This is a genomic window from Pantoea sp. ARC270 (assembly GCF_003236725.1).
GTDB lineage: Bacteria > Pseudomonadota > Gammaproteobacteria > Enterobacterales > Enterobacteriaceae > Pantoea > Pantoea anthophila.
This window is the reverse complement of record NZ_PUGA01000019.1, coordinates 1-57671: the sequence shown is the minus strand read 5'-3', so window position 1 is coordinate 57671 and position 57671 is coordinate 1. Positions and strand designations below refer to the sequence as shown.

Below are 57671 nucleotides of genomic sequence, written 5' to 3'. Positions count from 1 at the left end.
ATCGTGGGGACAAAATCCATGACCCCCTTGGCCACCATCGCACCCGCCAGTAACAGCAGGCTGTCGCCCGGCAGGAAGGAGGCAGGTAACAGACCATTTTCCAGAAACAGCGTCAGAAACATCACGCCATACACCACCCATACCACATCCGGATTTGCCAGCGCGGCAAAATCCTGATGCCAGAGCGCCTGGACAATCTCGTGTAAAACACCCATTAGCGATTCCATCACGTCACAAGGAACTATTCGTCTGCATTCCGCGCGCGCAGTGACTGCACTGACACGCTGAACGATACGGGATAAATGTTAACAACAAATCCGTCATAGCCCGGCAAACTCACTGGTCAGCCGCGACCCGGTTTATCTTCTGTTTACTTTTTTCTTTGCTCAGCGCGTCAGACGCGCAAAACCGGCCTCCAGATCGGCAATCAGGTCATCCACATGCTCCAGACCGATGTGCAGCCTGACCAGCGTACCGGTGAAATCCACGCCGCCCGCCGGACGAATCGCGGCCAGTTCTTCAGGCTGATTGGCCAGGATCAGCGATTCATAGCCGCCCCAGGAGTAAGCCATGCTGAAATGATGGAAGTGATCGAGATATTCCGCCAGCTGCGGGGCGCTCAATTTTTCCTGCAGAATGAATGAGAAGAGGCCGCTGCTGCCGTTAAAGTCGCGCTGCCAGAACGTATGGCCTTTGCTCTGCGCCAGCGCAGGATGGTTGACGCGGGCCACCTCGGGCCGTGCTGCCAGCCACTCCGCGACCTGCAGGGCGCTCTCTTCATGCTGACGCAGACGGGTGCCCAGAGTGCGCAGGCCGCGGCTCGCCATATAGGCGGTATCGGCATCGACCATCTGGCCCATCAGATAGGAGTTTTCGCGCAGCTGATCGATGCAGCGCGCATTGGCGACCGCCGTGCCGATCATCGCATCGCTGTGTCCAATCAGATATTTGGTCCCAGCCTGAATCGAGATATCGACGCCGTGCGCCAGCGCATCAAACAGGATACCGGCTGCCCAGGTGTTATCGAGCATGATGATCGCCTCTGGCGTGATGGCGCGCACCGCCGCCACAATCGCCGGAATATCCTGCACTTCCATGGTAATTGAGGCGGGGGACTCCAGAAACACGACGCGGGTGTTGGGCTGGACCAGCGCACCGATTTCGCTGCCGATGCTGTGATCGAACCAGCTGGTCGAGACATTCATCTTCGCCAGAATTCTGGTGCAGAAATCCTGCGTCGGTTCATAGACCGCGCCGCTCATCAGGAGATGATCGCCCGCTTCGACGAAGGCCAGAATCGCATTCGCCACCGCTGCCGCACCGCAGGGGTAGAGCACGCAGCCCGCGCCGCCTTCCAGCTCCGTCATCGCATCCTGCAACGCGAAGTGCGTCAGGGTGCCACGACGGCCATAAAAGAGTTCACCTTTTGCCCGTCCTGCGGTCGCGCGTTTTTTCTCCGCGACCGTATCAAAAACCAGCGAGGAAGCGCGCTGAATCACGCTGTTCACCGAACCCTGGGTATAACGCTTGCTGCGTCCTGCACTGACGAGCGTGGTATCAATTTTTCTGGTGGTCATGAGTCGCCCTTGCCGCTTCTGACTAAGCTCTCACGTTACCACGAAACGGCCAGCAGGGTTGAGACTCAATGGCGATTATCAGAACAGAGAGCAGGATAAAAAGCGGGTTGAAAGCCGCGCGGGTTACGGCAAAGCGGGCGGTCAGAGTTTGTAAATAGTAATGAGAACTACTATCAATTCGCCATTATTTTGCTATTATTCGCGCTTGTCCCGCATCCCTGTATATGAAGTTGGAGAAGCAGCGTGGTAGCCAGTGATTTGATGCAAACGGACCTCTCCGTTTGGGGCATGTATCAGCATGCCGATATCGTGGTAAAGGTGGTCATGATTGGCCTGTTGTTGGCCTCCGTAGTGACCTGGGCGATATTCTTTGGCAAATATGCCGAACTCAGCGCCGCGAAGCGCCGCCTGAAGCGCGAGCAGCTGGCGCTGGGCGAAGCGCGCAGTCTGAATGACGCCGCCCGCATTGCCCAGTCGTTTACCGATCACAGTCACAGCGTCGTACTGCTGAACGATGCGCAGAATGAACTGACGCTGTCGGCGGGCGTGGAAGATACCAACGGCATTAAAGATCGTACCAGCTTCCGCCTGGAGCGCCGCGTTGCTGCGTTCAGCCGCCACGCCGGACGCGGAAATGGCTTCCTTGCGACCATCGGCTCTGTCGCGCCCTTTATCGGTCTGTTCGGCACCGTCTGGGGCATCATGAACAGCTTTATCGGTATCGCCAAAACCCAGACCACCAATCTCGCGGTGGTGGCACCGGGTATCGCCGAAGCGCTGCTGGCGACCGCGATTGGCCTGGTCGCGGCGATCCCGGCGGTGGTGATCTACAACGTCTTTGCCCGCATGATCGCCAACTACAAAGCCTCGCTGGGTGATGTCGCTGCGCAGGTGATGCTGCTGCAGAGCCGTGACATCGACCTGGGCACCGTGGCGACTGAGGTTCCGCGTCCTGCAGCGGCTCAGAAACTGCGCTTAGGGTAAGTTCTTATGGCAATGCGATTAAACGACGATCTGCAAACCGATGGTGAAATGCATGAGATCAACGTGACGCCGTTTATCGACGTCATGCTGGTGCTGCTGATCATCTTTATGGTGGCCGCGCCACTGGCCACGGTCGACGTGCGCGTCAATCTGCCTGCCTCTACCAGCGCGCCGCAGCCGCGTCCGGAAAAACCGGTTTACCTGTCGATTAAAGCGGATAAACAGCTTTACGTCGGTAACGACGCGGTGACGCCGGACTCACTGGTGAATGTGCTGACCAGCCAGACCCAGGGCAATAAAGAGACCACCATTTTCTTCCAGGCCGACAAGTCGGTCGATTATGAAACGCTGATGAGCGTGATGGATAAGCTGCGCTCGGCGGGCTACCTGAAAATTGGTCTGATGGGCATGGAAACCGTGAAGAAATAGCGGGTTATCCGGCACGACAAAGAGGCGACTGAGGCAGTCGCCTTTTTTTATGGCCCCTTGCTGACCAGATGATATCTGGCCGATCCGCCGTGACACCGATCACTTATGCTGGCTGGTCCGTATTGTTAATTTGTTGTTACTTATGTACATAGAATTGTAAAGTGCAATGGTGAGCCAGGTCACATTATTCTCGCGGCAGGCAGGCTAAAACGGCTAAAAAACAACAGGAAGCCGTTATGAGTCACGCCCCGTCTTTACAAAAGCCCCCAAAAAGCGCCGCCCGAACCATCTTCAACGTCACCAGTGGTAACTTCCTGGAGATGTACGATTTCATGGTCTTTGGCTACTACGCCACGGCCATTGCTAAAACCTTCTTCCCCGGCGACGACCCGTTCGCTTCCCTGATGCTGACCCTGATGACCTTTGGCGCAGGCTTTCTGATGCGCCCGCTGGGGGCGATTATTCTGGGCGCGTACATCGACCATCATGGTCGCCGCAAAGGCCTGCTGCTGACGCTGGGCCTGATGGCGATTGGCACCCTGACTATCGCGCTGGTGCCGGGTTACGCCACGCTGGGCGCTGCGGCGCCGATTCTGATCCTGCTGGGACGTCTGCTGCAGGGCTTCTCCGCGGGCGTTGAGCTGGGGGGCGTGTCGGTCTACCTGGCCGAAGTGGCGCCGAAAGGGCGCAAAGGCTTTTTCGTCAGCTGGCAGTCGGGCAGTCAGCAGATTGCGGTGATCTTCGCCGCCCTGCTGGGTCTGATGCTGAACCATCTGCTGGCGAAAGAGGCGGTGACAGAGTGGGGCTGGCGTATCCCGTTTGTGGTGGGCTGTTTGATTGTGCCGTTCCTGTTTTATATCCGCCGCACGCTGGAAGAGACTGAAGCGTTCAGCAAACGCAAGCATCATCCGCGCATGACGGAGATCATGCGCTCGGTCGCCAGCAACTGGGCGCTGGTGCTGGCGGGGATGCTGATGGTGGTCACTACCACGGTGATGTTCTACATGATCACCGCCTTTACCCCGACCTTTGGCAAAACCGTGCTGATGATGAGTGATAAGCAGGCGTTCATGGTGACGCTCTGCGTCGGCGTCTCCAATCTCTTCTGGCTGCCGCTGATGGGCGCGCTGTCGGACCGCATCGGGCGTCGTCCGCTGCTGATCGCCTGTACCCTGCTGATGATTGTCACCACCTGGCCGGTGCTGCACTGGCTGGTCGGCTCAGCCAGCTTCGCCCATCTGCTGGAAGCAGAGCTGTGGCTGTCGTTTCTCTATGCCAGCTACAACGGGGCGATGGTGGTCTATCTGGCAGAGATCATGCCTGCTGAGGTGCGCGCGGCTGGTTTCTCCATGGCGTACAGCCTGGCGACGGCGCTGTTTGGCGGCTTTACCCCTGCCATCTCCAGCTACCTGATCCACGCCACCGGCGACAAGGCGATGCCGGGCGTCTGGCTGACCTTTGCGGCCATCTGCGGGCTGATCGGCACCCTGCTGATAGGCCGGATGGTGAAGCAGTATCAGCTGCGCCACAGCGGTACGCCGGTCAGCGCCTCGCTCTAAAAGGCTAAATCGACCACCACGCTGTCGCTGTAGTTTCCGGCGGGCGGCGTGGCCTGCGTCGTCAGGATGCGCGCGGTGTAGTTAAAGCCGCGCGTCAGTCCATCCGCAGAGACTGCGGTCGAGGTCGTGCTGCTCCAGCGCTCCGTCCCTGAGGGTCCCCAGCGATTGCTGGTCGTGCCTTTGTAGATCTCATAGCTCAGACGATTCGTTCCGCTCGCCATATTCCTCACGCTGCTCACCGGGTAGCTGCCATTGCTCAGTCCGACCGTATAGGTGCTGCCTTTGCTGCACAGCACATTGATGGTCTGCGACACCGCAGAGAAGCTGCCGACCAGCGGCGCGCTGCCGAAGCTGATGTTGGGCGAGGTAATGGTGGTGCAGTCATTGGTGAGCGTGGCGGTCACGGTTATCGGGATCACGCCACTGCCGTTCTGTTCGCTTAAGCAGACGTTTCCCACGCTGACACTGGTACAGACGCGATACGTCACGGCCATGTTCAGCGTCACCTGATAGGTGCCGGCGGCCACCACCTGACCGGGAGCGGTGCGCAGGTAAACCGGGATAGCGAAGTTGAGGCTGCCCAGTAACCCCGCCAGATTGACCAGCGTCTGTGACCCATAGACGTAGGCCGCGCCGCCAATCGTCAGTTCACTGGCGCAGGCGCTGTCGGTGCAGAGCCGCACCGGCACATTATCGCTGCCGGTGTCACCGCTGCGTTTCAGGGTGCCGCGCGTGCCGCTGACATTCGTCGCGCCGGTCAGCTGAAACGTAATCTGGTTATTACCCAGCAGCGAGAGCGCGCTGCCCGAGCCACAGTTGACGTTGGCGTTGGTGGTGGTGGCGTTCACGGTGGTATTCGCCACAAATGTCGTGAGGGAGCCGAAGCTGGCGGTGGAGGCGGGAAGGGTACAGGCAGCATAACCCAGCGACGGCAGACAGAGCAGCAGGCCCGCAGGGATCAGCCATTTCAGCAGAATTTTTATCATGGTCGCGCTCCGGAAGAGAAAGTATCAGCGGGCGTGGCGGCGCTGCCCGTGGCCGGTGCAGGCAGCGGACAGGTCAGCGGGCCATAGGTTTTCAGCGCCTGCGGCTGACCGCTGGCGATGTGCAGTTCGGTTTCACAGCGGCGGCCGTCGGGCGTGACCACCGCGATCGGATTGCTGACCGTCAGCGCCTCCATCCAGACAATTCCATCCCAGCCCACATACTCCGTGGGATGATCGGGCCGCACGACCTGGCTTGAGACCGGCAGTGGCTGGCCCTGCGCATCGACCAGAATCACGCTGGCCGATCGCAGCCTCTCTACAGGGAAGTTGAGCAGATAGCCACTCTGACGCCGGACGGCAACGCGCTGCTCAACCTGCGGCGTGGTCATATCGGCGGGCAGATCCAGGGTGTCGATATCATATTTAGCCGGGTAGTAGCTGCTGATGGTGGGCACCAGCAGATAGCCCTGCTGGTTGGTTCGTCCCATCGACTGATTCTCGTAGCGGACGTTGACGTCCGGGTAGCGGGTTTTCACCAGCACAAAGGCGTCGTTGATGGCGTTGGCGGCAAAGACGCTGTTGTCCATCAGTACCAGCGCGCCGGAGAGATCGGCCCACTGCGTGAGGTTGTCGTCGTCGCCATAAAAGCCTCCCGAGGCGTCAACCTGGTTGTTGCGGTAGCGCAGGCTGCCCTGACGGTAATCGCCGCTGTCACCGCTCTGATTCGCCCAGGAGGCATCCCAGGCGAATCCGCCGTCGCTGGGCATGGCGCGTGAGGCGTAGACGCGCTGGCTGTTGCGGCCGCGCCGGTCGCGTTCGGTGCTGATCGCGGCACTGCCCTGTTCACCAAAGGGGATCACCAGCGAGATCGCGCCGGTCCAGCTCTTCTCCTGCTGATCGCGGCTGGCGGAGACGTAGAGGCTGCTGTTGCCCCACAGGTTTTTACTCCAGGAGAGATTCCACAGGCGGGTGCGGTCGCCCTGACCGTCGGTAATATCGATAAAGGCGGCGCCGACGCTGCCAAAACGGTTCAGTGAGACGCTGGCGCTGTACTGCGCACTGCGGCGCGACAGCGCGAAGCGGCTATCTGCCTGACTTCCGGCACGGCTGCCGACCAGCGCCAGGTTGCCAAAGTCGCGGCTGCGCCGGGTCTGCTGCGTGCCGAAATTGAACCAGCGGTTGTTGTACTGATAACCCCAGCTGTATTGCCCGCCGCGCTCGCCATCCAGCTGACTCTGCGCCACCGCGCCGTTTACCACCCCCCAGCTGCCGACGCGCAGCTGGCCGCCCAGCCCGCCCATTGCCAGGTTTTCGCTGCCCTCGGCCTGGCTCTCCAGCGTCAGCCAGTCGGTCATGCCATAACGATACGCGCCGCTGGCGGCGGCCTGTCCGTAATCGAAGTTTTTAATGCCGTAGTTCTCGCGGATCGCCCCGGCGGAAAAGGCGTAATCCGACAGTCCCGCTTTCAGCAGGTTACTGGAGACGTAAAAGGGCATGGTCGTGGTGATGCGTCGGCCTGTTGCATCGGTGGTGGTGATCACCGCATCACCCGCGCCGTTGACGAACGGGACATTGGTCAGCGACCAGGGGCCAGGCTGCACGTTCGCCTGGCTGGAGCGATAGCCATTAATAAACAGATCCACGGTGGAGGGAACGGCGGCCTGGCCGGAAAAGGCGGGCAGCGGGTAGGTGACCAGATCGGGCCGTATGCTGAAGTCGCGACCGATGCGGATGCCGCCGAGCCGCACGCTGCTGCCCCAGGCGAGCGAGTCGCTGACCAGATCCCCGACCCGCCAGCTCACCGCCGCATTTTCATCTTCGTTGCTCCACCAGGTGTCGTAGCGGATGTAGCCATCATCCTGATAAGAGGAACTGCCTTCCAGCTGCTGCTGCCAGACGCCGTTGCTGGAGAGGTGCCCGGCCTCCCCGAACAGCCGCAGCTCATTCCAGGCGGAGAGGCGGGTGCCGCTGTTGTCGGTGCGGCTGGCGTAAAGATCGTAGTTAAGCAGCGCGCCGCTGCTGGTCCGTCCCGGATAGCGCGGCCCGTTTTTCGCCTCGCCAATCACCTGGCCGGGAAGCCACTCTGGCGGCACGGTCAGCAGCAGCCGCTGCCGCGCAGCATCATAATCCACCCTGACCAGGGGCAGGCTGCTGACATCGACCTGCGGCTGCTGGCCCAGCTTTTCCCGCGGCAGACCGGCACGCTGCAGATCGCCGCTGCGCAGCCAGAAGTGACCGTCGCGTTGCTCTGCCGGTACGATATTGCCCTCTGCCTGCTGATTCACCACCAGCTCCAGCATATATTGCTGGCCGCTGTCGCGGGACTGCAGGCTCGGCGGCGGTGGCAGGGAGGAGTAAGTCTCCGCCAGCACGCTATCCGGCGAGCAGGCGTAGCAGAGGCTGGCAACCGCCAGCGCACAGGGATGAAGCGGGTAGCGTCTCATTCAGCACTTACTTCTGAGCCGCGCTGCGCCACGGGCGCTTGTTGACCTCAGCGCTCAGCTCGCCGCTGACCGGGGAGGTGAGCGGCCAGCGATGCATGCTGTCCGCCAGCACATAGCCGTACAATCCTTCCCCCAGCCGGCGACCGCCAATCGTGACATTGCTCAGCCGGGCGTGGCCGCTGCCACTATTAGTCAGCTGAAGCCAGCGCTTGCCGCCGTCGCTGACCTGCTGCCAGCGCAACTCCGGCCGGGCGCTGTCGGTGTTCAGCCCGGAGCCATAGACAAACAACGGCACGGAATAGCGCATCTGAAACGTCAGCCCGGCCTGATTCTCACCGGGATTGCGCGGCGCCGGGATCTCATCCAGCACCACCCGATAGGCCAGCTCTTTACCGGCCGCAGGCGGCGTCTGTTTAATCAGCCTGACCAGCTGCTTCTGGCCCGGCTCCATCCGCACCATCGGCGGGCTGGCCACCACCTGCTGCTGAGTCTGATACTGCTCCTGGCCGCTGACCTGCTGCCAGCTGAAGACGCGGATCTGCATCAGCGTAGTGCTGTTACCGCGATTTTCCAGCCAGAGTTCGCTGGCTTTCTCGTCAGGATTAATGGCGGGATCGATGGGCCAGATCATCACCGAGTTAGCGGCGAAGGCCGGAGAGAGCAGGATGGGGCTCAGCAGCAGCAGAGCGCACAGTGACTTCATGATCATATCCTTGTTTTTTATCGCCTCACCAGCTCAGGGTGACGGTCAGCGTGTCGGTATAAACGCCGGCGCGCGCGGTGCCGGGAAGTTGCAGCTGGCCATAGATCGGCAGCGTAATGTTACCGGCATTGCTGTAGCTCAGCGGCACGGCCTGGTTGACCGGGATCACCGTGGTGCGGCTGGCATTGCTAAAGAGCGTATAGGGAACGGTATTGCTGAAATTGGGCAACTTCAGGTTGCGGGTGGTGGTGTAGTTGTTGCCCTGATTGATGCTCATGCTCAGCGTAGTGCCGGGTGTGCAGGCGAGATTGATGGTCGTGCTCTGCAGAAAGCTGGCGTTGACGGTCGCTGTCGCCACGCCAGACTGCGTGCCGAAATTGAGCGTGCCGAAAACGCCGGTATTAGTACCGGATATCACGCAGCCTGCCACGATCGATGCGGAGACCTGAAAGGTGCTGGTGGGCAGCCCCCAGGCGCTGACGCTCCCTGTCAGCAGAGGCAAAGCACGTGCGATCATCAGGCAGGATCGCCAGAGAACCACCCTCATTGACCTGCGGCAGCAGTTAATAATTCACGGCGACGTTAATGGTATCGGTGTAGGTTCCGGCCGGAATCAGCGGGTTAAAGCCGCCGCCGACCACCCGGCCATAGATGGCGTAGTTGGTGCCCAGCGTCGGATCGTTGGTGCCGCTGGCGGCAATCGGCGTATTGTTGGCAATCGCGGTAGTGAAGGAGGCATCGCTGTAGAGGGTATAGGCGATGCCCTGCGCATTGTCCGATCCCAGCAGCAAATAGCGCGGTGACGCAGAGGCGGTGCCATAGATGGTCGCTGGCGCCGCGTTGCTGCTGGTCACCACCACGTTATAGTCCTGACCGGTGGTGCAGCGCACGTAGATGCCGTTACCGGCGGCGCCCACCAGGGTGGCGTTCAGCGTATCAAAGGTGGCGGCGCTGCTACCAAAGTTCAGCGTACCGAAGTTAACGCCTGCCGTGGCGGACTGACCGTTGACCAGGCAACCGGTGGTCAGCGTGAGGGTGGCATTGATGGTCCCGGAGGTGGTTGCCGCCTGGGTTAAGGTCGGAAGTGACAGCGTTAATCCCGCAGCAGCACACAGAAAAAGCTTGAGTTTCATAATATTTCCTTACGGATTATCAGGAGTCAGTGCTTTTTCACCTGGTATTAATTAACGATTTGGCCCAAAAATAAGAAATAAATAAAGCAGTGCCCGCAACGGGGCTGTCTTAAGAAAAATCTTAGACTTAAGGGTGCTGATTTATATCAGTTTTACTTACTATAGAACAGTTAACGCGTCTGGCGAAGTGCTCCTGATTATTTTTCACTAATCTAATGGTCACTTCAGCCGATAACCCAGTAATAGCAAGGTGTGTAAGCGTAACGGGAAAGCAGAAATCCCTGTTTTTTTCCTCGCGTACAGGCTTTCCGCTTCGGTAATATGTTGCTGTATCAATCAGACATAATAACGATTTACCGGCTCGCTTAGCGGATGCGGGAACAGGATGCTGCGCATCGTTCTCCTGCGCTGGCGGGCGGGTTTTGCCGGAAATAATCCCTGGCGAAATACCGGCATTAAATAACTTTCACCCCCGCGGGGGTTTTCAGATGACTTATCAGACTTTACACAGCACCCGTTCAGCACGGGTGGTGAGGAGTGGCACATGCTGCATATCACCTGGGATAACGTCCTGATCGGCATTTCGCTGATCGTGGCGTTTGTTGCCTCTTTTACAGCCCTGGATACCGCCGGACGGGTGGCGGTCTCCCAGGGCTGGCCTGCCCGATTCTGGCTGCTGGTCGGCGGCACCGCCATGGGAATTGGCATCTGGGCCATGCACTTTATCGGCATGCTGGCGATGATGATGCCGATGACGATGCGCTATGACGTGCCGCTGACGGCAGGCTCGCTGCTGGTGGCGATTCTGGCCGCCATGCTGGCTTTCGGACAGACGGTGGGAGGCGTACATCTCACCCGTTTCCGGCTGCTGCGCGGCAGTCTGATCCTGGGCGCGGGGGTAGTGGTCATGCACTATCTCGGCATGTCTGCGCTGCTGATTGAACCGGGGCCTGACTGGAATCCTCTGCTGGTCGCCCTCTCTGTGCTGATCGCCTTTGTGGCCTCTGCGCTGGCGTTATGGCTGGCGTTTCATCTGCGCCAGGGGGAGCAGCATCTGCTGCTGATGCGCAGCCTGGCCTCCCTGGTGATGGGGATCGCCATCGCCGGTATGCACTACGTGGGCATGGCCGCCGCACGGTTCAGCCCGAGCAGCACCATGCAGCCGCATGGCCTCAGCAATCCGGGGCTGGCGGTATGGGTAACGCTGATCACCCTGCTTATTCTGAGCGTCACGCTGCTGAGTTCCATGCTGGATGCTCAGCTGCGCGCGGCACGGCTGGCGGCGCGGCTCAATCGTGCCAACCAGGAGCTGCGCCAGCTGGCGATGCACGACAACCTGACCGCGCTGCCGAACCGGGTCATGCTGGAGCAGCAGCTCGATCTGGCGATTAAGCAGGCGATGCTGCAGGAGAGCCGCTTTGCCGTGTTCTATATGGATCTGGATGGCTTCAAAGCGGTGAATGACACCTGGGGACATCACGTCGGTGACCGCCTGCTGGTTGCAGTCGCGGAGCGGCTGCGCAGCCAGCTCACGACCACGATGCTGCTGGTGCGTCTGGGCGGCGATGAGTTTGTGCTGATGGCAGAGGCGCTGGATATCACGCCGGCCCGTCAGCTGGCGCAAAAGCTGGTTAAGGTGATCAGCACCCCCTTTGAACTTGACCGCTATGTGCTGCACGTGTCACTCAGCGCCGGCATTGCAATCTTTCCGCTGCACGGGCGAAACCGGCATGAGCTGCTGTTTAATGCGGATGCGGCGATGTATCACACCAAACACAACGGGCGCAATGGCTGGTGCCTGTTTGAACCGGCGATGAGCGATGCGACCCAGCATCAGCTGGAGCTGGCGAACGATCTGTGGGAGGCGATAGAGCGCCAGCAGATGCGCCTGTTCTATCAGCCCAAATTCAGTTCCGGCGGCACCCTGTTACTGGGATTCGAGGCGCTGCTGCGCTGGCAGCATCCGCTGCGCGGGTTACTGACGCCGGAGCTGTTTCTGCCGCGCGCCGAAAAGACTGGACAGATTGTCGCGCTTGGCAACTGGGTGATCGAGGAGACCTGCCGCCAGCTGAGAAGCTGGCACAATCAGGGCCACAGTGACTGGACGGTGTCGGTGAACCTCTCCGCCCTGCAGTTTCATCAGCGCGATCTGCTGACCACGCTGACCCGGACGCTGGCGCACTTCCAGCTGCCAGCCAGCGCGCTGATGCTGGAGATCACCGAAACGATAGCCATGCGCGACCCGCTGTTCAGCCAGCAGCGCATCCGCGAACTGCAGCAGGCGGGTATCAGCGTCGCCATTGATAATTTTGGCATCGGCTATGCCAACCTGCTGCATCTCAAAGATCTGGATGCCTGCGAACTCAAAATTGACCGCAGCTTTATCAACTGCCTGCGGCCCGGCAGTGAAGATGCAACGGTGGTCAGCGCCATGCTGACGCTGGCGCAGAGTCTCAACCTGCGCATGGTGGCGGAAGGGGTGGAAACCGAAGAGCAGCAGCATTTACTCACCAGCTTAGGCTTTGATGCCCTGCAGGGGTATCTGCTGGGCAAGCCTACCCCGGCGGACCGGGTTGACGCGTTCCGTTTCGCCTCACGGCGGCAGCCGGTGGCGTCACTCTCGGGCTGAACGTCACGATAGTTTTCAGCAATCAGAGTAAGTGAAAGCATGCAGCCTGCGCGGCTCATTAACCGCCGGGCGGTGCCGATAACAAAAAGAACACTTTCAGAACTCTCTGTCTAACCACAAGCACGGCTTTTCGCGGGAATGCACTATGTTAGCGACCTCATACGACTCTTTTATTGTTATCGTCTCGATTCTGGTCGCGATGCTGGCTTCGTTTACCGCGCTGGATATGGCAGGGCGGGTGGTGCATTCGACCGGCAAAGTCGCGCTGGTCTGGCTGTTCGGCGGCGGTTTTTCCATGGGGATCGGCATCTGGGCGATGCACTTTATCGGCATGCTGTCGATGAACATGGATATGGTGATGAGCTATAACGCCTCACTGACCGCGCTCTCTGCCGCCATCGCGGTGTGTGCGTCGATATTTGCGCTGTGGCTGGTCTGCCATAGCGATCTGCCCTGGCCGCGGCTGGCGGGCGGCGCGCTGATCCTCGGCAGCGGCGTGGTGGCGATGCACTACACCGGCATGGCGGCCCTGATGTTCTCGCCCGGTATCGTCTGGCAGTGGGGCTGGGTGGGGCTGTCGGTAGTCATCGCCCTGGCGGCCTCTGGCGCGGCGCTGTGGCTCGCCTTTAACCTGCGCGAAGGGCAGACCAGCCGGGTCACGCTGCTGCGGATTGGCGCCGCAGTGGTGATGGGGTTTGCCATTGCAGGTATGCACTACACCGGCATGATGGCCGCCGAGTTTCCCGCGCACAGTCATTCGGTGGGGCAGGGCGTCAACAGCAACTGGCTGGCGATTCTGGTCACCGTGGTCACCCTCTCTATCCTGGGGATTACCCTGCTGGTCTCTATGCTGGATGCGCGGATGCAGGCGCGCACCTCGATTCTCGCCAGCTCTCTGGCGGAGGCGAATCGCGAGCTGGCCCAGCTGGCGCTGCACGATAACCTGACGCGGCTGCCAAACCGCATCCTGCTGGAAGATCGGCTGGAGCAGGCGATCAACAAAGCGAACCGTGAACAGACGCAGTTCGCCCTGATGTTTATGGATCTGGATGGCTTCAAGGCGGTTAACGACGCCTTTGGTCACCATATTGGTGACAGTCTGCTGGTTGGCGTAACCGAGAGAATGAGTCAGCAGATGACCGGCTACTACACGCTGGCGCGGCTTGGCGGCGATGAGTTCGTGCTGCTGGTGGAGATTGACGATCCCAATGATGCCGCGGCCGTCGCCGATAAGCTGGTCAAAGCGGTGGATCGTCCGTTTGATATCTCCCGCTATGAACTGGTGGTTTCCCTGAGTCTCGGAATTGCCGTCTATCCCGGCGACGGAGTGGATGAGCGGGAGCTGATGTTCAATGCGGATGCGGCGATGTACCACACCAAAAATAATGGCCGCAACGGCTATACCTTCTTTCAGCCCTCCATGAATATTCAGGCACAGAGTCAGCTACAGCTGAATAACGATCTCTGGCAGGCGCTGGATAATGATGAGCTGCGCCTCTTCTACCAGCCAAAATTCTGCGCCCCGCGTGGTCCGATCCTCGGTTTTGAGGCGCTGCTGCGCTGGCAGCATCCGCAGCACGGCCTGCTGTCGCCCGACAAATTCCTGCCGATGGCGGAAAAGACCGGGATGATTGTTAATATCGGCAACTGGGTAATTCAGGAAGCCTGCCGCCAGCTGCGCCAGTGGCATCTGCAGGGGCACCCGCACTGGTCGGTGGCGGTTAACCTCTCGGCGTTGCAGTTTGAGCAGTCGAATCTGGTGGAGACGGTGGTTGAGGCGCTGGCAAAACATCAGATTCCGGCCGAGCTGCTGACCCTGGAGGTGACAGAAACCACCGCGATGCGCGACCCCGATGAGAGCGTGCGTATCCTGACCGAGCTGACCCGGCTGGGCGTGAAAGCCTCGATTGATGATTTCGGCACCGGCTACTCGAGCCTGCTCTATCTGAAGCGATTACCGGCCAGCGAACTGAAGATCGACCGGGCCTTTGTGAACGAGCTGCAGCATCAGAAAGAGGATGCCACCATCGTGTCGGCCATCGTGGCGCTGGCGCAGTCGCTGCAACTCAAAGTGGTGGCTGAAGGGGTAGAAACTGCCGAACAGCAGGCGTTTCTGACCAGCCTGGGCTGCAATACGCTGCAGGGCTATCTGCTGGGTAAGCCGGTTCCGCCGGAGCGGGTGCCGGAGCTGACCGACTTTGTCGCGGCAGAAACTGAAGAAACGGTGGCCAGCACGGGCCTGATTGCGGATGGCGATCGGCCGCTGACGCCCGAGGTGGCAGCGGTCTGACGCGCGCGTCGGGGCTGAAAAAGCGTCCCGTGCGCGTTGCGTCAGTGCAACGGGGCTGTTTAAGCGGTTCATGCCGCCTGTCATTGGCCGCCGCGCGTGGTAAAGTCACGCGGTCAGACAAGGAGAGATGAGCCGTGGCGAAATACCAGCGATTGATGGATGAGATTCAGCAGCAGATAGAGGCCGGCATCTGGCTGCCGGGCACACGCTTACCCTCGTTGCGCCAGCAGGTGGCGCAGCAGGGCGTCAGCCTGATGACGGTGCTGCACGCCTATGAGCTGCTGGAGAGCCAGGGCTGGATCGTCTCCCGTCCCCAGTCGGGATACTACGTCGCGCCCCGCGCGCTGGCACCCGCGCCCATGAGCGTGGCGATCAGCGAGCAGGTGGATATCAACGACTTTGTGTTTGATGTGCTGCAGGCAACGCGCGATCCGGCGATAGTGCCGTTTGGCTCCGCCTTTCCCGACCCCGCGCTGTTTCCGCAGCGTCAGCTGATGCGCTCGCTGGCGAATGTCTCCCATCACCTCACGCCAACCGATGCGCTGCATAACCTGCCGCCCGGTAACGCCACGCTGCGACAGCTGCTGGCGCAGCGCTATGCGCGTCAGGGCATCACGCTGTCACCGGATGAAATTGTCATCACCAGCGGGGCGCTGGAGGCGCTGAACCTCAGCCTGCAATCCCTCACCGAGCCGGGCGATTACGTGGTGATTGAGCATCCCGGTTTTTATGGCGCGCTGCAGGCGATTGAGCGGCTCAAGCTGAAAGCGCTGGCGATCCCGGTGGATGCAAAACAGGGCATCGATCTCGTCCAGCTGGAGGAGGCGCTGCAGCGCTGGCCGGTAAAAGCCTGCTGGCTGATGACCACCCTGCAGAACCCGCTCAGCGTCACCCTGACCCCGGAACGCAAGCAGCAACTGGTGGCGCTGCTGGCGTGCTATCAGGTGCCGATGATTGAAGATGATGTCTATGCCGAACTCTGGACAGGCGATGTCGCGCCGCTGCCGGCCAAAGCCTGGGATCGTCAGGGCAACGTGCTGCACTGTGGGTCATTTTCAAAATCGCTGGTGGCGGGATTTCGCGTTGGCTGGGTGGCGGCGGGACAGCATGCGCAGCGTATTCAGCGGCTGCAACTGATGAGCACGCTCTCGACCAGCGCGCCCATGCAGCTGGCGCTGGCGGATTTTCTGGCGACACGGCGTTATGACACCCACCTGAAGCGCCTGCGGCAGATCCTGGCGAAGCGGCAACAGATGGTGCGCCAGGCGCTCCTGAAGGTGCTGCCACCCCAGGCCACGCTCAGCGAGGCGCTCGGCGGTTATTTTCTCTGGGTGACGCTGCCGGAACGGATCAATACCACCCGGCTTTATCAGCGCGCGCTGGCGCAGGGGATCAGTATTGCACCGGGACAGTTATTTTCGGCAGGCGAGCAGTTCAGTCACTGCTTCAGGCTGAATACCGCCTGGCCGTGGGACAGCCGGGCCGAGGCGGCAATCGAAACGCTGGGTCGGTTAATGGCGGAAAGCGGGGCAGATTAAACCCGCGCCGCTTCCTGATGGCCCCAGGTCAGGTAGTAGACATCATAAAAATCAACTTCGCCTTTTTGCGACAGCAGACGCTGGATGCCGCTCTTCACCCGTTCCGGCGTCTCGGGCAGCGACAGAATCCGTGACACGGCCTGCTCGCGCACCGGCTGAACGTAATACCACTCGCCGTTGTAGCAGACGCGCAGATCGAGGGCGTCGATATCCTCAAAGCGATATTTCGGGTTGATGTCCATCAGCATCAGCAGGCTCATCACCAGGACAAAGATGGTCGCAAACCAGAAGGCGGGCCAGCCAAGCATCTCGGTAGTGAAAATCAGCGCAACGCACAGGCCATAGCACAGGTACATCACCGCCCAGAGGCCGGGATGGTTTTTCAGAAACGAGAGGCTGAAGCGCGGCAAATTGTCGCGACGTTCTTCGCGGTTAAGCGTGGCAATCTCGTCAATCAGGATTTGTTTAATAGCGTCCATTGGTTACCTCTCTGTGATCTGCTAGCGATTAGAACAGATAACAGTCAAGGATATCAGAAACAGATCTGTGCGATTTTTATATAACAGTTGAACCGTGACCGGCGTCCTGCTCCGGGCGGCCTGACATTTTGCAACATTTTACCGCAGTCAGAACCGCTTCCCGTGGTGGTGCAGGGCGGGTAACACCCTGTAGTTAACGCCGCATTTGGCTTTAGTCAGCAATATCAGTCAATTATCTCAATTCTGTCGCCTGGCGCACATTGCATTGTGGCGCAGGTTTGCCACACTGATAAAAAAAGCGGAGAACCTGCATGCGTACCCCATCCTCCAGTCTGTTATTGATGATGTCTTTTGCCGCCGGCACCTTTTCGGCCGGGGCGTCTGACAATCCTCAGCACCTGATGCTCGCCATTCCGTCGGGCGGCGTGCCGAATAACCCGTTACCTCTGATTATCTGGCCACGCGTGGTGCCGGAAGAGGAGGAGATCGCCGCATGGTTTGAGAAAACCTTCGAAGAAAACGGCTGGCCACCCGCCTGGCGCTATCCGATTTTCCCTTACACCCACTACCACCCCAACACCCATGAGCTGCTGGGTGTGGCTGAAGGCTGGGCGGAAGTGCTGTTTGGCGGTGACAGCGGCCGGATGGTGACGCTGCGCGCCGGCGATGCGGTGCTGATCCCGGCAGGCGTCGGCCACCGGCAGGTCAGCGCCAGTGAAGACTTTATGGTGGTCGGTGCCTATCCACGCGGCATGTCGCCCGAGACACTGCGCGATGAGCCAGCGAAACTGAAAATGGCGCAGGAGCAGGTGAAAAAAGTGCCTCTGCCGACCCAGGATCCCTTTAACGGAAAAGAGGGGGCACTGACAGAAATCTGGCAGCCGATTGCCGCCATGCAGCCGCAGCCATAAGGGAAGTTGCTTCAGACACGCTGCTGAATAACGACGCGCGAGCCCGTCTCGCGCTTTTACCCCTCTTCCCGCAACCCCGCTCTGCGCCTTAGCCACGCGCGCTCGCCCCGATCGCGACACCATTGAACATTTGCTCACCGCTGCCGATAACTCCCCTGTTAAGATTAGTTATTCTTCTTAATACACTTGTCTTCACAGCCCATTTCCGCTGTAGTCTCCGCAGATGTATTAAGAACATTCCTAAGCCATGACTAGGCTACCGAGCAGCAGGCAAATAACAATGGATAATAACTCTGATGTCATCTATCGCATGCTGGTACAAAGCGTGATCGACTACGCGATCGCCATGCTCAAACCGGACGGAACCGTCGCCAGCTGGAATGAAGGCGGGCTGAACGTTCTGGGTTACAGGCCAGAAGAAATTATTGGCCAGCATGCCGCCGTGTTTTACAACGAAGAGGATCGTCGTCGCGGTCTGCCGCAGCGGGAACTCGATATTGCCGCCACCGTGGGACGTTATGATTACGAAGGCTGGCGCTGCCGTAAAGATGGCAGCACCTTCTGGGCGCATGTGGTGATCTATCCTATCCGCAATGATGTGGCGCAGCTGGTGGGCTTCGCTGTGGTCTGCCGCGACTGTACCCGGCAGCAGGAGCAGCAGCGCAAAGAGCGGGAACAGGAGGCGCGCTTCCGTCTGCTGGTAGAGGGCGTCACCGATTACGCCATCTATATGCTGGATATCGACGGCAACGTCGTGAACTGGAACGCCGGCGCCCAGCGCGCCAAAGGCTATGTAGCCGAAGAGATTGTCGGCCAGCATTTTTCCCGCTTTTACAGCGCGCAGGATCGTCTGAATCACGTTCCCAGCCAGAACCTGCAGATCGCCTATCGCACCGGCCGGTTTGAAGATGAGGGCTGGCGCTACCGCAAAGATGGCAGCGCCTTTTGGGCGCATGTGGTGATCGATACGATCCGTGACGATCAGGGTAAGCTGCTGGGTTACGCCAAGATCACTCGCGACTGTACCGAACAGCAGCGCGTACGCAATGAGCAGCGCGAGCAGGAGCGACGCTTCCGGCTGCTGGTGGAGGGCGTCACGGATTACGCCATCTATATGCTGGATATCGACGGCGTGGTGGTGAACTGGAACGCCGGTGCCGAGCGCGCCAAAGGTTACCGGGCGGAAGAGGTCGTGGGTCAGCACTTCTCGCTGTTTTACAGCGCTCAGGAACGGCTGAACAGAACGCCGGAAGCCAACCTCGGCATTGCGCTGAAGACCGGTCGCTTCGAAGATGAGGGGTGGCGCTACCGCAAAGATGGCAGCGCCTTCTGGGCGCATGTGGTGATCGACGCGATCCACGACGATGACGGCAAGCTGATCGGCTTCGCCAAGATCACCCGCGACCGGACGGAACGCCGTGAGCAGGAGCAGCAGGTGCTGCGCGCCCGTGATCTGGCGGAAGCCCAGAGTACCCAGAAAACGGCGCTCTCCCGTTTTCTCGATAACATCATCGCCAACATCCCCTCCTGCGTGATTGTCGAAGATGCCATTACCCGTGAGATTCTGCTGGTCAATGACCGTACCCAGCAGCTGTTTGGCCTGTCGAAATCGCTGATCGTCAACAAACGGCCGCACGAGTGCATGTCGCCTGAGTTAAGCGACTATTTCAACAATCTGGCGGATGTGGCGCTGCGCAGCGAGGGGATGCATGAGCGTGAACAGCTGCTGATGACCGCCAGCGGTGAGCGCATTCTGCACACCCGCGCCACCGCGATTAATGGTCAGGATGCACGGCGAAACTATCTGATGCTGCTGGTGGAAGATGTGACCGACCAGCGCGCCGCAGATGCCCGTATTCACCACATGGCGCACCATGACAACCTCACCAGCCTGCCGAACCGTCTCCTGTTCCGCCAGCGCCTGAGTGAAGCGCTGCGCAACGCGGGTCAGACGCCGCGTCAGACCGCCGCGCTCTGCCTGGATCTGGATAATTTCAAGAATGTGAACGATGCGCTGGGCCACCAGATTGGCGATGAGCTGCTGCGCAGTGTGGCGAAGCGGCTGCGCAACGTGCTGCGCGATCAGGATACCCTGGCGCGTATCGGCGGCGATGAGTTCGCCATCGTGCTGCCGTCGGTTGCCAGCGGTGACGAGGCGAGCGTGGTCGCGCAGCGGCTGATCGAGGCCATTCGTCCGCCGGTCAACATCGAAGGTCATAACCTCTCGGTCGGGCTCAGCGTCGGTATTGCGCTCAGCACCACCATCACCAACACGCCGGAACAGCTGCTGCGCTGTGCCGACATGGCGCTGTATGAGGCCAAACGCAACGGCCGTAACCGCTTTGAGCACTTCACGCTGGAGATGGACGACGTGGCACGCAGCCGCCGCCTGATTGAAAATGACCTGCGCGATGCGATCAGCGGCGGGCATCTGCGGCTCTACTACCAGCCCATCACCAATGGCGACCACCACACCATTATTGGCTATGAAGCGCTGATGCGCTGGCATCATCCGATTCGTGGCCTGATCATGCCCAACGACTTCATTCCGATTGCGGAAGAGACCGGCCTGATTCATATGCTGGGCGCGTTTGCGCTCTATGAAGCCTGTCGCGAAGCGGCGAGCTGGGAAGGCAACCAGTCGGTGTCGGTTAACCTCTCACCGCTGCAGTTTAAAAACAGCTCGCTGGTGCCGGTGGTGGAGGGCGCACTGCAGGAGTCCGGGCTGGATCCGGCGCGGCTGGAGGTGGAGATCACCGAATCGGTGCTGCTGGATGATTCGCTGGGGAATATCCGTACCCTGCAGAATCTCAAGGCGCTGGGCGTGCAGATTGCGCTGGATGATTTTGGTACCGGCTATTCGTCGCTGAGCTATCTGCGATCTTTCCCGTTCGACAAAATCAAAATCGACAAATCCTTTATTAACGACATGGGGGACAGCCGTGAGGCGCTGGCGATTATCCGGGCCATTACCGGCATGAGTCGCAGTCTGGATATCCAGATCACCGCCGAGGGGGTGGAGAGCGATGAGCAGTTTATGAAGCTGCGCGATGAGGGCTGTACGCTGTTCCAGGGCTTCCTGTTCGGGCGTCCTCAGCCGTCGGAACTGCGGCTGAAAACGCTGGGTCAGTCGTAAAGGCCATGCTGCTGAACCGGCGCATGGCTGAGGTTGTCGCGGATGCGGCGCACCGATTCGCGCACCACCAGCCGGCCATTCAGCAGCAGGGTGCCGGCCGGGGTGGCAGGATTGAGTCGCATCTCCTGCAGCACTTTCACGGCGGCGGCCCCCAGCTCATCACGCGGCACCTGCACTGAGGTCAGGGGAATATCGTGGATGGCGGCCAGGTTAAAGCCATCCATGCTCATGACCGAAATATCCTGCGGCACCCGCAGGCCCGCCTGCTCCAGCGCGCTGACCGCACCTGCGGCAATGTAATCACCGCTGGCCAGAATGGCGGTCGGGCGCAGCACGTCCGGGCAGTGGCGCAGATATTCACCGAGCCGTTCCGCCGCTTCATTGCTGCTGAAGCTGTTCAGCGTCAGCAGATGCTGACGGCTGTCGAAGCGCAGATTCATCGCATGCCAGGCGTCACGCACCCCCTGCAGCCGCTGCTCCATGGTGTAGCGGCGCAGGCAGTGCAGCGACAGGATCTGCCGGTGCCCCTGCTCAAACAGGTAGCGGGCTGAAAACTCCCCAATCAGCTGATGATCCGGCGAAACCGAAGGCAGCCGCATACGGCGATCGCGGGCGTTAATCAGCACGCAGGGTTTGTTCATCTCCGCCGCCAGTTGATGAATGTGCTCATCATCAATGCCGATCAGGATTGCCGCTTCGGTCTGCTGCATCTTGTCGATAAACAGCGCCGCGTCACTCTCCACCTCTTCCAGCGGAGAGTAGCGCAGCCGCACCTCGTGCGGCTCCACTGCCTGACTGATCCCCTGAATCACTTTGTAGTAGAAGATGTCACTGCGCACGTCGAAGGCACGCGGCGGCGCGAAGACCATCAGATTATTCAGCAGCAGGCGACCGCTGTGCAGGTTATCCAGCACACCCTGCTGCTGCGCCACGGCCAGCACCTTGTCGCGGGTGGCGGGGCGGGTGTTGGCTTTGCCCGCCAGTACCCGTGACACCGTGCTGATCGAAACGCCGCTCAGCGCCGCAATTTCGCTTACTTTCAGCCTTTGTTTCATTCTGTGATCGCCTTCAAATCTGCCAGTGAAAAATTTTTCATAACCTGCTGAATCGCGTCAGATGGGCGTTTCAGTGTCATTTCCTGCCGGTAATCAGCCTACCATGAAAAGAGTTGCAAAAAAGAGGCTGTACCCACGTTTCGCACTTTTCTAAGTTCGCTAAAAGGACACGCGGTACGCCAGCAGGCGGTGTGATTTATCAATGGAAATCAGGAGTGGCACTATGAGCCTCGAATCGACAACCAAACCCGTCAGTGCTTCACGCACGGTGCGCGTGATTAAAAATTTACGCTGGTGGATGCTGGGGATGTTCCTGCTGGGTGTGACCGTTAACTACATCACCCGCAACTCACTCGGCATTCTGGCACCGGAACTCAAAACCAGCCTCAACATGAGTACCGAACAGTACTCCTGGGTGGTGGCGGCGTTCCAGCTGGCCTACACCCTGTTTCAGCCGGTCTGCGGCTGGCTGATCGATGTGATTGGCCTGAAAATGGGCTTCCTGATCTGTGCGCTGGTCTGGTCGGTCACCTGTCTGCTGCACGCGGGGGCCGGAAGCTGGCTGCATCTGGCGTTGCTGCGCTTTGTCATGGGGGCGTCTGAAGCGGCCGCCACGCCAGCTAACGCCAAAGCGATTGGTGACTGGTTCCCGAAAAAAGAGCGGCCGGTGGCAGCAGGCTGGGCGGGCGTCGGCTTCTCCATCGGGGCGATGCTGGCACCGCCCATTATCTACGTTTCCCACATCAACTTTGGCTGGCAGGGCGCCTTCCTGCTGACAGGCAGCCTGGGGCTGCTGTGGGTGCTCTTCTGGTGGTGGGGCTATCACGCTCCGCAGAGCCATCCGCGCCTTTCTGCTGAGGAGCGCGATTTTATCAATCAGGACAACGAAGCCATCGGCGAGAAGCTGCCGTTCTTCAAAGCGCTGAAAGTGATTGGTAAAGAGAAGAAGTTTTACGGTATTGCGATTCCGGCCTTTCTGGCTGAACCCGCCTGGGCGGTGCTGAGCTTCTGGGTGCCGCTCTACCTCGCCAATGAGCGCGGCATGGATCTGAAGCAGATCGTGATGTTTGCCTGGCTGCCCTTCCTGGCGGCTGACCTTGGCAGCGTCGCCAGCGGTTATCTCACCCGCATTTATGTGCGCTGGTTCGGTTTTACCCGCGTCAACTCGATTGTCGCCAGTTCGGTGACGGGCGCGCTGTTAATGGTTTCGCTGGCGCTGATGACGCTGGTGAAAGATCCCCTGCTGGCTATCGCGCTCATCTCCATCGGTGGCTTCGGGCATCAGGTCATCTCCTGCATGCTCAGTGCGCTGGTGGTGGAGCGTTTCGATCGCCGTCAGATGGCGACGGTCAACGGTATGCGCGGCTCCTGCGCCTGGATTGCCAGCTTTATCTTCTCGCTGATTATCGGCGTCACCGCCGACACCATCGGCTTTAATCCGCTGTTTGTGGCGATGGGCTTTTTTGACCTGATTGGTGCCGTTTTCCTGGTGATGCTGATCGCCGATCGACGCCAGCGCCCGGCTAACCCATAAGGATATCGTGATGAAAACCCTGAAGAACTGGACGCTGCATCAGCAGGCCGACCACTTTGTTGAACTCAAGGTCGAAGAGCGGCATCACCTGCGGCTTTACGTGCTGGAGGAGAAGCTGATGCGCGTTCTGCTGAAGCGCGATGGCGAGCTGGCGCTGGACCGCACCTGGAGCATTGCGCCGGTTACGGATGTGCCCTGGCAGGGACGGGATCGTGAGGCGCTGGACGGCTTTACGCTGCCGCCCTTTCAGGTTGAGCACGATGCTCAGCAGCTGCGCCTCAGCACGTCACGGCTGCGGGTTACGGTGCATCAGCCGCTCTGCCTGAGCTGGGAGCAGTTTGATGGTGAGAACTGGCAGCCGCTGACCGCCGACCGTCACACCGGCGCCTATCTGCTCAACGCGCACGGGGATGGGGTGGAGCACTATCAGCGTCGTCAGCCCCAGGATCGGGTTTACGGTCTGGGCGAGAAGAGCGGCGACCTGAACCGCGTCAACCGGCGCTTTGAGATGCGCAATTTGGACGCGATGGGCTACAACGCCGCCAGCACCGACCCGCTCTATAAACATATTCCGTTTACCCTGACGCAGCGCGATGGCGTCAGCTTCGGTTTGTTTTATGACAACCTCAGCAGCAGCTGGCTGGATCTCGGTAACGAACTGGATAACTACCATCTGCCTTACCGCCGCTACCGCGCTGAGGCGGGCGACCTTGATTACTATATGATGCTGGGCCCGACGCTGCTCGACGTCACCAAAGCCTTTGTCCGCCTGACCGGACGGACACTGTTTCAGCCGAAGTGGAGCCTGGGCTACAGCGGCTCGACCATGCACTACACCGACGCGCCGGATGCGCAGCAGCAACTGCAATCCTTTATCCGTCTGTGTCACGAGCATGAGATTCCCTGCGACTCGTTCCAGCTCTCTTCCGGCTATACCTCGATCAATAACAAGCGCTACGTGTTCCACTGGAACTATGACAAAGTCCCGAATCCCGACGGCCTGAGCGCGGCGTTTCACGATGCCGGGATGAAGCTGGCGGCTAACATCAAGCCCTGTCTGTTGCAGGATCATCCGCGCTATCAGGAGGTGGCGGACCGGGGGCTGTTTATTCGGGACTCTGAGCAGGATCGCCCTGAGCGCTCGGTGTTCTGGGATGATGAGGGTTCGCACCTCGATTTTACCCATCCGGAGGCGGTGCGCTGGTGGCAGGAGAACGTTACCCGACAGCTGCTGGAAAAGGGTATCGACGCCACCTGGAACGACAACAACGAATATGAGGTGTGGGATGGCGAGGCACGCTGTCACGGCTTTGGTCAGCCGATCGCCATCAAGCATATCCGGCCGGTAATGCCGCTGCTGATGATGCGCGCCTCCATGGAAGCGCAGCAGCAGTTCGCCCCGAACAAGCGTCCCTATCTCATCTCGCGTTCCGGCTGCGCCGGGATGCAGCGTTACGTGCAGACCTGGAGCGGGGATAACCGCACCAGCTGGCAAACCCTGCGCTATAACATCCGCATGGGGCTGGGCATGAGCCTGTCGGGGCTGTTTAACGTCGGACACGATGTCGGGGGATTCTCGGGCGATAAGCCCGATGCCGAGCTGTTTGTGCGCTGGGTTCAGAATGGCGTGATGCATCCGCGCTTTACCATTCACTCATGGAATGATGACCACACGGTGAACGAACCCTGGATGTACCCGGAGGTGACGCCGATGATCCGCGAGGCGATCCGGCTGCGCTATCGTCTGATGCCTTATCTCTACACGCTGGCCTGGCTGGCCAGTTCGGAAGATGAGCCGATGCTGCGTCCGACCTTCCTCGACCACGAGCAGGATCCGCGAACCTATGAGGAGTGTGATGATTTCATGCTGGGTCGCGATCTGCTGGTCGCCAGCGTGGTGGAGCAGGGCGCGCGCAGCCGTCAGGTTTATCTGCCCCGTCATGCCGGTGGCTGGTATGACTGGCACAGCGGCAGGGCGTTTGCGGGCGGCGAGACGATCACACTGGATGCGCCGCTCGATCGGCTGCCTTTGCTGGTGCGGGCCGGTGCGGTCATTCCGCTGGGTGAGTGTGAAAGCACGACCGATGCGCGGCGCGACACGGTGCGGCAGTGGCAGATATGGCCTGCACCTGAAGGGGTAACGACGCAGGGACAAACCTTTGACGATGATGGTGAGAGTCACGGCTGGCAGCAGGGGAACGCCCTGTGGCTCAGCTGGACGTTATGCAGCAGCGCCACGCGCATCGATCTGACTGTGGAAAAACGCGGTGATTATCAGCCTGCCTGGCGGGAGATCGCGCTGTTACTGCCTGCGGGTGAAGATCGTGAGCTGTGGGTGAATGGCGAGAAAGCGGCGAGTTACCGGCTGCAGTAGCTGTGTTGAGGTGGCAGTGAAGAAAAGTCCGGCCCCGAAGCGGGGCCGTTAAGGGCAACAGCAAAACCGGACCTGCTTCGCTGTGAGATCGTGCCTGAGCAGGAAATACGGTCAGATCGGAAAGACGCAAAAGCCATCATCCATGACACGCTCGACCCGCGCCATCCATGACGCGGGACGCTTTCCTCTTCTGACCGTATTCCCTGCTAACTGAGCTTTATCATGGCTTTCTGAAAGCGTACCAGGGACGTGTCAGCAGTCTGAACCGACCTGAAAGAGATTACTCCGCGTGGTTCTCGGTGCTCATGCGGCCCAGATCTTTGTCGACCAGGAAGAGACCGTTGCCGCTGTTGCTGACCAGCGCCAGTTTATCCAGCACGGTTTTGAACAGCTTCTCTTCTTCGTGCTGCTCGGCAACATACCACTGCAGGAAGTTGAAGGTGGAGTAATCCTGTGAGGTCATGGCGGCATGCGCCAGCTCATTGATTTTACGGGTGATAAGCTGCTCGTGCTCCAGAGCCTGCTCCAGAATCTCATTGAGTGAGTTAAAGGAAACCGGCGGTGCCGCAATGGTTCCCAGTACCGGCATTGCGCCGGTGTCGCTCAGGTAATCAAACAGACGCTGCATGTGCTGCATCTCTTCACGTGAGTGCATTTTCAGGAAGGACGCGGCGCCCTCAAAGCCTTTGTCACAGCACCAGGCACTCATTTGCAGATAAAGATTGGCAGAGAAAAATTCCAGGTTCAGCTGGTCGTTTAAACGTCCAGTCATTTCAGCAGTCAGCATGGCCGAGTCCTTTTTACGAAGATGTTAATTAAACAGGCAGATGCGGCGAATTATGCATCAAATATGTTAGTAATGTGAAGCCTTTTTCGCAAAATAGGGCAATTTATCTGTTTGATTTAAATAGAATTATTCAGCAATTTGAATGCGACCAATTCTCATTTTGTATTACAGGTTATCGGCCTGACAACAGAGGGGACGGCACCACGCTAGTGCACCTGTACAGCATCCTGCTGGTGCAATCGCCCTGATGGCGGCATACGAGCGCGGCTACCGGATACGGCCAGCAGGCACGCATCCGCAGCGGACACAAAAATAAATTTCCGTCCAGTCGCGCATATCGCGGGGATGAGAGAGCCGGAGAGGCGAAACAGGGCAGGATTAAAGGCTGACTGCGTCAGCACTGGCATAAATCCTGCTTAGAACTCAGTTCCATATATTGAAACTTGCCCCGACAGGGAACAGGGGCAGGTCAGGTGATCAGGAGAAAATCATGTCAGATGAAACCCGCGTTACACCGATGAAAATGACGGCGACCCGAGGCAGTTATGTCGCGTTAATTTTTGCCATTCTGTTTTTTTCCGGGCTCTTTTATAACGTCGACGGCCTGAAATGGCTTGGCGCGTTTGATTTCACCACGCTGGGCGGCAGTTTTGGCACCATGAAAGATCCCGCCAGTAACACCTTTCTCGGCGCAGGCGGGCTGAGTGCCAAAGCCGGCTTCCTGTTCGCCCTGTCGCTGACGCCTACCGTCATGCTGGCGCTGGGCGTGCTGGAGATTTTTACCCACTACGGTGCGATTCGGGCGGCGCACCGGCTGCTGACGCCCTTACTCAGACCTCTGATGGGGCTGCCGGGGCATTGCGGGCTGGCACTTATCACCGACCTGCAAAGCACCGACGCGGGTGCAGCGTTAACGAAAGAGATGGCCGATCAGAAGCAGATCGGTAAGAAAGAGGTGGTGGTCATGAGCGCCTGGCAATATTCCGGGGCCGGGTTAATCAATAACTACTTCGCCATCGGTTCCGCACTCTTTGCCTCAATGACGCTGCCGATCATCATTCCGCTGTTAGTCATGTTCGCGCTGAAATTTGTCGGTGCGGCCATCACGCGCGCTGTGCTAAACAGTGTTTATAAGAAGGATTTTATCGATGGAAAATAAAAGCGTTACTGCCAGCAGCAACCCGTTTGACGTATTTGTTACCGGCGCACGGAAAGGTTTTCATATCGCCATCCACAACCTGATGCCGAATGTGGTGATGGCCTATGTGCTGGCGGAGGTGCTGAATCTGCTGGGTATCATGCAGTTCCTTGGCCATGTTTTTGCACCGGTCATGGGGCTGTTCGGCTTGCCGGGTGAGGCGATCACGGTGCTGCTGACGGCCTGGCTCTCGTCGTCGGCGGGAACCGGTGTGGCGGTCAGCCTGCTGACCAAAGGGCTGCTGACCGGGGCAGATATCACCATCCTGGCGCCGGCGATTTTTCTGATGGGATCGCAACTGCAATATATGGGACGGCTGCTGGGTGTGGCCGATGTACCCAAAAAATACTGGCCGCTGCTGATGCTGGTCAGCATCATCAACGCGCTGATCGCCATGTCTGTTATGCGTCTGTTTATTCAGGAGTAACGTTTTGACTAAGGTACTGGAGCATTATCACACGCTGCATGAAATCCCGGAGCTCGGTTTTCAGGAGTTCAAAACCTCGGCCTATATCGCTGACCAGCTGGAGAAAGCGGGCCTGAAGGTGACGCGCAACATTAACAACACCACCGGTATCGTGGCGGAGATTGACAGCGGTGTCCCGGGGCCGGTGCTGGCCCTGCGGGCGGATATGGATGCACTGGGACACGTGATCGACGGTGTCCCCTGCGCGCGGCACACCTGCGGTCACGATGGTCACTCGTCGGTGGTGCTGACGGCGGCCGCGGCTCTGCTGCAGGAGGGCACAGTGAAACGTGGCCGGCTGAAAATCCTGTTTCAGCCCGCCGAGGAGCTGGGCGCCGGTGCGCTGTCGATGATCGAGGGAGGCGCGCTGGATGATGTAGAGATGATTCTGGGCTTCCATCTGCGTCCGCTGGAGGAGTGCGTCGTGGGGCAGGCGGTGCCAGCGGTGCTTTACTCCGCCTGCAGCACGCTGGAAGCGACAATTAAAGGCCAGCCTGCCCATGCGGCGCGTCCGCATCTGGGCGTGAATGCGCTCGATGCCGCCGTTCAGGCGGTGCAGGCAGTCAACGCCCTGCATCTCTCTCCCGGCCTGACCTGGAGCGTTAAAGCAACCCGTTTCCTGTGTGATGCCGGGGTAACAAACTCGGTGCCGGATGAAGCCCGTGTGGTGTGGGATCTGCGCTCTCAGGAGAATGGACCGATGACCCAGCTCAAAGAGCAGGTCATGCGCGCCATTACCCACAGCGTGGCGGCGCTGGGGGCCAGCGCCGAGGTCCGGGTGCTGAAAGAGATGCCTGCGGCCGAGATCGATGATGAAGCTACGGCGGTGATCCGCGCCGCTATCGTTGAGGTACTGGGCGAAGCGGGTGCACTGCCAGCCCGCACGACGCCAGGCAGCGAGGACTTTTTCTACTATCCGGTGAAGCGTCCGGGAGTGAAAGCGGGATTCTGGGGGCTGGGTACTAACCTGACGCCAGGGCTGCACCATCCCGATATGCGATTTGACCTCAACTCGCTGGAGATCGGCGTGCAGATCTTCAAAGCCTGCGTCAGAAAGGTGCTGGGATAACAAAAACAGGGCGGGCGCGGGTCAGCCCCGCCCTGAGCCACTCTTCACCGTGCTATCTCCGCTAAATCCTGCCCCTTCCCCTGTAGGCCGCGCGCGCAAAATATTGTATGCTATGCCGCCTTAAAGCTGACCAGGTAACCGGAATTCACGCCAATGTAACTTCGCGCTGACCCGCCAACGATAAAAGATCGTTCTGGCACCGTTTACCCGCCGGTAAGGTTCTGCCGGCCACCGTGATTTATCAGCAGCGCCTGTGACCCGCGCTGCTCCATTGAGAAGAATTCATGTCTAATCCCTTTTTAGAAGAGGTGGCACGCCGCCGCACCTTCGCGATCATTTCGCATCCGGATGCCGGTAAAACCACGATTACCGAAAAAGTGCTGCTGTTCGGACAGGCTATCCAGACTGCCGGTACGGTTAAAGGCCGCGGCTCTAACCAGCACGCTAAGTCGGACTGGATGGAGATGGAGAAACAGCGTGGTATCTCCATTACGACCTCGGTGATGCAGTTCCCTTACCGTGACAGCCTGGTGAACCTGCTGGATACCCCAGGTCACGAAGATTTCTCGGAAGACACCTACCGCACCCTGACCGCCGTGGACTGCTGTCTGATGGTGATCGATGCCGCGAAAGGCGTCGAGGATCGTACCCGTAAGCTGATGGAAGTCACCCGTCTGCGCGATACGCCGATCCTGACCTTTATGAACAAACTTGACCGTGACATCCGCGATCCGATGGAGCTGCTGGATGAGGTGGAAAGCGAGCTGAAAATCGCCTGCGCACCGATCACCTGGCCGATTGGCTGCGGCAAGCTGTTCAAAGGGGTTTATCATCTCTACAAAGATGAGACCTATCTCTACCAGTCCGGTAAAGGGCACACCATTCAGGACGTGCGCATCGTGAAGGGGCTGAATAACCCGGAACTCGACAGCGCCGTCGGTGAAGATCTGGCGACGCAGCTGCGTGAAGAGCTGGAGCTGGTGCAGGGTGCCTCGCACGAGTTTGAGCAGGAAGCGTTCCTGAGCGGCGAACTCTCGCCGGTCTTCTTCGGTACCGCGCTGGGTAACTTTGGCGTGGATCATATGCTGGATGGCCTGGTCTCCTGGGCGCCGCGTCCGATGCCACGTCAGACCGACACCCGCACTGTCGAAGCACAGGAAGAGAAGTTCACCGGCTTTGTCTTTAAGATCCAGGCAAACATGGACCCGAAACACCGTGACCGCGTCGCCTTTATGCGTGTGGTGTCCGGGAAGTATGAAAAGGGGATGAAGCTGCGTCAGGTGCGCACCGGCAAAGATGTGATGATCTCCGATGCGCTGACCTTCATGGCGGGCGACCGTTCCCATGTGGAAGAAGCCTATCCTGGCGACATCATCGGCCTGCATAACCACGGCACCATTCAGATCGGCGACACCTTTACTCAGGGTGAAAATATGAAGTTCACCGGGATTCCGAACTTCGCGCCAGAACTGTTCCGCCGTATCCGTCTGCGCGATCCGCTGAAGCAGAAACAGCTGCTGAAAGGGCTGGTTCAGCTGTCGGAAGAGGGCGCGGTGCAGGTGTTCCGCCCGGTGCACAATAACGATCTGATCGTGGGTGCGGTCGGGGTGCTGCAGTTCGACGTGGTCGTCGCACGCCTGAAGAGCGAATATAACGTCGAAGCGATCTACGAAGCGATCAACGTCTCTACGGCGCGCTGGGTTGAGTGCGACGACGTGAAAAAGTTTGATGACTTCCAGCGTAAAAACGAAGTTAACCTGGCGCTCGATGGCGGCGATAATCTGACCTATATCGCGCCTACCATGGTCAACCTCAATATTACCCAGGAACGTTATCCGGACGTTCGTTTCCGCAAAACGCGCGAGCACTGATCGCGCTGTTTCCGGGCCATTCCAGCAGGGAATGGCCCTGTTTTCCCCGCTACAGACTCCTCCTAAAAACCCTGTTTTTCTGCTGTTTTAACGTGCGATCAACCAGTTAGCCAGGCAAATCACAAAATGCCGACTATGATTATTCTATCGGACGGCGAAAGAGACTTCTCTTGTCCTTACGTCCTGTAACGCAGCGGCACCTGTGCTGCTGTTTCGCCCACAGTTTTGGGTGAGTTAACTGATAGAAGGAAGATATCGATGAACAAGACTAAGATTGCTAAAACCCTGATGGCCGCCATGATTGGCTCAGCACTGATCAGCGGCAGCGCCCTGGCTGACGAATCACTTTCTCAGAAAGCGTCTCAGACTGCCGACAGCGCGGGTTCGAAAATCGATAGTTCTATGAAAAAAGTCGATGGTTATATGGATGACAGCGGCATCACCGCCAAAGCCAAAGCGGCACTGGTGGATGACGACGCCATTAAAAGCACGGATATCTCGGTAAAAACGCATCAGGGCGTCGTGACCTTAAGCGGTTTCGTCACCTCACAGGATCAGGCTGAAAAGGCTGTGGCTGTGGTGCAGAAAATCGAAGGTGTTAAATCCGTCAGCGACAAACTACACGTCAGAGACAGCAAAACCACTTCTGTGAAAGGTTATGCGGGCGATGCCGCAACGACCAGCGAAATTAAAGCTAAGCTATTAGCGGATGACATTGTTCCGTCGCGCAACGTTAAAGTTGAAACCACCGACGGCGTTGTTCAGCTTTCAGGGCATGTGGCGAGTAAAGCACAGTCAGACCGTGCTGAAAGCATCGCTAAAGCCATTGAAGGCGTGAAAAGCGTTAAGAATGACCTGACGGTTAAATCTTAATGGCTGCAGTGCGGTCACGGTTGTGGCCGCACGAATAAAAGAGACCCATCCGGGGATGAAATAAGCAGTTCGAATTTAAATAGGGTAAGGAGAGGCTTATGTTTCGTTGGGGCATTATTTTTCTGGTGATCGCACTGATTGCTGCAGCGTTAGGTTTTGGCGGTTTAGCGGGTACAGCAGCATGGGCAGCTAAAGTTGTCTTCGTTGTTGGTATTATCCTGTTCCTCATCAGCCTGTTTACCGGCCGTAAAAAGCTTTAGCCGATGAGTCCTGCAGTGTAATGCAACGCAAAGCATAGAGCGGAGACCAGTCATCGTCAGCGACAGACGTGAAGAGAGGGACACCTTCATATCGCGACGGTGGTAAGCCTGCCTGGCAGGTTTACCGGTTAAAGGAATAGAGGACTGGTTCTCCGGAATGCTGCCGCTGCAAGCGGATTGCTCCCCCAGCCTGCCCGGAGCCCTTCTGAGGTTCGCACAGTGGGTATACGCATTCCTGTCACGCTTGGTGCCATTGAACCTCTGGCACTGATCCCCTTTAAATCGCAGAAGATTGCCCTGGTGTGTGAAGGCGGCGGTCAGCGCGGTATTTTCACCGCCGGTGTCCTGGATGAATTTCAGCGCGCCCGATTTAACCCGTTTCATCTGATGCTTGGCACCTCTGCCGGTGCACAAAATCTCTCTGCCTATGTCTGTGGTCAGCCCGGCTATGCCCGGCGCGTCATTACCCGATATACCACCAGCAAACTCTTTTTCGATCCGCTGCGCTTTGTGCGCGGGGGAAATCTTATCGATCTCGACTGGCTGATTGAGATTACCCGCAGTGAATTTCCGCTGGCGATGAGCAGTGCAGAGCAGATGTTCTCCAGCGGCCGCGAATTTTATATGTGCGCCTGCCGCAGTGACGATTACACCCCTGGCTACTTCACGCCCACTGCCGACAACTGGCTGGATCTGATCAAAGCCTCCAGCGCTATCCCCGGCTTTTACCGGCTGGGGGTCAATCTGGAGGGGATCAGCTATCTCGACGGCGGCATCAGCGATGCCATTCCGGTGCGGGAGGCGGCCCGTCGCGGGGCTGACACCATCGTGGTGATCCGCACCGTGCCGTCGCAGATGTTCTACACGCCGAAATGGTTCAGGCGGATGGAGCGCTGGCTCAGTACCGGCGCGTTGCAGCCAATGGTGAATGTGGTCAACCGGCACGAGCAGAGCTATCGGGAAATTCAGCAGTTCATTGAGAATCCCCCCGATGATTTGCGTATCATCGAAATCTTTCCGCCGCATGCGCTGGCCAGCAGTGCGCTTGGCAGTCGCATCAGCGCACTGAATCAGGATTATCATCTGGGACGGCGCTGCGGCCGCTATTTCCTCGCGACGCTGGGGCAGTGGCTGAGCGATGCGGAACCGCTGACCTCGCCGCGCATCGTCACGCCGGCTGCCCCGGTGGCGAACGCGCCCGATACCCGCCAGATTATCACGCCGCCGCTGGCGGATAACGATGAGCATTACGACAAAGGATCGCTGGCATGAAGTTTATCGACACGCACTGCCACTTCGACTTTCCGCCGTTTGAGGGGGACATTCCCGCCAGCCTGGCGCGCGCCGCTGAGGCGGGCGTGGAGAAAATCATCGTTCCGGCGATTGATGCCAGCCGCTTTGAGCGGGTCTCTGCGCTGGCCGCGGCGCATCCGGCCTTATATGCCGCGCTGGGGCTGCATCCGATTGTGATTGAAGCGCATCAGGCCTCCCATCTCGACCAGCTTGAAACGCTGCTGCAACAGCGACCGCGTAAGCTGGTGGCGATCGGCGAGATCGGGCTGGATCTCTATCGCGACGATCCGCAGTTTGATAAGCAGCAGCGCTTTCTTGAGGCGCAGCTTAAGCTGGCGAAAACCTATCAGCTGCCGGTGATCCTGCATTCACGGCGCACGCATGACAAACTCGCGCAGATCCTGCGTCGTCACGATCTGCCGCGCCGTGGCGTGGTGCATGGTTTTGCTGGCAGCCTGCAGCAGGCGCAGGCTTTTATCCGGCTGGGCTATGCGATTGGCGTTGGCGGCACCATCACCTATGAGCGCGCCAGCAAAACCCGTCAGACCGTGGCGCAGCTGCCACTCTCTTCGCTGCTGCTGGAAACCGATGCCCCTGATATGCCGCTGCAGGGCTTTCAGGGTCAGCCCAATCGTCCTGAACGGGCTCGTCGGGTGTGGGAGGTGCTCTGTAGCCTGCGTGACGAGTCACCTGAAGAAATTGCCGATGCCCTGTGGCACAACAGCCAGCAGCTGTTCCGGCTCGATCCCGCCTTTCCGGCGCTGCGCCCATAAATGTGATAATAGTAACATCACATCGCCTGACGTATAATGGCCATTAATCCGCGTTATCTGCGATTTTTGTCACAGCCTGCGTGGTAATTTTGCACCAATTTCTTATTTCTATGTGACTGCTGGCACATATCAGGCCGCTTCAGAGTGTTATTATTATAACATTCCGCCGGCGAGCCGGTGGGTTGCACCCCGATTCTTTGGAGAGCCTCATGACCGATATCAAACACCTCGCCCTGCGCGCCCTGAAACTGATGGATTTGACCACCCTGAATGAGGACGACACCGATGCAAAAGTGATCGCCCTGTGCCATCAGGCCAAATCCCCGGCAGGCAACACCGCCGCAATCTGTATCTATCCGCGTTTTATTCCGATTGCGCGTAAAACGCTGCGCGAGCAGGGCACGCCGGAGATTCGTATCGCCACGGTGACGAACTTCCCGCACGGCAATGATGACATCGACATTGCGCTGGCCGAGACCCGTGCCGCAATCGCCTACGGTGCCGATGAAGTGGATGTGGTGTTCCCCTATCGCGCGCTGATCGCCGGGAACAGTCAGGTCGGCTTCGATCTGGTCAAAGCCTGTAAAACGGCCTGTGCCGAAGCGAATGTGCTGCTGAAAGTGATCATCGAAACCGGTGAGCTGAAGCAGGAAGCGCTGATTCGTCAGGCGTCAGAAATCGCCATCGACGCCGGTGCCGACTTTATCAAAACCTCTACCGGCAAAGTGCCGGTCAACGCGACGCCCGAAGTGGCGCAGATCATGATGAATGTGATCCGGGATAAAGGCGTCAGTGAGCAGGTTGGCTTCAAACCTGCGGGCGGCGTGCGCACCGCGGAAGATGCCGCACTCTATCTGCAAATGGCGGAAGAGACGCTGGGCGCCGACTGGGCCGATGCGCGCCATTTCCGCTTTGGTGCCTCCAGCCTGCTGGCGAGCCTGCTGAATACCCAGGGTCACAACAGCGACACCAGTAAAGCCGGTTACTGATCCTTCTGGCGGTCGCGGACCGCCTTTTCCCCACCGCATCTTTTCTGAACCAGGGGGCTTTCGTGTTCCTGCCACAAGAAATTATTCGTAAAAAACGTGACGGCCATGCGCTGACTGAAGAGGAGATTCGCTTCTTCATCAACGGCGTGCGCGATAACAGCGTTTCGGAAGGCCAGATTGCTGCGCTGGCGATGACCATCTATTTTCATGATATGACCCTGCCTGAGCGGGTGGCGCTGACGATGGCGATGCGCGACTCCGGTACGGTGCTCAACTGGCAATCACTCAATCTCAACGGCCCGGTAGTGGACAAGCACTCTACCGGCGGCGTTGGCGATGTGACGTCACTGATGTTAGGACCGATGGTGGCGGCGTGCGGCGGCTATGTGCCGATGATCTCCGGGCGTGGATTGGGCCACACCGGGGGCACGCTGGATAAGCTGGAGGCGATTCCGGGCTTCGACATCTTCCCCAGCGATGACCGTTTTCGCGAGATCATTAAGCAGGTGGGTGTGGCGATTATCGGCCAGACCAGCTCGCTGGCCCCGGCGGACAAGCGTTTCTACGCCACGCGTGACATCACCGCCACCGTTGATTCCATTCCGCTGATCACCGCCTCGATTCTGGCGAAGAAGCTGGCCGAGGGACTGGATGCACTGGTGATGGATGTGAAAGTCGGTTCTGGCGCGTTTATGCCAACCTATGACGCCTCTGAGCAGCTGGCGCAGTCGATCGTGGGCGTCGCCAATGGCGCAGGCTGTCAGACCACAGCCCTGCTGACCGACATGAATCAGGTGCTTGCCTCCTCCGCAGGTAATGCGCTGGAAGTGCGTGAAGCGGTGCGTTTCCTCACCGGCGAGCAGCGCAATCCGCGCCTGCTGGAGGTGACGCTGGCGCTCTGCAGTGAAATGTTGATCTCCGGTAAACTGGCTGCCAGCGACGCCGAAGCGCGCCAGAAGCTGATGGCGGTGCTGGACAACGGCAGCGCGGCCGACTGCTTCGGGCGTATGGTCGCGGCTCAGCAGGGTCCGGCCGATTTTGTCGAACGCTACGACACGTATCTGCCACAGGCGATGCTGAGCAGACCGGTATATGCCGACCAGCCAGGCATCGTCAGCCGTATGGATACCCGTGCACTGGGGCTGGCCGTGGTCGCGCTGGGCGGCGGACGTCAGCGTGCCAGCGACAGCATTGATTACAGCGTCGGCCTGAGCGACATGATCACCCTGGGCGAACGGGCCGATGCACAGCGTCCTCTGGCGATGATTCACGCCAGCAGCGAAGAGCAGTGGCAGCAGGCCGCCGCCGCGGTGAAAGCCGCGCTGGTGCTGGGTGACAGCGCCCCGGCTGAGACGCCGGTTGTCTATCGCCGTGTGAGCGATATCCGCTAACTGGCCCGTAACCCGTGCCAGCCGCGATGCATTCAGGTATACTGATCTGATCGCTTTTTTTGACTTGTCACGCGCCAATGCGCAGGAGACTTGCATGAAACGTGCTTTTATTATGGTTCTCGATTCCTTTGGAATTGGCTCCAGTAAAGATGCCGATAAGTTCGGTGACGCAGGTTCAGATACCCTGGGTCACATCGCTGAAGCCTGTTTTAAAGGTGAAGCAGACAAGGGACGTAAAGGCCCTCTGCATCTGCCTAATCTTACCGCGCTGGGTCTGGGTAAAGCCGCGGAGCTGTCGACCGGTCGCTTCCCGGCCGGTCTGGACCCTGAGGCGACGATCACCGGCGCCTACGCCTACGCCAGTGAGCTGTCGTCGGGCAAAGATACGCCGTCAGGCCACTGGGAAATCGCTGGTGTGCCGGTGCTGTTTGACTGGGGCTACTTCAGCGACAAAGAAAACAGCTTCCCGCAGGATTTGCTGGACAAGCTGGTGGAGCGCGCTGACCTGCCGGGCTACCTCGGAAACTGCCACTCATCAGGCACCGTGATCCTCGATCAGCTGGGCGAAGAGCATATGAAAACCGGCAAGCCGATTTTCTATACCTCGGCAGACTCGGTGTTCCAGATCGCCTGTCACGAAGAGACCTTTGGCCTCGACCGCCTTTATGCGCTGTGTGAAATCGCCCGTGAAGAGCTGACGGAAGGGGGCTATAACATCGGCCGCGTGATTGCCCGTCCGTTTGTGGGCGACAAAGCGGGGCAGTTTGAGCGCACCGGTAACCGTCACGACCTGGCGGTTGAGCCACCTTCAGCCACCATGCTGAAAAAGCTGGTGGATGAGAAAGGCGGCCATGTGATTTCAGTGGGTAAAATCGCCGATATCTATGCGGAGCAGGGCATTACCAAAAAGGTCAAAGCGACCGGTCTGGATGCGCTGTTTGACGCGACGATCCAGGAGATGAAAACGGCGCCGGATCAGGCGATTGTTTTCACCAACTTCGTGGATTTTGACTCCACCTGGGGGCATCGCCGCGATGTCGCCGGTTATGCTGGCGGCCTGGAGCTGTTTGACCGTCGCCTGCCTGAGCTGATGGAGCTGGTCGGCGAAGATGACATTCTGATCCTCACCGCGGACCACGGCTGTGACCCGACCTGGCAAGGCACCGAGCATACGCGTGAGCACATTCCGATTCTGATCTACGGACCGAAGGTGGAGCCGGGCTCACTGGGCTACCGTGAGACGTTCGCCGATATTGGTCAGACAATTGCACACTACTTTGGCCTGTCCGACATGGACTATGGCAAGAACATGCTGTAAATCAGCACTTTAATAAGGATTTAAACCATGGCTACTCCTCACATCAATGCTGAAATGGGCGATTTTGCCGATGTTGTTCTGATGCCCGGCGATCCGCTGCGTGCAAAGCACATCGCAGAAACCTTCCTGGAAAACCCGGTTGAAGTGAACAATGTGCGTGGCATGCTGGGCTATACCGGCACTTACAAAGGCCGCAAAGTCTCTGTCATGGGTCACGGAATGGGTATCCCTTCCTGCTCCATCTACACCAAAGAGCTGATCACTGACTTCGGCGTGAAGAAGATCATCCGTGTTGGCTCCTGTGGTGCCGTGCGTCCTGACGTCAAACTGCGTGACATCGTAATTGGTATGGGTGCCTGCACCGATTCCAAAGTGAACCGTATGCGTTTCAAAGATCACGACTTCGCGGCGATTGCTGACTTCGACATGGTGCGCAACGCGGTGGATGCGGCGAAAAACCTGGGTGTTGAAGCACGCGTCGGTAATATCTTCTCTGCCGACCTTTTCTACACCCCGGATCCGCAGATGTTCGACGTGATGGAAAAATATGGCATCCTCGGCGTCGAGATGGAAGCGGCAGGCATCTACGGTGTGGCCGCTGAGTTTGGCGCTAAAGCCCTGACCATCTGCACGGTATCAGACCACATCCGCACGCATGAGCAGACCACAGCGGCTGAACGTCAGACGACGTTCAACGACATGATTAAGATCGCACTGGAATCTGTCCTGCTGGGTGATTAATCCTTCTGGCGGGCACTGTCGTCCGCCATCTGTTCAGATCCTCTTTAACCGGAGGATCTGCCTCTCTCCCCCGCGCTGTCCCGTAACATTCACATCAAATGACACACTTTTGCTGAGGCTTGTGCATCTTCGTGCTGGCACCGCCGCGAACGCGCTTTATTATGGTGCGCAACAACAGATAATAATTAATCGCCTGATAATGCCCCCTGATGAATTTTCGTAACTTCGAAGCTGAAGAGAAGCTCTTTGCCCGCCGTGCTGCAGTTGCCTTTGCTCTGGTCTGTCTCTGTTTCACTATTCTTGGCGTGAACCTTTTCCGTCTGCAGGTGCGCGATCACGGCTATTACCAGACACGCTCCAATCAGAACGACATCAAGATGATCCCCATCGCGCCGACGCGCGGATTGATCTATGACCGCAACGGCATTCCGCTGGTGCGTAACGTCAGCTGGTACGCCATCACGCTGACGCCGTATAAAATCAGCGACATGGAAGCGACGCTGCGCGAGCTGACGCCGCTCGTGGATCTGACGCCCGATGAGATCGACACCTTCCGCCATGCGCTGAAGCAGACCAGCCGCTACAAGCCGGTGGTGCTGAAAGAGGAGCTGACCGAAGAGGAGGTCGCCCGCTTTGCGGTGAATCAGTTTCGCTTCACCGGTGCCAGCCTTGAGACCTACCAGGATCGGGAATATCCCTATGGGGCCGATCTGGCACATGTGGTCGGTTATGTTTCGAAAATCAACGACAGCGACTACAAGCGCCTGAATGAAGAGGGGATCGCCGAAAACTATGCGGCGGACCATAACATCGGCAAGCAGGGCATTGAGGGCTATTACGAAGCGCTGCTGCACGGCAAGCCAGGCTATCAGGAAGTGGAAGTGGATAACCACGGCCGCATTGTCCGGGTGCTGAAAGAGGTGCCGCCGGTGGCAGGCAAGAACCTGACGCTGACGCTGGATCTCCATCTGCAGCAGTATGTGGAAAGCCGCCTGGCGGGGCAGCGTGCGGCGCTGCTGATTGAAGATCCGCACGACGGTTCGGTGCTGGCGATGGTCTCCAGCCCCAGCTATGACCCTAATCCGTTTGTCAAAGGCATCAGCTATCAGGCCTACAAAAAGCTGCTGCAGGATAAAAACCTGCCGCTGATTAACCGCGTCACGCAGGGACTCTATCCGCCCGCCTCGACGGTGAAACCTTACATGGCGATGTCGGCACTGCTGACCCATGTGATTACGCCGCAGACGCAGTTCTTTGGCGCGCCAACCTGGACGCTGCCGGGCACCGACCGGCGCTATCGCGACTGGAAAAAGACGGGCCACGGTATGCTGGATGTGACCCGCGCCATTGAAGAGTCTGCCGACACCTTTTTCTATCAGGTGGCGTTTATGATGGGCATCGATCGCATTCACACCATGCTCAGCCAGTTCGGCTATGGCAAATCGACCGGTATCGATCTGAATGAGGAGTATAACGGCCTGCTGCCGAGCCGCGAGTGGAAACAGAAGGTGCATAAAAAGCCGTGGTATCAGGGCGATACGGTCTCCGTCGGCATTGGCCAGGGCTACTGGATCGCGACGCCGATTCAGATGGTGAAAGCGATGGTGGCGCTGATCAACAACGGCAGGGTGATTGCGCCGCATCTGCTGGAGAAAACCCAGCGCGGCACCCTGGTAGAGAACTACCATCCACCGCTGCGCGAAACGCAGATTGGCGATCCCCATTCTCCCTACTGGGCGCTGGTGCGCCGTGCGATGTTTGGCATGGCGAACTCACCTAACGGCACCGGCTATAAATATTTCCACACGGCGCCTTATGGCATCGCCGCGAAAAGCGGCACCTCGCAGGTTTTCAGCCTGCGCCAGAACCAGACCTATAACGCGAAGATGATCCCGGTCCGGCTGCGTGACCATATCTTCTACACCGCCTTTGCCCCCTTTAACGACCCGAAGGTCGCGGTGGCCCTGATTCTGGAGAATGGCGGCGGGGAAGGGGTGACGGCTGCGCCGGTGATGCGGGATATTCTGGACCATATCTTTATCCCGCCCGCGCCAGAGGCGACGGCGTCCGCCACCCAGACCGCGCAGACCGCGCAGTAAAAGGGGGCCACAGCCCCCGCAGCCACTCAGGCCTTAAGCGTTCTGGCGACCTGGCCGATGGCACGCACCACATCGGTTGCGCCTTCGCGGATTTCGGCGATGACGCCGCCCGCTTCCTGGGCCAGCTGCACGCCCTGATCCGCGCGCTTCAGGTTCGATTCGATCCCCTTCAGCGCGCGGCTCGCCAGCACGTGGTTTTGCTGTATCCGGTTTTCGATGTCGGTAGTCGCGCGGTTGATGTTCGCCGCCAGCGTGCGCACTTCGTTTGCTACGACCGCAAAGCTGCGGCCATGGCTGCCCGCTCTTGCGGCCTCAATGGCGGCATTCAGTGCCAGCAGGTTGGTCTGATCGGCAATGCGCCGGATCCCTTCGACAATCGCGCCGATACGATCTGATGACTCGCTCAGGCCGGTAATGTCGCCGGAGATGCCCTGCAGTTCCCCCGCCAGCGCATTCATGGTCTGAACGCTGCTGGCAATCACATCGGCACCCAGCCGTGTACTCTCATCCGTCTGCAGCGCGGTGTGATAAGCCTGCTGCGCCGCGTCATGCTCCTGCTGATTCTTCTCCACCTGAGCGGTGACATCCGTCGCGAATTTGACGATTTTGTAGAGCCGGCCCTGTTCGTCAAACACCGGGTTGTAGGTTGCGCGCAGCCAGATGGTCTCACCGGCTTTGTTGACGCGGGGAAACTGACCGGAGACAAATTCACCCCGGTTGAGCTGCTGCCAGAATTCGCTGTATTCCCGACTGTCGCGCAGCGCCTGCGAGCAGAAGTGGCTGTGATGGATACCTTCGATCTCCTCGCGGCGGTAGCCCATAGTTTTCAGAAAGTTATCATTGGCTTTGAGCACCTCGCCCTTAAGGTTAAAGGCGATCACTGCCATAGAGCGCTCAATGGCGGTCGTGATAGCGCGCTGCTCCTGGGCGTCGTTGATATGGCCGGTAATGTCGGTGGCCAGCTTAACAATTTTGATCACCCGGCCATGTCGGTTCTGCACCGGGACATAGTTGGCTTCGAGCCACACAGGGCGGCTGTTTTTGGCTACGCGCAGAAACTTGTCGCTGAAGCTCTCTCCCCGGTTCAGTCGCAGCCAGAAATCCTGATAATCTTTCGACTGTAACTGCTCTGCGGTGCAGAACAGGCTGTGGTGCTGGCCTTCTATCTCTGCCAGCGTGTAGCCCATACGCGCCAGAAACAGCGTGTTGGCGCTGAGAATGGTGCCGTCAGGCGAAAATTCGATCATGGCGATAGATCCGTTAAGCGAGCTCAGCGTGGCTGCTGAGTGTGCGCGTTTCTGCCAGCTGTGACGTGCAGCGATTCCTGATGTAATGGTGGAAAACATAGCGATCCTTATTATTAGTGTGGGATTTGCCTTATTTATCGGCATCCGCGCGGCACAATGGAGTCTTTACCGGTCCGCTGACGACTATTTATCCTGACGACCGTCACGTTTTTGGTCTCAGGAGAGCGACAGCGGGCGGGTTGATGGAAAAGCGGGCAGTCGATCTGATTTTGGCGAAAAGCGTTTGACGCTGCCGGGCCGCTTTGGTTTAATGCGCCCCGTTGCCCGAATAGCTCAGTCGGTAGAGCAGGGGATTGAAAATCCCCGTGTCCCTGGTTCGATTCCGGGTTCGGGCACCATATTTAAAGAACCCGCCTCTGGCGGGTTTTTGCTTTTCAGAGCGAACCCGTTATCGAACGTTCGATACACGCGCCACCTCCCACCTCATAACCCTCCACTGTTTTGCCCGCGTTCCCTCACTCACCCGGCCACCCGCCAGAAAGATTTCACGGCGAAATCAATTCACCGTCTTGCCTCTGTGCTGTGATGCCAGTCTGCCACCGCCTGATATTCTGCCCAGCCTGTAATTGGCCGCGACTAATCGTGTTTTATACGCCTCTCTTTACAGAATCACTCTGACAGGCACAATACCCCTTTCTCAATCCTGTCTTACGGTCATGTCAGAAGAAGCGCTGCGTCAGCAGATACAGAACCTGAAAAAGCATAATGCGCGGCTGAAGCGTATAGCGCATGACGCCCGGACAAAACTCAATGCGGCGCTGGATGGCACCGGGCTGTTTCTGTGGCAACTGGACATTCCCAGCGGCAAGCTGGTGATCTTCAACCGGCGCTGGGGGGCCATGCTGGGCTTCCAGCCGAAAGAGACTGACGCCACGTTTGAATCCTGGAAAGAGAGCCTGCATCCCGATGATGCAGACGAGGTTTTACGCGCGTTTTACGACCATATTTCCGGGAAAGCACCCTACTACGAGGCTCTGCATCGCATGATCGCCAAAAACGGCAGCATCGCCTGGGTGCTGGATCGTGGCCGGGTCAGCGAGTGGAATGAAGCGGGGCAGCCGGTCAAAGTAATCGGCACGCATATCGACATGACCAAAGAGAAGCAATATGAAGAGCAGCTCGCGCTGCTGGCGCTGCACGATCCCCTGACATTACTCAACAATCGTCATGCACTGCAAAGCGCCTTCTGCGAACTCAAAGCGCAGGGACCGCTCTGTGTCGTCTTTATTGACCTGGATAACTTCAAGCACGTCAATGACACGCTGGGTCACCGCAGCGGTGACGAAGTACTCATTGAGCTGAGTCAGCGGCTGACGCAAAGTGTTCCGGAAGCGGTCATCACCGGCCGGCTCGGTGGAGATGAGTTTGTCCTGTTGCTGCCTTTTGCCATCATTCATCCGCAGGTCAGAGCGCTGGCCCATGCCTGCCTGGATGCCGTTCTGACGCCGTTTGAGATGGCAAACGGGCACGCCATAATCGGGGCTTCTGTGGGCGTATCCCAGGTGCAGGCCAGCGATGATTTCGACACCGCGCTGGCGCGCGCGGATGAAGCGATGTACCGCATCAAGAAAAACGGCAAACGCGGTGTGGCTTTTGATCCTGACATTACCCGACTACTGTGACCTGATATGCCCGACTGTGCACGCTCTCCATCAGGCGTAACGGCACACCTCAACTGACTTCCTCTTTCCACACCTGATGGCTCTCCTGCCTGGGTCGCAGAGCGGCAGGAGCGATGCCAGCCTCCGCAGAAAACACTTTTTCGTACTATTCCGAAAACCTCACCTTTACTGTCAGCACGCTTACATTATACCGCTTCGCTTAGTCATTAATTTCAGGGCCGGATATGGCCCATGATTCTAATTAAAAATTTTATTAAATTGCGATAATTGATCATTTATTGATCAAATTCACCATTTTAAAGCGGCTGCAAATGATGCCCTGCGCTTCGCTTAATTCTGGCATCCAAAAAAGATGGCAGGAATTTATTTCGCGCTTCGCTTAGGGAAATTGATCGTTTGTTGATCAGCTTCACCACCTGATATTGAAGAAGTTATTCCTCAGCCGCTTCGCTTACCATTTTTTCAATTGGACATTTTTCGAAAAAGATCGATTAATAGGGCGCGGCGAATTTGGTTATAAAGTTTTGACACGCCGGTTCGCTTTTTTTGAATAGGAAAAGGCGATAGTTGAAATGCGTTATCAATCCGGATGAGGGCAGAGCTACCAATAAACCAGAGCGATGACGGATTTTTATTTAGCTCGCTTGATTGGTCCGATTTTCTGTCTACATTTAGATTGCTGAATCGGCCTGATGAAGCATTAACTGTGCAAATTCTGGTTTTTAATTTAAAGAGGAACACAGAATGACTCAATATCGTGGTGGGGCCGGAAACTTTGCGGCTGACAAAGAGCGTGCGGCTGAAGCCGGGCGCAAAGGCGGCCAGAAAAGCGGCGGGAACTTTAAGAATGATCCCGAGCGGGCTATTGAGGCAGGGCGCAAAGGAGGTAAGGTCAGTCGCCGCAGCTAAACTCTTAAACGCTGTCATCACAGCAGGTTAACAGGTCAGGCGGGCCGTACAGATTCTCTTTAATTTTTCCTGAAGATAATTACCCCCTGAATTATGTCGCTGCTTAATGACTGGCAGCAACAGATATCCTTAATTAAACCGGATGGGTTTACCTGTCCGGTTTTTTATTTCCGTTTCGTTAAAGCTATACGCTTTAATAAAATTATGTACAGATAAAGTTTTGCCTGGTGCATTTTTTATGCACATCATTCAGAAAATGTATACAGCGATTTATAACCTTGTACAAATTCCGGCGTGGTGAGCGAAGCCGTAACGTGGAAAATGCTTTTTAGCTAACATGCTGCTGCAAAAAGGAAAATGCATTTTACATGCCACTTTTGTCTCAAATTCATACTGCCGGAGCGTGCGATATTAAGAATCTCCACTAGACTTTCCAGGTGTCAACGATATGACTGGCGTTGCGTTATTACCGACGCAGCTTTTCAATCAATGAGGCTATCTTATGACAGTGAAAACGTTAAACGATCTGTTCATCCATGACTTATCCGATGTATACAGCGCTGAGAAACAGATAACCCGTGCATTGCCTAAAATGGCGCGTGCTGCCAGTGACGAAACGCTTGTTGCTGCGTTTAATCAACACCTGGAAGAGACCCGGGTGCAGATTGAACGCCTCGACGAACTGGTAGAGGTAACACCTGAAGTTAAAATTAAACGTATGAAATGCCATGCGCTTGAAGGTCTGGTTGAGGAAGCGCAGGAGATCATCGACTCGGTCGAGAAGGGAGAAGTCCGCGATCAGGGGCTGATCGGGGCGGCGCAGAAAGTTGAGCACTATGAGATTGCGACTTACGGCACCCTGCATGCGCTGGCGTTAAAGCTGGGCTACACCAAAGCCGCCGGGCTGCTGGAAGCGACACTGAATGAAGAGAAACAAACGGATGAAAAGCTGACCTCAGTCGCTGAGTCGATTACCGTCTCTTAAGGAGTGACACATGACTGCAATTGAGCATTATCATGACTGGCTGCGCGATGCGCATGCCATGGAAAAACAAGCGGAAAGCATGCTGAGCAAAATGTCGGGCCGTCTTGAACATTATCCGGCGCTGGAACAGCGCCTGGCCCAGCATCTGGACGAGACAAAACATCAGCTGACATTGCTGGAACAGCTGCTCGACAGCCACGGTATCGATCATTCCGTGATGAAAGATGCGATGGGCAAAATGGCGGCTACCGGCCAGGCCGTGGGCGGCATGTTTAACTCTGATGAAGTGGTGAAAGGCGCCATCAGCGGCTATGTGTTTGAGAATGCCGAGATCGCCAGCTACACCAGCCTGATTGCGGCGGCAGAACAGGTAGGGGATACCCAGGGTGTAGGGATCCTCAGCGAAATCCGTGACCAGGAAGTGGCAATGGCGGAGTGGCTGTTGCAGCATCTGCCTGAAGTGACGCAGCAGTTCCTGCAGCGGGCGTCACAGCCAGGCACGGAAGCGAAGAAATAGCGCAGAACAGTCTGCATAAAAAAGCCGGGATACCCCGGCTTTTTTGCGTCAATGCTGTTCTGTGTGTCAGTCTGCCATCAGATGACCATACATCGTCATCAACTTGCGGGTTACGCCGTTGGTCCAGCCAAAGCCATCCTGTAACGGATATTCACCGCCGCCACCCGGACGGGCGCGATCGCCGCTGATGTCATATTTCTCGACCAGCTTATGGTGCAGCTGATAAAAGTTGTTGACCGTGTTGAGCCAGTTAACCGCCACTTCACTCGCCAGCGTCTCTTCGCCATAGTTATTCAGGCCAACCACGGCCATCCACTGCATCGGCGCCCAGCCGTTTGGACGGTCCCACTGCTCGCCGCTTTCAACCATAGAGGTCAGCAGACCGCCGTTGCTCAGCAGCAGATGGCGCAGCGAGATCGCCTGCAGATGGGCCTGATGCGGTGTAGCCAGCCCGACAAACAGCGGCACGACTGACGCCACCGTAAAGGCCCCGAAACGCTCACGCCGCCAGTCATAGTCGCGGAAAACGCCTGCGGTGCTGTCCCACAGGTAGCGGGTGATGGCGCGTTTACGCGCTTCCGCTTTTTTCTGCCACGCCAGCGCCGTCAGCTCTTCGCCTTTGGCATGCGAAAGCGTGGCGATCATCAGTTCCAGCTTGTAGAGAAACGCGTTGAGATCGATCGGGATGAACTGCGTCGTCCGGATGCTCGACAGCCGTTTCGGGTTACGCAGCCAGCGCGAGGAGTAATCCCAGCCCGATTCCGCCCCGGCGCGCAGGTCGCGATAGACCTCGCTGGCCGGACGTTTAGATTCACGTGCGGTTTCCACATCTTCGCTCCAGGATTCATCACGCGGCGTATCGCGATCATCCCAGTAGCGGTTGAGCAGTGAGCCGTTTGGCATGCGCACCACATGACGATAGGCCTGGTTCGGCATCAGTGAACCGGCGCCGTCCATCCAGAACTGATACTCCTTCATCAGCTGTTCCTGATAGCGTTTGGCACCGCGCACGCCATCTTCTTCAAACAGCTCGACCATCAGGGCAAATACTGGCGGCTGAGAGCGGCTCAGGTAATATGTGCGGTTGCCGTTAGGCACATGACCGTAGTTATCGATCAGCCACGCAAAGTTGTCCGCCATATGACGCAGCAGGTCGTCGCGGCCCGATTCTGCCAGGCCGAGCATCGTAAAGTAGGAGTCCCAGTAGTAGGTTTCACCAAAGCGTCCGCCGGGGACTACGTAGGGTTTAGGCAGCGGCAGCAGCGATGAGTGCGGCATATGCTGCTGCGGCATTTTGGTCAGAACCGGCCACAGGTCATCGATATGCTCGTTGAGCGTTTTATCCGGGTTGGAGACATAGAAGCTTTCATTTACGCCAGGCAGATAAAAGTGATCGGCGACAAAACGCGACAGGTCGAAGTCACTGCTGCGTTTCTGGCGACGATAGCGCATCAGCACATCCAGCGGATCGTACTTTGGCGAACAGTCGGGAAAGGTTTTGCTGTCCTCGAAAATTCGTGACATCTGGACATGCTCAAACAATTCCAGATAACGATCGGCAGGCGTGAGCGCATCCGGCGCCGGCAGGCCTTCGATCAGCTCCGGTTCCGGTTCAGAATCCTGCATGCGATCCAGTTTCAGTTCATGGGGATCGTATTGATACTCAACTTCCGCCCCGGCACGAACCTCTTCAAGTGCATTTTGTTGCTGGCGATAAGTATTAATAGCGGCCTCCTGAGCGGTCATGGTTGCACAAAGGACAAATTATAGACCTCTCAATCTGCGGAACAACAATGCAGATTGCCTATGAACGTAATAAAAATTGTCTATTAATTGAGGTTTTTGAATAAATTCCAGACAATTCAACCAAATATGCTGCTGTTCACAAAAAACGCATTTCAGATGAATCTCTTAGGTAACTAAAGAAAAAAATTTAAGCTGAAGAAAACAGGCGTCTGTTTACATTTTGTAAAGAAACCAGAGGCCCTGGCAGGGTGCAAAAAGTGGCATACCCAACGGAACAAGGACGGAAACGGGCAGGGAGCGGACCAGGCTGTCCGCTCCCTGCCATCAACATTACTGTTTCGCCAGCGTGGTGGCAATCACCGCCTGCCAGGTGGTCGTCGGGCGACCGATTAACTGACTCAGCTGGCGGGAATCATCAAACAGGCCGCCTTTCTCTGCGCCGGCGTCGGAATCCGCCAGCATCTCCGCCAGGCCGTCTGGCAGACCGGCGTTTTTCAGCGCTGCAGCGAAGTCACTCTGTGAGAGATTAACGTAATCGACCTTCTCGCCGCTCTGGGCAGCAATCTCCGCAGCGAACTGCGCCAGGGTGTAGCTCTCATCACCGGCCAGTTCGTAAACCTTACCGGCCTGGTCGTCACGGATCATGACTTCTGCCGCTGCTTCCGCATAATCCTGACGGGCTGCCGAGGCGATACGGCCTTCGCCTGCCGCACCGATAAAAGCGTGATGCGCCAGCGACGGAGGAATGCTGGCTGCATAATTCTCGCTGTACCAGCCGTTGCGCAGCAGCGCAAAGGGGATGCCAGAGGCCTGCAGCAGCGCCTCGGTCGCGCGGTGCTCAACCGCTAACCCCAGCGGTGAGCTGTCGGCATGTAACAGACTGGTGTAAGCGATAAAACCCACACCCGCCGCCTGCGCCGCCTCAATAACGGCTTTGTGCTGCGCTTCACGCTGGCCCACTTCACTGCCGGAGATCAGCAGCAGCTTATCCACGCCCGAAAACGCAGCCCTGAGGGTCTCTGGCTTACTGTAGTCAGCCTCACGGACAGTGACACCCTGCGCCGCAAGATCCGCCGCTCTGGCGGGCGTACGCACCGCAGCGATGATCTCTCCCGCCGGGACTTTTTTCAGTAAAGCATCGATCACGAACCGGCCCAACTGGCCGGTAGCTCCTGTTACGGCAATCATGTTATCTCTCCTGTGACGGTTGGTGAAAATCAGACTACGGGATAGACTAATTTTTAGTAAGTACTTACAGAATTGTTAGTTTGAACGGAGCGGAGTAAATGTCTGAAAAACTGAGTGAAAGATTTAGCCGGGGTGAGCTGCTTAACGTCAACTGCCCGTCCCGTGACGTGCTGAAGCGCGTGACCAGCCGCTGGAGTGTGCTGATCCTGTTAGCGCTGCAGGGCCAGACGCTGCGCTTCAGTGCGCTGCGCCGGACGGTGGGTGGCGTCAGTGAGCGGATGCTGGCGCAGAACCTGCGCTATCTGGAAGAGGATGGCTTTGTGCAGCGTATCGCCTATGACGTGGTGCCGCCGCATGTGGAATATTGCCTGACTCCGCTGGGTCGCGAAGTCGGTGAGCAGGTTGTCGGGCTGGCTGACTGGCTGGAGCTGAACGTGAGCCGGATTCTGGCGCAGCGCGAAAAATCCGCCGCAGAGTAGTTCTCCTCTGTTTTCCGGCCTCCGTCTTCACGCGACGACTCACTCTTCAGGCGCTCGCGCAGTTCTCCGGCTGCATCCGCTGTGACGGATTCTCTTCGATGCCAAAACGGCAGAGCGCAACGGCGGCACAAATAACCCCAGCGGCCGAATGCCGCTTATTAAACCGTTTTTTCTCGCGCGGGTCTGGAATAATCGTCGGCCTGCGTGTGACGTTTAATTCAGCTCTGCTTTTTGACTCATTTTATTAACATTTACAGCTGCGCTTAAATCGCTTTCCTCCCGGTTTTTCTATGCGGTTTTAATGGCGGTATTAGCAGGGTTATGCGAAAAAGCAAACAAAGCGGCAGAGATAAAAGCTTGCGGTTTTAACCTGTTAAAAAACCAAGCGATTTAATTTTCCCTCTCTCATTTTTGACCTTTCCCTGAGTGGGGTTTATAACAAAATAGTGTCTGAAAACAGGCTGTTGAAGACCTTTTTCATGCAGGCCTGACTCAGACCAGTCTCTCTTTTTACGGGTGGTGTTACTGTAACATTAGCGACACATAAGTGCGCTTAAATTAACCTTTAAGCCTTATTTTTAAATAAGTAATTCCTGCTAAAAACAATGATCAGAATCAACAAATACTGTTATAGTTTTCATTCATCCCACTGTTTCTGTTTCCGCGTCGCAAATAGTTTTAAATTTGCGGCGGGAATTTCAATAAGCGCAGAGAAACCCGCGCATCAGGCTTAAGTTGTTAATTATAAGTAAATACATGGTGTTCTATGTGGCAAAGAGGTAAGCAATGTTCGGATTAGATGCCTTTCATCTGGCCAGGATTCAGTTCGCATTTACTGTGTCCTTCCATATTATCTTTCCCGCCATAACCATCGGTCTCGCCAGTTTCCTGGCCGTACTCGAAGGTATGTGGCTCAAAACCCGCGAGCAGTCTTATCGCGATCTCTACCATTTCTGGTCCAAAATCTTTGCCGTTAACTTCGGTATGGGTGTGGTCTCAGGGCTGGTTATGGCGTATCAGTTCGGGACTAACTGGAGTGGCTTCTCGGCTTTTGCCGGGAGTATCACCGGCCCGCTGCTGACCTATGAGGTGCTGACGGCGTTCTTCCTGGAAGCGGGTTTCCTGGGCGTGATGCTGTTTGGCTGGAATCGCGTGGGGCCGGGTCTGCACTTCTTTGCCACCTGTATGGTTGCCCTCGGAACATTGATTTCGACCTTCTGGATCCTCGCCTCTAACAGCTGGATGCATACGCCGCAGGGCTACATCATTCAGAATGGCATCGTGGTTCCGCAGGACTGGTTCAAAATCGTCTTTAACCCCTCATTCCCTTACCGGCTGTTCCATATGTCGGTGGCGGCCTTCCTGGCGAGCGCGTTTTTCGTGGGATCGTCGGCGGCCTGGCATCTGCTGAAGGGCAACAACAATCCGGCTATCCGCCGTATGTTCTCGATGGCGCTGTGGATGGCACTGATTGTCGCGCCGATTCAGGCGATGATCGGTGATGCGCACGGCCTGAACACGCTGGAACATCAGCCTGCCAAAATTGCAGCGATTGAAGGGCACTGGGAAAACCCGCCGGGTGAAGCCACACCGCTGATCCTGTTCGGTATTCCCGATATGGAGCAGGAGCGGACGAAGTATGCGCTGGAGGTGCCGTACCTTGGCAGCCTGATCCTGACGCACAGCCTGGACAAGCAGGTTCCGGCGCTGAAGTCGTTCCCGAAAGAGGACCGTCCTAACTCAACCGTCATTTTCTGGTCCTTCCGCGTGATGGTGGCGTTGGGCCTGCTGATGATTACGCTGGGCGTGGTCAGCCTCTGGCTGCGTTTCAAAGGACGTCTCTATGAGTCGCGTCCTTTCCTGTGGTTTGCGCTGCTGATGGGGCCATCGGGTCTGATTGCGATTCTGGCTGGCTGGTTCACCACCGAAATTGGTCGTCAGCCGTGGGTGGTTTATGGCGTGCAGCGCACCATCGATGCGGTGTCGGCGCATGGTGACATTCACATGAGCATCAGTCTGCTGGCCTTTATTCTGGTCTACAGCTCGGTGTTCGGGGTGGGCTACCACTACATGATGCGTCTGATTAAGCAGGGACCGGTTACTGGCGAAGGTCATATCACCGAAGAGGGTGGACCTGGTCAGAAGAAAACGCCGGCGCGTCCGCTTTCGGCTGCCACCTTTAAGGATGGAGACCACTAAGATGATCGATTTTTCTATTATCTGGTTTGTGATTATCGTCTTCGCAACCCTGATGTATATCGTGATGGATGGCTTTGACCTGGGTATCGGTCTGCTCTTCCCGTTCAATAAAGATGCCGGTGAGCGCGACATGATGGTGAACACCGTCGCGCCGGTCTGGGATGGTAATGAAACCTGGCTGGTGCTGGGCGGGGCAGGCCTCTACGGCGCGTTCCCGCTGGCCTACGCGGTGATTGCCGATGCGCTGACCATCCCGCTGACCGCCATGCTGATTGGTCTGATTTTCCGCGGCGTCGCCTTTGAATTCCGCTTCAAGGCGGTCGAAGGTCATCGCGCTTTCTGGGACAAGTCATTTATTGCCGGTTCGATCATCGCTACCTTCAGTCAGGGTGTGGCCGTGGGCGCGTTGCTGGATGGCATTCCGGTTGAGGGACGCCGTTTCGCCGGTTCCGCCATGGACTGGCTGGCACCGTTCCCGCTGTTCTGCGGCGTCGGTCTGGTAGTGGCCTACGCGCTGCTGGGCTGCACCTGGCTCATCATGAAGACCGAAAATGAGCTGCACCGCAAAATGTCCGCGCTGGCGACACCGCTGGTCATCGCCCTGTTAGTGGTTATCGGGATTGTCAGCCTGTGGACGCCGTTTGCCCATGGCGACATCGCGCATCGCTGGTTCAGTAAGCCAAACCTCTTCCTGTTCCTGCCGGTTCCGGTGCTGGTGCTGCTCTGCTCGTGGGGCATTGTGCGCGCCATCAAACGTGAAGCGCACTACTCTCCGTTCCTGCTGACGCTGGCGCTGATCTTCCTGGGCTTCTCCGGGCTGGGCATCAGCATCTGGCCAAATATTATTCCACCGTCAGTGACCATCTGGGCCGCCGCGGCACCCCCACAGAGTCAGGCCTTTATGCTGGTGGGCAGCCTGCTGATCATCCCGATGATCCTGGGCTACACCTTCTGGAGCTACTACGTGTTCCGTGGAAAAATCAAAGCAGACGCAGGATATCATTGATATGAAAAGTCTCAGCAGCATGAAAAACCACAACGAAACGAAAGCTGACAATGGCGCGAAAGCGCCCTGGTGGAAGCGCGTCATGTGGCTGGTGTTTATCTATGCCGCCAGCGTACTGGCGCTGGGCGTTGTTGCCTCTCTGTTCCGGATGATGATGACGGCGGCGGGGATGCGCAGCCATTAATTGTCCTGGTAACGGCGGTGGGTGCTGCTAACGCGCAGGCTCAGTGCGGCGCAGATTTTTTTAATCATCAGGAGGCTGGCGTGAGCCAGCCTTTTTTAGTTAGTAACCTAAGCAATTAATGCGAAATCGCCCTGCACGGGCGTGTTCGCCTTACCCTTTCCTTACACCGATTCGCGATTTTTGTTATTCTTTTGTAACGAAATTCTCAGTCTTAACCCGCGTCGTAAATCGCCATCATGCTCAGCCAGGCCATCAAAAAACAGCACATTCACGACTTAGTCGAATGGATAGAAGCCAATCTTACCGACGACCTCAATATCGATCAGATCACCCTGAAATCGGGCTACTCCAAATGGCACATGCAGCGCATGTTCAAGGAGATGACCGGACAGACGCTGGCGGCCTATACCCGCAAACGGCGTCTGACAATGGCCGCCATGGCGCTCCGGCTGACGCGCATGACGCTCATTGATATCGCCGTTCGCTTTGGCTTTGATAACCAGCAAAACTTCACCCGCGTATTCAAAGGGCACTTCTCGCTGACGCCCGGCGCATTTCGCCGTTTTCCTCATCTGCCGGTTAAAAACTTTCACGGCCGTATACTGGCGCGTTCGCTGGATGAGCGCGCGACGCTGGTGGAGCGCGAGGAAGCACTGCCTCTCTGCGGCGAGACGCTGGAGTGGGAGTGTCAGTTCGGTAATTACATCGCCGACCGCGAACACCGGGTAGCCGACCAGGCGCGGCAGCTGGTGGCGCTGGCGGGCAGTCATGTGAAGCAGGGGTGGTTAGGCTTTCAGTACGGACCCGGCCACAGCTCGGCTGACCAGCAGAATATCAGCCTGTTTCAGGCGCTGGAGCCGCAGCATGCGGCGCTGCTGGGCGAGCATACCGTCAGCTGGCGCGAAGAGCGGGGCCTCTATGCGCGCATCCGCTGGAGCGGCAGGCCAGAGCAGCTGACGCGTTTTATTGAAGATATCTACTATCAGCATCTGCCCGGACTGGGCGTATCACGCCGTCAGGGCAAAGATCTGCTGAGTCTCGATTTTACGCAATGTCAGCCCGACTGGCTGAGCGGCGTTTTTTCCATTCCGGTTACCCGGGCGTAGTCAGTGGAGCAGGGCATAGTGCCAGCGGCGTGCCGGATGCATCTTTCGTGCGGTGAACCGTGACAAACCGCACGATTTTATAAAATAACTCTCCGTTCTGGCGTAAAATTCTCCTCCGAAACCCTGCTGTACCTTAATCATCGTGCATCTGTAGCAGGGCTGGAATAATCATCTGCATTTCAGGCCGTTCACGGCCAGAACACAAACGAAGACACCTATGCGACGCTTAATAATCTCACTGATTCTGGCATTGCCCGTTATGGCAATGGCACAACAGGCTGAACCCTTCTCACCGCCAGCTGGACTGCATCCGCACTCTCAGAGCGCCGGTCATGAAATTGTGGGTGATGGTGAGCTGCCGGAACAGAACAGCAGTAATCACTGCTTCTCCGGATTCGGCGATACCCTGTAACTGTGAATGCGCGGCCAGCCCCGGCGGCGCAGACGTTGCCCGGCTCATCAGGAGCCGGACAGCCTGACCCCTCTCTGTTCACATCCGCTCTTCTCTGATTTGCCGCTGCCGCGTCTGAGGCTTCGTTTCCGGGCCGTCTCTGCGGCGCGTCCGGCGAGGCCTGCTCTGCGGCTGACCTTTGTTCTTAACGCCTTTCCGCTCTCTGTTTAATCCAGGGCCTGCACTCATCGCGTCGCTATAAAATATATCTTAAACCGTCGGATCGCATTTTTCGTCATTGTGCTCAAGATATATCATCGCTTATCTTCTGGCTTCAGATGAGAATGATTGTTATTAACCAATCATCGCCAACCCTTTGAATAACGGGTATCTGTCCCGTTCCAGGAGAGACATTTTGCCAGCATCAACGAATCCGCGCGTGCCGCAGCGCGTCCGAAACGAACTGCGTTTCCGCCATATTCAGGTCGAAAGTAAAACTCAGATTGCCGGGCACTTCTGGCGCATCCGCTTCAGTGGCAGCGATCTGGCGGGCTTTACCTCGCCTGGCTTCGATGACCATATCAAGGTTTTCTTCCCGACGGCAGAAGGGGCCGAACTGGCGCTGCCGCAGATCACCGATGGAGCGATTGTCTGGCCCGAGGGCGAGCGTCCACCGGCCCGCGACTACACGCCGCTGGAATTTGATGGCGAGTCGTCACTGACGCTCGACTTCTATATTCATCAGCAGGGTGTCGCCAGTGACTGGGCAACCCAGGCGAAGCCGGGCGATCGGTTAGTGATCGGCGGGCCACGCGGTTCGCTGGTGGTGCCGACCGATTACGCCTTCCAGCTCTATGTCTGCGACGAAACCGGGCTGCCCGCCTTTTCACGTCGTCAGCGCGACGCCCGGGCGCAGGCCCTGCATCTCTACGCCTTTACCGATGAGGCAACGGGCCGTGACTACCTGCCGGACACCACCGGCGTGACGCTGAACTGGCTCGGCAGCGGTCAGATGCAGACCGCGCAGCTCAGCCAGCTGATTGCCCGGCTGGATCAGGTGACATTCCCGGCGGAGGATTACTTTATCTGGCTGACCGGTGAAGGTGAGTTTGTGAAGGCGCTCTGCGACTACTTCACGATGCAGCGCGGCATCAACAGTGACTTCGTGCGGGCGGTGGCCTACTGGCACCAGAAGTAACCGGCGCTGACAATTGAGTTTTGCCTGGCGGCAGACTACCATCAGGCTCCTTTTTTCGCAGGCCAGACTATGAAACAGCACCCCACGCCCTTTTCCGCTGACGACCCGAGTGCCCGCACAGGTGGTTGTGGCGGGCGGCGAAAACGCCGTGAAAAAATGCTGGAAGCGAGTGAGATTCGTCTGCTGATGCTGCATTTTCTGTCGCAGCATGCGGCTCACGGTTATGAGCTGATTAAGTCGGTTGAGGAGCTGTCAAAAGGGGAGTACACCCCCAGCCCGGGGATCATCTATCCCAACCTGACGCTGCTGGAGGAAATGGAGGCGATTGAGGTAGTGGATGCTCAGGCCACGCGCAAAGCGTATCGCCTGACGGCGGCCGGTAAGGCGCTGCTGGCAGATAACCGCGAAACGGTCTCCCGCCTGATCACGCGTCTCTCCACGCTGGCGATTCTGGTCAACAATCGCAGCATTCCCGCCGTCGAGCAGGCGATTTACGGACTGAAAGTCGCCCTGAACCAGCGGCTGGCGCAGGAAGATATCTCTGATGCCGCGTTGCAGACGCTGATTGCGGCCCTGCACGACGCGGCAGAGAAAATCACTCACAGCTGAGTCGGATAGCTTAGCCGATCTCCGTTTTGTTTTTATCGATGTGACCCAGCGTGCGATCCGGGAAACAGATGTCGCGCACCCGCTGTTTCAGCGTGGTCGCATCAGGAAAGCCGCCATCCCGCTTACGTTCCCACAGCAGATGCTCATCCAGCATGATCTCAAACACACCGCCGGTGCCGGGTTTCAGCGTCACCTCCGCCAGATCCTCAGCAAAGGTATGCAGAAGTTCCTGTGCCATCCACGCTGACCGCATCAGCCAGTTGCATTGCATACAGTAGTGAATAACTACCACAGGTTTTTGCGCCATAACTCTCTTCCTTACGTATTGATAAATGCCAGTGCATTCAGGTTAAAAAAGTGTGCGCTGTGGTTGTTTATGAACTCATAAAGCTATTTAAAACAGTGCTTTAATTCCATCTTCTCGGGTCAGAGTCTCGTTCAGTGTGCTGTTCAGCTTTTTTGCGGCTTTTATGCAGCGCCGTCTTTGTCATGTCAGCAAGCAAGTGAATACTAACAAGTAATCAAAGGATTCGCTGCTCTGTTACCTCATTTTTGGCGAGGGAGATAACGACGCTGGCGTAGCAGGTGCTCATCCGCGCCGCTATTTATCGCGGCTCTGAGAGAGATCACGACAGGAATAAACACCGATTTACGAAGGCTGGCGGACTACTCTCATCCTGTTTCGCAGAAGGACGCTTTGATCAACTGAACGCCTTTTTTTCTGCCGGGTAATCTGACCGTTTCGCTTTAAAAACATTGCCTTGCGTCTATTTGTTCACGGATTTTGCGCTATACCTGGAGTTCCGGACTGACGATTAAGGAAACCATAATGGCAAAATCATTAGCGCAAACGGCTGAACAACTGGGCACACTTTTACTCTCTTCCGGACTGCATCTGGCGACCGCCGAATCCTGTACCGCCGGGCTCATCAGCATGACGCTGGCGGCGGTGGAAAGCAGCGGTGACTTCTACACCAGCGGATTCGTGACCTACAGCGATAACGCCAAAATTCGTCTGCTGGGTGTGCATCCCGCCACGCTGAAACAGCACACGGCGGTGAGCGAACAGACGGCGCGGGAGATGGTTCAGGGGGCCTGCGCACGCTCGGGTGAGCCGGTGGGATTGTCGATTACCGGCTATGCCGGGCCGGATGGCGGTGAAGATGGAACCCCGGCAGGCACCATCTGGTTTGGCTGGGTTCTGCCCGACGGCCGGGATGAGGCGGAGTGCCACCAGTTCAGTGGCGATCCGAAATCGGTGATGGAGCAGGGCACGCAGTTCGCGCTGGAGGGGCTTATCAGACGGTTGCAGCGAAGCACGCTCTGAAGGCGCGAA

50 protein-coding genes and 1 tRNA gene (1 of these 51 running past the window's edge) are annotated in these 57671 nt (G+C 57.7%); 37 read left to right on the top strand and 14 right to left on the bottom strand.

Annotated features, from left to right (window positions below; all coding sequences use genetic code 11):
• Positions 1–215 carry the 5' portion of a DedA family protein gene (locus CKF42_RS10720; protein WP_009087255.1) on the bottom strand. 448 nt of this gene lie to the left of the window's left edge, so the window shows 215 of its 663 coding nt (coding positions 1–215); its start codon is at positions 213–215; the stop codon falls past the left edge of the window.
• Between the two features lie 171 nt (positions 216–386).
• On the bottom strand, positions 387–1577 hold the full coding sequence (gene metC, locus CKF42_RS10715; RefSeq protein WP_111208164.1) for a cystathionine beta-lyase: 1191 nt from the start codon (positions 1575–1577) through the stop codon (positions 387–389).
• Positions 1578–1838: 261 nt separating this feature from the next.
• Here metC and exbB point away from each other — a divergent pair, with 261 nt between their 5' ends.
• The 3 genes from exbB to CKF42_RS10700 all read left to right on the top strand — a co-directional run bounded on the left by exbB (position 1839) and on the right by CKF42_RS10700 (position 4549).
• Positions 1839–2561, top strand: a complete 723-nt coding sequence (exbB, locus tag CKF42_RS10710) for a tol-pal system-associated acyl-CoA thioesterase (protein ID WP_009087251.1) — start codon at positions 1839–1841, stop codon at positions 2559–2561.
• 6 nt (positions 2562–2567) lie between these two features.
• Positions 2568–2990, top strand: coding sequence for a TonB system transport protein ExbD (gene exbD / locus CKF42_RS10705; protein ID WP_111208163.1), 423 nt, complete (start codon positions 2568–2570; stop codon positions 2988–2990).
• A gap of 236 nt (positions 2991–3226) precedes the next feature.
• A complete protein-coding gene (locus tag CKF42_RS10700) occupies positions 3227–4549 on the top strand; it encodes an MFS transporter (RefSeq protein ID WP_046102555.1) in 1323 nt (440 codons plus the stop codon).
• Here the strand turns inward: CKF42_RS10700 and CKF42_RS10695 are convergent.
• From CKF42_RS10695 to CKF42_RS10675, 5 genes are read right to left on the bottom strand one after another with little or no spacing between them, the layout of a single operon-like run.
• Positions 4546–5535, bottom strand: a complete 990-nt coding sequence (locus tag CKF42_RS10695; RefSeq protein WP_199559864.1) for a spore coat U domain-containing protein — start codon at positions 5533–5535, stop codon at positions 4546–4548. The two genes, CKF42_RS10700 and CKF42_RS10695, sit on opposite strands and share 4 nt — an antisense overlap.
• Positions 5532–7979, bottom strand: a complete 2448-nt coding sequence (locus CKF42_RS10690; RefSeq protein ID WP_111208162.1) for a fimbria/pilus outer membrane usher protein — start codon at positions 7977–7979, stop codon at positions 5532–5534. The genes CKF42_RS10695 and CKF42_RS10690 overlap by 4 nt, the downstream gene beginning before the upstream one ends.
• 7 nt (positions 7980–7986) lie before the next feature.
• The gene (locus CKF42_RS10685) at positions 7987–8682 is read right to left on the bottom strand and encodes a molecular chaperone (RefSeq protein ID WP_111208161.1); all 696 of its coding nucleotides are present in this window, start codon (positions 8680–8682) and stop codon (positions 7987–7989) included.
• A gap of 25 nt (positions 8683–8707) precedes the next feature.
• The gene (locus CKF42_RS10680) at positions 8708–9199 is read right to left on the bottom strand and encodes a spore coat U domain-containing protein (RefSeq protein ID WP_009087239.1); all 492 of its coding nucleotides are present in this window, start codon (positions 9197–9199) and stop codon (positions 8708–8710) included.
• Positions 9200–9245: 46 nt separating this feature from the next.
• Complete coding sequence (locus tag CKF42_RS10675; RefSeq protein ID WP_009087237.1) at positions 9246–9815, bottom strand: spore coat protein U domain-containing protein; 570 nt, start codon at positions 9813–9815, stop codon at positions 9246–9248.
• A gap of 544 nt (positions 9816–10359) precedes the next feature.
• On the opposite strand from CKF42_RS10675, the gene CKF42_RS10670 reads away from it, so the two are divergent.
• From CKF42_RS10670 to CKF42_RS10660, 3 genes are all read left to right on the top strand, one after another.
• On the top strand, positions 10360–12444 hold the full coding sequence (locus CKF42_RS10670) for a bifunctional diguanylate cyclase/phosphodiesterase (RefSeq protein WP_058956421.1): 2085 nt from the start codon (positions 10360–10362) through the stop codon (positions 12442–12444).
• A 145-nt stretch (positions 12445–12589) separates the two neighbouring features.
• Positions 12590–14734 carry a bifunctional diguanylate cyclase/phosphodiesterase gene (locus CKF42_RS10665; RefSeq protein ID WP_111208160.1) on the top strand — a complete coding sequence of 715 codons (2145 nt, stop codon included), beginning with the start codon at positions 12590–12592 and terminating at the stop codon, positions 14732–14734.
• A gap of 134 nt (positions 14735–14868) precedes the next feature.
• Positions 14869–16272 carry a PLP-dependent aminotransferase family protein gene (locus CKF42_RS10660; RefSeq protein WP_111208159.1) on the top strand — a complete coding sequence of 468 codons (1404 nt, stop codon included), beginning with the start codon at positions 14869–14871 and terminating at the stop codon, positions 16270–16272.
• Here the strand turns inward: CKF42_RS10660 and CKF42_RS10655 are convergent.
• Positions 16269–16751, bottom strand: a complete 483-nt coding sequence (locus tag CKF42_RS10655) for a YlaC family protein (protein WP_009087228.1) — start codon at positions 16749–16751, stop codon at positions 16269–16271. The two genes, CKF42_RS10660 and CKF42_RS10655, sit on opposite strands and share 4 nt — an antisense overlap.
• A 311-nt stretch (positions 16752–17062) precedes the next feature.
• Here CKF42_RS10655 and CKF42_RS10650 point away from each other — a divergent pair, with 311 nt between their 5' ends.
• The gene (locus tag CKF42_RS10650; RefSeq protein WP_111208158.1) at positions 17063–17662 is read left to right on the top strand and encodes a cupin domain-containing protein; all 600 of its coding nucleotides are present in this window, start codon (positions 17063–17065) and stop codon (positions 17660–17662) included.
• 280 nt (positions 17663–17942) lie between these two features.
• On the top strand, positions 17943–20798 hold the full coding sequence (locus CKF42_RS10645) for a bifunctional diguanylate cyclase/phosphodiesterase (protein ID WP_111208157.1): 2856 nt from the start codon (positions 17943–17945) through the stop codon (positions 20796–20798).
• On the opposite strand, the gene CKF42_RS10640 is transcribed toward CKF42_RS10645, so the two are convergent.
• On the bottom strand, positions 20789–21853 hold the full coding sequence (locus CKF42_RS10640) for a LacI family DNA-binding transcriptional regulator (protein WP_058958356.1): 1065 nt from the start codon (positions 21851–21853) through the stop codon (positions 20789–20791). The two genes, CKF42_RS10645 and CKF42_RS10640, sit on opposite strands and share 10 nt — an antisense overlap.
• A gap of 223 nt (positions 21854–22076) precedes the next feature.
• On the opposite strand from CKF42_RS10640, the gene CKF42_RS10630 reads away from it, so the two are divergent.
• A complete protein-coding gene (locus CKF42_RS10630) occupies positions 22077–23387 on the top strand; it encodes an MFS transporter (protein WP_111208156.1) in 1311 nt (436 codons plus the stop codon).
• Positions 23388–23397: 10 nt separating this feature from the next.
• Positions 23398–25761 (top strand): TIM-barrel domain-containing protein, encoded by a 2364-nt coding sequence (locus CKF42_RS10625; protein ID WP_111208155.1) that lies wholly within the window; start codon positions 23398–23400, stop codon positions 25759–25761.
• A 280-nt stretch (positions 25762–26041) separates the two neighbouring features.
• On the opposite strand, the gene ftnA is transcribed toward CKF42_RS10625, so the two are convergent.
• Entirely contained in the window at positions 26042–26548 is a 507-nt protein-coding gene (gene ftnA, locus CKF42_RS10620) for a non-heme ferritin (protein WP_009087216.1), read from the bottom strand.
• A gap of 490 nt (positions 26549–27038) precedes the next feature.
• Here ftnA and CKF42_RS10615 point away from each other — a divergent pair, with 490 nt between their 5' ends.
• From CKF42_RS10615 to mrdA, 13 genes are all read left to right on the top strand, one after another.
• The gene (locus tag CKF42_RS10615) at positions 27039–27707 is read left to right on the top strand and encodes a nucleoside recognition domain-containing protein (RefSeq protein ID WP_009087213.1); all 669 of its coding nucleotides are present in this window, start codon (positions 27039–27041) and stop codon (positions 27705–27707) included.
• Positions 27697–28173, top strand: a complete 477-nt coding sequence (locus CKF42_RS10610) for a YjiG family protein (protein ID WP_009087211.1) — start codon at positions 27697–27699, stop codon at positions 28171–28173. Before CKF42_RS10615 ends, CKF42_RS10610 begins: the two co-directional genes overlap by 11 nt.
• Before the next feature lie 4 nt (positions 28174–28177).
• A complete protein-coding gene (locus CKF42_RS10605) occupies positions 28178–29281 on the top strand; it encodes a M20 peptidase aminoacylase family protein (RefSeq protein WP_111208154.1) in 1104 nt (367 codons plus the stop codon).
• 284 nt (positions 29282–29565) lie between these two features.
• Positions 29566–31152 carry a peptide chain release factor 3 gene (prfC, locus tag CKF42_RS10600; RefSeq protein ID WP_009087207.1) on the top strand — a complete coding sequence of 529 codons (1587 nt, stop codon included), beginning with the start codon at positions 29566–29568 and terminating at the stop codon, positions 31150–31152.
• A 258-nt stretch (positions 31153–31410) separates the two neighbouring features.
• The gene (gene osmY / locus CKF42_RS10595; RefSeq protein WP_046102542.1) at positions 31411–32025 is read left to right on the top strand and encodes a molecular chaperone OsmY; all 615 of its coding nucleotides are present in this window, start codon (positions 31411–31413) and stop codon (positions 32023–32025) included.
• A 98-nt stretch (positions 32026–32123) separates the two neighbouring features.
• Positions 32124–32285 (top strand): DUF1328 domain-containing protein, encoded by a 162-nt coding sequence (locus CKF42_RS10590; RefSeq protein ID WP_003848537.1) that lies wholly within the window; start codon positions 32124–32126, stop codon positions 32283–32285.
• A gap of 219 nt (positions 32286–32504) precedes the next feature.
• Positions 32505–33557 carry a patatin family protein gene (locus CKF42_RS10585; protein ID WP_111208153.1) on the top strand — a complete coding sequence of 351 codons (1053 nt, stop codon included), beginning with the start codon at positions 32505–32507 and terminating at the stop codon, positions 33555–33557.
• Positions 33554–34351 (top strand): TatD family hydrolase, encoded by a 798-nt coding sequence (locus tag CKF42_RS10580; RefSeq protein WP_111208152.1) that lies wholly within the window; start codon positions 33554–33556, stop codon positions 34349–34351. Before CKF42_RS10585 ends, CKF42_RS10580 begins: the two co-directional genes overlap by 4 nt.
• A 209-nt stretch (positions 34352–34560) precedes the next feature.
• Positions 34561–35340, top strand: a complete 780-nt coding sequence (gene deoC / locus CKF42_RS10575; RefSeq protein ID WP_111208151.1) for a deoxyribose-phosphate aldolase — start codon at positions 34561–34563, stop codon at positions 35338–35340.
• 62 nt (positions 35341–35402) lie between these two features.
• Positions 35403–36731, top strand: coding sequence for a thymidine phosphorylase (gene deoA, locus CKF42_RS10570; protein WP_111208150.1), 1329 nt, complete (start codon positions 35403–35405; stop codon positions 36729–36731).
• A gap of 94 nt (positions 36732–36825) precedes the next feature.
• Complete coding sequence (gene deoB / locus CKF42_RS10565) at positions 36826–38049, top strand: phosphopentomutase (RefSeq protein ID WP_009087193.1); 1224 nt, start codon at positions 36826–36828, stop codon at positions 38047–38049.
• A 27-nt stretch (positions 38050–38076) separates the two neighbouring features.
• On the top strand, positions 38077–38790 hold the full coding sequence (deoD, locus tag CKF42_RS10560; protein ID WP_009087192.1) for a purine-nucleoside phosphorylase: 714 nt from the start codon (positions 38077–38079) through the stop codon (positions 38788–38790).
• 209 nt (positions 38791–38999) lie between these two features.
• Positions 39000–40889 carry a penicillin-binding protein 2 gene (gene mrdA / locus CKF42_RS10555; RefSeq protein ID WP_046102538.1) on the top strand — a complete coding sequence of 630 codons (1890 nt, stop codon included), beginning with the start codon at positions 39000–39002 and terminating at the stop codon, positions 40887–40889.
• 26 nt (positions 40890–40915) lie between these two features.
• Here the strand turns inward: mrdA and CKF42_RS10550 are convergent, their stop codons facing one another.
• The gene (locus tag CKF42_RS10550; protein WP_009087189.1) at positions 40916–42235 is read right to left on the bottom strand and encodes a PAS domain-containing methyl-accepting chemotaxis protein; all 1320 of its coding nucleotides are present in this window, start codon (positions 42233–42235) and stop codon (positions 40916–40918) included.
• Between the two features lie 223 nt (positions 42236–42458).
• Here CKF42_RS10550 and CKF42_RS10545 point away from each other — a divergent pair.
• The 5 genes from CKF42_RS10545 to CKF42_RS10525 all read left to right on the top strand — a co-directional run bounded on the left by CKF42_RS10545 (position 42459) and on the right by CKF42_RS10525 (position 46229).
• Positions 42459–42534: transfer RNA gene (locus CKF42_RS10545), tRNA-Phe, on the top strand.
• Positions 42535–42852: 318 nt separating this feature from the next.
• Positions 42853–43818 (top strand): sensor domain-containing diguanylate cyclase, encoded by a 966-nt coding sequence (locus tag CKF42_RS10540; RefSeq protein ID WP_111208149.1) that lies wholly within the window; start codon positions 42853–42855, stop codon positions 43816–43818.
• Between the two features lie 744 nt (positions 43819–44562).
• A complete protein-coding gene (locus CKF42_RS10535) occupies positions 44563–44727 on the top strand; it encodes a general stress protein (RefSeq protein ID WP_004571242.1) in 165 nt (54 codons plus the stop codon).
• A 502-nt stretch (positions 44728–45229) separates the two neighbouring features.
• Positions 45230–45712 (top strand): ferritin-like domain-containing protein, encoded by a 483-nt coding sequence (locus CKF42_RS10530; RefSeq protein ID WP_111208148.1) that lies wholly within the window; start codon positions 45230–45232, stop codon positions 45710–45712.
• A 10-nt stretch (positions 45713–45722) separates the two neighbouring features.
• Entirely contained in the window at positions 45723–46229 is a 507-nt protein-coding gene (locus tag CKF42_RS10525) for a ferritin-like domain-containing protein (RefSeq protein WP_111208147.1), read from the top strand.
• 66 nt (positions 46230–46295) lie between these two features.
• Here the strand turns inward: CKF42_RS10525 and treF are convergent, their stop codons facing one another.
• Complete coding sequence (treF, locus tag CKF42_RS10520; protein ID WP_009087184.1) at positions 46296–47975, bottom strand: alpha,alpha-trehalase TreF; 1680 nt, start codon at positions 47973–47975, stop codon at positions 46296–46298.
• Between the two features lie 330 nt (positions 47976–48305).
• Positions 48306–49163 (bottom strand): SDR family oxidoreductase, encoded by an 858-nt coding sequence (locus CKF42_RS10515; RefSeq protein ID WP_111208146.1) that lies wholly within the window; start codon positions 49161–49163, stop codon positions 48306–48308.
• A gap of 98 nt (positions 49164–49261) precedes the next feature.
• Between CKF42_RS10515 and CKF42_RS10510 the strand changes: the two genes are divergently transcribed.
• From CKF42_RS10510 to CKF42_RS10475, 8 genes are all read left to right on the top strand, one after another.
• On the top strand, positions 49262–49642 hold the full coding sequence (locus tag CKF42_RS10510; RefSeq protein WP_009087181.1) for a helix-turn-helix domain-containing protein: 381 nt from the start codon (positions 49262–49264) through the stop codon (positions 49640–49642).
• Positions 49643–50428: 786 nt separating this feature from the next.
• Positions 50429–51841, top strand: a complete 1413-nt coding sequence (locus tag CKF42_RS10505; protein WP_111208145.1) for a cytochrome ubiquinol oxidase subunit I — start codon at positions 50429–50431, stop codon at positions 51839–51841.
• A gap of 1 nt (position 51842) precedes the next feature.
• Positions 51843–52847: a cytochrome d ubiquinol oxidase subunit II gene (gene cydB / locus CKF42_RS10500; RefSeq protein WP_046102528.1), complete on the top strand. Its 1005-nt coding sequence runs from the start codon at positions 51843–51845 to the stop codon at positions 52845–52847.
• A gap of 19 nt (positions 52848–52866) precedes the next feature.
• Complete coding sequence (locus CKF42_RS10495; RefSeq protein ID WP_369974600.1) at positions 52867–53031, top strand: DUF2474 domain-containing protein; 165 nt, start codon at positions 52867–52869, stop codon at positions 53029–53031.
• 236 nt (positions 53032–53267) lie between these two features.
• Positions 53268–54137, top strand: a complete 870-nt coding sequence (locus CKF42_RS10490) for a helix-turn-helix domain-containing protein (protein WP_058958113.1) — start codon at positions 53268–53270, stop codon at positions 54135–54137.
• 217 nt (positions 54138–54354) lie between these two features.
• Positions 54355–54549: a hypothetical protein gene (locus CKF42_RS10485; protein WP_033736052.1), complete on the top strand. Its 195-nt coding sequence runs from the start codon at positions 54355–54357 to the stop codon at positions 54547–54549.
• A gap of 394 nt (positions 54550–54943) precedes the next feature.
• Positions 54944–55726, top strand: coding sequence for a siderophore-interacting protein (locus CKF42_RS10480; protein ID WP_058958114.1), 783 nt, complete (start codon positions 54944–54946; stop codon positions 55724–55726).
• A gap of 69 nt (positions 55727–55795) precedes the next feature.
• The gene (locus CKF42_RS10475) at positions 55796–56335 is read left to right on the top strand and encodes a PadR family transcriptional regulator (protein WP_111208143.1); all 540 of its coding nucleotides are present in this window, start codon (positions 55796–55798) and stop codon (positions 56333–56335) included.
• A 10-nt stretch (positions 56336–56345) separates the two neighbouring features.
• Here the strand turns inward: CKF42_RS10475 and CKF42_RS10470 are convergent, their stop codons facing one another.
• On the bottom strand, positions 56346–56642 hold the full coding sequence (locus CKF42_RS10470) for a SelT/SelW/SelH family protein (RefSeq protein ID WP_009087166.1): 297 nt from the start codon (positions 56640–56642) through the stop codon (positions 56346–56348).
• A gap of 522 nt (positions 56643–57164) precedes the next feature.
• On the opposite strand from CKF42_RS10470, the gene CKF42_RS10465 reads away from it, so the two are divergent.
• Entirely contained in the window at positions 57165–57662 is a 498-nt protein-coding gene (locus tag CKF42_RS10465) for a CinA family protein (protein ID WP_111208142.1), read from the top strand.
• Positions 57663–57671 lie beyond the last annotated feature (9 nt).

Excerpts from the sequence above, each read along its gene's own strand:
- prfC (WP_009087207.1), top strand. The coding sequence starts at position 29,566 with ATGTCTAATCCCTTTTTAGAAGAGGTGGCACGCCGCCGCACCTTCGCG.
- CKF42_RS10580 (WP_111208152.1), top strand. The coding sequence starts at position 33,554 with ATGAAGTTTATCGACACGCACTGCCACTTCGACTTTCCGCCGTTTGAG.
- exbD (WP_111208163.1), top strand. The coding sequence starts at position 2,568 with ATGGCAATGCGATTAAACGACGATCTGCAAACCGATGGTGAAATGCAT.
- CKF42_RS10610 (WP_009087211.1), top strand. The coding sequence starts at position 27,697 with ATGGAAAATAAAAGCGTTACTGCCAGCAGCAACCCGTTTGACGTATTT.
- CKF42_RS10550 (WP_009087189.1), bottom strand. The coding sequence starts at position 42,235 with ATGTTTTCCACCATTACATCAGGAATCGCTGCACGTCACAGCTGGCAG.
- osmY (WP_046102542.1), top strand. The coding sequence starts at position 31,411 with ATGAACAAGACTAAGATTGCTAAAACCCTGATGGCCGCCATGATTGGC.
- CKF42_RS10680 (WP_009087239.1), bottom strand. The coding sequence starts at position 9,199 with ATGATCGCACGTGCTTTGCCTCTGCTGACAGGGAGCGTCAGCGCCTGG.
- CKF42_RS10515 (WP_111208146.1), bottom strand. The coding sequence starts at position 49,163 with ATGATTGCCGTAACAGGAGCTACCGGCCAGTTGGGCCGGTTCGTGATC.
- CKF42_RS10670 (WP_058956421.1), top strand. The coding sequence starts at position 10,360 with ATGCTGCATATCACCTGGGATAACGTCCTGATCGGCATTTCGCTGATC.
- CKF42_RS10465 (WP_111208142.1), top strand. The coding sequence starts at position 57,165 with ATGGCAAAATCATTAGCGCAAACGGCTGAACAACTGGGCACACTTTTA.
- CKF42_RS10655 (WP_009087228.1), bottom strand. The coding sequence starts at position 16,751 with ATGGACGCTATTAAACAAATCCTGATTGACGAGATTGCCACGCTTAAC.
- CKF42_RS10625 (WP_111208155.1), top strand. The coding sequence starts at position 23,398 with ATGAAAACCCTGAAGAACTGGACGCTGCATCAGCAGGCCGACCACTTT.
- CKF42_RS10505 (WP_111208145.1), top strand. The coding sequence starts at position 50,429 with ATGTTCGGATTAGATGCCTTTCATCTGGCCAGGATTCAGTTCGCATTT.
- deoB (WP_009087193.1), top strand. The coding sequence starts at position 36,826 with ATGAAACGTGCTTTTATTATGGTTCTCGATTCCTTTGGAATTGGCTCC.
- deoD (WP_009087192.1), top strand. The coding sequence starts at position 38,077 with ATGGCTACTCCTCACATCAATGCTGAAATGGGCGATTTTGCCGATGTT.
- cydB (WP_046102528.1), top strand. The coding sequence starts at position 51,843 with ATGATCGATTTTTCTATTATCTGGTTTGTGATTATCGTCTTCGCAACC.
- CKF42_RS10530 (WP_111208148.1), top strand. The coding sequence starts at position 45,230 with ATGACAGTGAAAACGTTAAACGATCTGTTCATCCATGACTTATCCGAT.
- CKF42_RS10630 (WP_111208156.1), top strand. The coding sequence starts at position 22,077 with ATGAGCCTCGAATCGACAACCAAACCCGTCAGTGCTTCACGCACGGTG.
- CKF42_RS10685 (WP_111208161.1), bottom strand. The coding sequence starts at position 8,682 with ATGAAGTCACTGTGCGCTCTGCTGCTGCTGAGCCCCATCCTGCTCTCT.
- metC (WP_111208164.1), bottom strand. The coding sequence starts at position 1,577 with ATGACCACCAGAAAAATTGATACCACGCTCGTCAGTGCAGGACGCAGC.
- CKF42_RS10535 (WP_004571242.1), top strand. The coding sequence starts at position 44,563 with ATGACTCAATATCGTGGTGGGGCCGGAAACTTTGCGGCTGACAAAGAG.
- CKF42_RS10700 (WP_046102555.1), top strand. The coding sequence starts at position 3,227 with ATGAGTCACGCCCCGTCTTTACAAAAGCCCCCAAAAAGCGCCGCCCGA.
- CKF42_RS10690 (WP_111208162.1), bottom strand. The coding sequence starts at position 7,979 with ATGAGACGCTACCCGCTTCATCCCTGTGCGCTGGCGGTTGCCAGCCTC.
- CKF42_RS10485 (WP_033736052.1), top strand. The coding sequence starts at position 54,355 with ATGCGACGCTTAATAATCTCACTGATTCTGGCATTGCCCGTTATGGCA.
- CKF42_RS10675 (WP_009087237.1), bottom strand. The coding sequence starts at position 9,815 with ATGAAACTCAAGCTTTTTCTGTGTGCTGCTGCGGGATTAACGCTGTCA.
- CKF42_RS10590 (WP_003848537.1), top strand. The coding sequence starts at position 32,124 with ATGTTTCGTTGGGGCATTATTTTTCTGGTGATCGCACTGATTGCTGCA.
- deoC (WP_111208151.1), top strand. The coding sequence starts at position 34,561 with ATGACCGATATCAAACACCTCGCCCTGCGCGCCCTGAAACTGATGGAT.
- CKF42_RS10645 (WP_111208157.1), top strand. The coding sequence starts at position 17,943 with ATGGATAATAACTCTGATGTCATCTATCGCATGCTGGTACAAAGCGTG.
- CKF42_RS10640 (WP_058958356.1), bottom strand. The coding sequence starts at position 21,853 with ATGAAACAAAGGCTGAAAGTAAGCGAAATTGCGGCGCTGAGCGGCGTT.
- CKF42_RS10470 (WP_009087166.1), bottom strand. The coding sequence starts at position 56,642 with ATGGCGCAAAAACCTGTGGTAGTTATTCACTACTGTATGCAATGCAAC.
- CKF42_RS10475 (WP_111208143.1), top strand. The coding sequence starts at position 55,796 with ATGAAACAGCACCCCACGCCCTTTTCCGCTGACGACCCGAGTGCCCGC.
- CKF42_RS10510 (WP_009087181.1), top strand. The coding sequence starts at position 49,262 with ATGTCTGAAAAACTGAGTGAAAGATTTAGCCGGGGTGAGCTGCTTAAC.
- CKF42_RS10615 (WP_009087213.1), top strand. The coding sequence starts at position 27,039 with ATGTCAGATGAAACCCGCGTTACACCGATGAAAATGACGGCGACCCGA.
- CKF42_RS10695 (WP_199559864.1), bottom strand. The coding sequence starts at position 5,535 with ATGATAAAAATTCTGCTGAAATGGCTGATCCCTGCGGGCCTGCTGCTC.
- exbB (WP_009087251.1), top strand. The coding sequence starts at position 1,839 with ATGCAAACGGACCTCTCCGTTTGGGGCATGTATCAGCATGCCGATATC.
- mrdA (WP_046102538.1), top strand. The coding sequence starts at position 39,000 with ATGAATTTTCGTAACTTCGAAGCTGAAGAGAAGCTCTTTGCCCGCCGT.
- treF (WP_009087184.1), bottom strand. The coding sequence starts at position 47,975 with ATGACCGCTCAGGAGGCCGCTATTAATACTTATCGCCAGCAACAAAAT.
- CKF42_RS10665 (WP_111208160.1), top strand. The coding sequence starts at position 12,590 with ATGTTAGCGACCTCATACGACTCTTTTATTGTTATCGTCTCGATTCTG.
- CKF42_RS10495 (WP_369974600.1), top strand. The coding sequence starts at position 52,867 with ATGAAAAACCACAACGAAACGAAAGCTGACAATGGCGCGAAAGCGCCC.
- CKF42_RS10490 (WP_058958113.1), top strand. The coding sequence starts at position 53,268 with ATGCTCAGCCAGGCCATCAAAAAACAGCACATTCACGACTTAGTCGAA.
- CKF42_RS10650 (WP_111208158.1), top strand. The coding sequence starts at position 17,063 with ATGCGTACCCCATCCTCCAGTCTGTTATTGATGATGTCTTTTGCCGCC.
- CKF42_RS10540 (WP_111208149.1), top strand. The coding sequence starts at position 42,853 with ATGTCAGAAGAAGCGCTGCGTCAGCAGATACAGAACCTGAAAAAGCAT.
- ftnA (WP_009087216.1), bottom strand. The coding sequence starts at position 26,548 with ATGCTGACTGCTGAAATGACTGGACGTTTAAACGACCAGCTGAACCTG.
- CKF42_RS10525 (WP_111208147.1), top strand. The coding sequence starts at position 45,723 with ATGACTGCAATTGAGCATTATCATGACTGGCTGCGCGATGCGCATGCC.